This is a genomic window from Microbacterium sp. Marseille-Q6648, assembly GCF_943181415.1.
GTDB lineage: Bacteria > Actinomycetota > Actinomycetes > Actinomycetales > Microbacteriaceae > Microbacterium.
In genome coordinates this window covers 1-56,728 of record NZ_CALPBZ010000006.1, presented here as the reverse complement: position 1 = coordinate 56,728, position 56,728 = coordinate 1, and the positions used below count along the sequence as shown (strand labels likewise).

At 70.9% G+C, this 56,728-nt stretch carries 52 protein-coding genes and 1 pseudogene (1 of these 53 cut by a window edge); 32 read left to right on the top strand and 21 right to left on the bottom strand.

Features of this window, described 5'->3' with window-relative positions:
- Positions 1-564 carry the 3' portion of a ThuA domain-containing protein gene (locus NFR93_RS14560; protein ID WP_251454830.1) on the top strand. It extends 216 nt beyond the left edge of the window, so 564 of the gene's 780 nt are visible here — the last part of the coding sequence; its start codon lies beyond the left edge, outside the window; the stop codon is at positions 562-564.
- Entirely contained in the window at positions 561-1,643 is a 1,083-nt protein-coding gene (locus tag NFR93_RS14555; RefSeq protein ID WP_251454827.1) for a Gfo/Idh/MocA family protein, read from the top strand. Before NFR93_RS14560 ends, NFR93_RS14555 begins: the two co-directional genes overlap by 4 nt.
- 7 nt (positions 1,644-1,650) lie before the next feature.
- On the opposite strand, the gene NFR93_RS14550 is transcribed toward NFR93_RS14555, so the two are convergent.
- Together NFR93_RS14550 and NFR93_RS14545 are read right to left on the bottom strand one after the other, a co-directional pair.
- Complete coding sequence (locus tag NFR93_RS14550) at positions 1,651-2,919, bottom strand: glycoside hydrolase family 27 protein (protein WP_251454825.1); 1,269 nt, start codon at positions 2,917-2,919, stop codon at positions 1,651-1,653.
- A complete protein-coding gene (locus NFR93_RS14545) occupies positions 2,916-5,099 on the bottom strand; it encodes an alpha-galactosidase (RefSeq protein WP_251454823.1) in 2,184 nt (727 codons plus the stop codon). The genes NFR93_RS14550 and NFR93_RS14545 overlap by 4 nt, the downstream gene beginning before the upstream one ends.
- 66 nt (positions 5,100-5,165) lie before the next feature.
- Here NFR93_RS14545 and NFR93_RS14540 point away from each other — a divergent pair, with 66 nt between their 5' ends.
- Complete coding sequence (locus tag NFR93_RS14540; protein WP_251454821.1) at positions 5,166-7,052, top strand: beta-L-arabinofuranosidase domain-containing protein; 1,887 nt, start codon at positions 5,166-5,168, stop codon at positions 7,050-7,052.
- Between the two features lie 7 nt (positions 7,053-7,059).
- On the opposite strand, the gene NFR93_RS14535 is transcribed toward NFR93_RS14540, so the two are convergent.
- On the bottom strand, positions 7,060-8,079 hold the full coding sequence (locus tag NFR93_RS14535) for a LacI family DNA-binding transcriptional regulator (RefSeq protein ID WP_251454818.1): 1,020 nt from the start codon (positions 8,077-8,079) through the stop codon (positions 7,060-7,062).
- Positions 8,080-8,170: 91 nt separating this feature from the next.
- Here NFR93_RS14535 and NFR93_RS14530 point away from each other — a divergent pair, with 91 nt between their 5' ends.
- Positions 8,171-8,884 (top strand): ThuA domain-containing protein, encoded by a 714-nt coding sequence (locus NFR93_RS14530; RefSeq protein ID WP_251454816.1) that lies wholly within the window; start codon positions 8,171-8,173, stop codon positions 8,882-8,884.
- Complete coding sequence (locus NFR93_RS14525; protein WP_251455391.1) at positions 8,881-10,398, top strand: alpha-N-arabinofuranosidase; 1,518 nt, start codon at positions 8,881-8,883, stop codon at positions 10,396-10,398. The genes NFR93_RS14530 and NFR93_RS14525 overlap by 4 nt, the downstream gene beginning before the upstream one ends.
- Before the next feature lie 26 nt (positions 10,399-10,424).
- On the opposite strand, the gene NFR93_RS14520 is transcribed toward NFR93_RS14525, so the two are convergent.
- The 7 genes from NFR93_RS14520 to NFR93_RS14490 form a co-directional block, all read right to left on the bottom strand.
- Positions 10,425-11,405 (bottom strand): glycoside hydrolase family 32 protein, encoded by a 981-nt coding sequence (locus tag NFR93_RS14520; RefSeq protein WP_285814613.1) that lies wholly within the window; start codon positions 11,403-11,405, stop codon positions 10,425-10,427.
- Between the two features lie 102 nt (positions 11,406-11,507).
- Entirely contained in the window at positions 11,508-12,527 is a 1,020-nt protein-coding gene (locus NFR93_RS14515; protein ID WP_502846308.1) for a LacI family DNA-binding transcriptional regulator, read from the bottom strand.
- Complete coding sequence (locus tag NFR93_RS14510; RefSeq protein WP_251454808.1) at positions 12,524-13,450, bottom strand: carbohydrate ABC transporter permease; 927 nt, start codon at positions 13,448-13,450, stop codon at positions 12,524-12,526. Before NFR93_RS14510 ends, NFR93_RS14515 begins: the two co-directional genes overlap by 4 nt.
- Entirely contained in the window at positions 13,447-14,328 is an 882-nt protein-coding gene (locus tag NFR93_RS14505; protein WP_251455389.1) for a carbohydrate ABC transporter permease, read from the bottom strand. The genes NFR93_RS14510 and NFR93_RS14505 overlap by 4 nt, the downstream gene beginning before the upstream one ends.
- 82 nt (positions 14,329-14,410) lie before the next feature.
- A complete protein-coding gene (locus tag NFR93_RS14500) occupies positions 14,411-15,748 on the bottom strand; it encodes an ABC transporter substrate-binding protein (protein ID WP_502846312.1) in 1,338 nt (445 codons plus the stop codon).
- 52 nt (positions 15,749-15,800) lie between these two features.
- Positions 15,801-17,273, bottom strand: coding sequence for a glycoside hydrolase family 32 protein (locus tag NFR93_RS14495; protein WP_251454790.1), 1,473 nt, complete (start codon positions 17,271-17,273; stop codon positions 15,801-15,803).
- A 163-nt stretch (positions 17,274-17,436) separates the two neighbouring features.
- Entirely contained in the window at positions 17,437-19,002 is a 1,566-nt protein-coding gene (locus NFR93_RS14490) for a serine/threonine-protein kinase (RefSeq protein WP_251454787.1), read from the bottom strand.
- Positions 19,003-19,575: 573 nt separating this feature from the next.
- Here NFR93_RS14490 and NFR93_RS14485 point away from each other — a divergent pair.
- Positions 19,576-20,592, top strand: a complete 1,017-nt coding sequence (locus NFR93_RS14485) for a zinc-dependent alcohol dehydrogenase family protein (protein WP_251454784.1) — start codon at positions 19,576-19,578, stop codon at positions 20,590-20,592.
- Between the two features lie 38 nt (positions 20,593-20,630).
- Positions 20,631-21,296, top strand: a complete 666-nt coding sequence (locus NFR93_RS14480) for an SDR family oxidoreductase (RefSeq protein ID WP_251454781.1) — start codon at positions 20,631-20,633, stop codon at positions 21,294-21,296.
- A gap of 99 nt (positions 21,297-21,395) precedes the next feature.
- Here the strand turns inward: NFR93_RS14480 and NFR93_RS14475 are convergent, their stop codons facing one another.
- Positions 21,396-22,694, bottom strand: a complete 1,299-nt coding sequence (locus tag NFR93_RS14475) for an FAD-dependent oxidoreductase (protein ID WP_251454778.1) — start codon at positions 22,692-22,694, stop codon at positions 21,396-21,398.
- Between the two features lie 49 nt (positions 22,695-22,743).
- Complete coding sequence (locus tag NFR93_RS14470; RefSeq protein ID WP_251454768.1) at positions 22,744-23,004, bottom strand: hypothetical protein; 261 nt, start codon at positions 23,002-23,004, stop codon at positions 22,744-22,746.
- Between the two features lie 3 nt (positions 23,005-23,007).
- Between NFR93_RS14470 and NFR93_RS14465 the strand changes: the two genes are divergently transcribed.
- The gene (locus NFR93_RS14465) at positions 23,008-23,421 is read left to right on the top strand and encodes an Rdx family protein (protein ID WP_251454765.1); all 414 of its coding nucleotides are present in this window, start codon (positions 23,008-23,010) and stop codon (positions 23,419-23,421) included.
- 223 nt (positions 23,422-23,644) lie between these two features.
- Here the strand turns inward: NFR93_RS14465 and NFR93_RS14460 are convergent, their stop codons facing one another.
- Positions 23,645-24,571: an NADP-dependent oxidoreductase gene (locus NFR93_RS14460; protein WP_251454762.1), complete on the bottom strand. Its 927-nt coding sequence runs from the start codon at positions 24,569-24,571 to the stop codon at positions 23,645-23,647.
- 69 nt (positions 24,572-24,640) lie between these two features.
- Here NFR93_RS14460 and NFR93_RS14455 point away from each other — a divergent pair, with 69 nt between their 5' ends.
- Entirely contained in the window at positions 24,641-25,438 is a 798-nt protein-coding gene (locus NFR93_RS14455; RefSeq protein ID WP_251454759.1) for an alpha/beta fold hydrolase, read from the top strand.
- 134 nt (positions 25,439-25,572) lie between these two features.
- Here NFR93_RS14455 and NFR93_RS14450 read toward each other — a convergent pair whose 3' ends face one another.
- Entirely contained in the window at positions 25,573-26,169 is a 597-nt protein-coding gene (locus NFR93_RS14450; protein WP_251454756.1) for a DUF305 domain-containing protein, read from the bottom strand.
- 175 nt (positions 26,170-26,344) lie between these two features.
- Here NFR93_RS14450 and NFR93_RS14445 point away from each other — a divergent pair, with 175 nt between their 5' ends.
- Positions 26,345-27,127, top strand: coding sequence for an acyl-CoA synthetase (locus NFR93_RS14445; RefSeq protein ID WP_251454752.1), 783 nt, complete (start codon positions 26,345-26,347; stop codon positions 27,125-27,127).
- A complete protein-coding gene (locus NFR93_RS14440; RefSeq protein ID WP_251454749.1) occupies positions 27,124-27,450 on the top strand; it encodes an amino acid transporter in 327 nt (108 codons plus the stop codon). The genes NFR93_RS14445 and NFR93_RS14440 overlap by 4 nt, the downstream gene beginning before the upstream one ends.
- 24 nt (positions 27,451-27,474) lie before the next feature.
- Here NFR93_RS14440 and NFR93_RS14435 read toward each other — a convergent pair whose 3' ends face one another.
- The 3 genes from NFR93_RS14435 to NFR93_RS14425 form a co-directional block, all read right to left on the bottom strand.
- Positions 27,475-28,245, bottom strand: a complete 771-nt coding sequence (locus tag NFR93_RS14435) for a hypothetical protein (RefSeq protein ID WP_251454746.1) — start codon at positions 28,243-28,245, stop codon at positions 27,475-27,477.
- 158 nt (positions 28,246-28,403) lie between these two features.
- Positions 28,404-29,786: an adenylosuccinate lyase gene (gene purB / locus NFR93_RS14430; protein ID WP_251454743.1), complete on the bottom strand. Its 1,383-nt coding sequence runs from the start codon at positions 29,784-29,786 to the stop codon at positions 28,404-28,406.
- 46 nt (positions 29,787-29,832) lie between these two features.
- Positions 29,833-30,339: a low molecular weight protein-tyrosine-phosphatase gene (locus NFR93_RS14425; RefSeq protein ID WP_251454739.1), complete on the bottom strand. Its 507-nt coding sequence runs from the start codon at positions 30,337-30,339 to the stop codon at positions 29,833-29,835.
- Between the two features lie 186 nt (positions 30,340-30,525).
- On the opposite strand from NFR93_RS14425, the gene NFR93_RS14420 reads away from it, so the two are divergent.
- The 3 genes from NFR93_RS14420 (at position 30,526) to NFR93_RS14410 (ending at position 35,500) form a co-directional block, all read left to right on the top strand.
- The gene (locus tag NFR93_RS14420) at positions 30,526-33,768 is read left to right on the top strand and encodes an ExeM/NucH family extracellular endonuclease (RefSeq protein WP_251454736.1); all 3,243 of its coding nucleotides are present in this window, start codon (positions 30,526-30,528) and stop codon (positions 33,766-33,768) included.
- 113 nt (positions 33,769-33,881) lie between these two features.
- A complete protein-coding gene (locus tag NFR93_RS14415; protein WP_251454733.1) occupies positions 33,882-34,178 on the top strand; it encodes a hypothetical protein in 297 nt (98 codons plus the stop codon).
- Positions 34,175-35,500 (top strand): alpha/beta hydrolase, encoded by a 1,326-nt coding sequence (locus NFR93_RS14410; RefSeq protein WP_251454731.1) that lies wholly within the window; start codon positions 34,175-34,177, stop codon positions 35,498-35,500. The genes NFR93_RS14415 and NFR93_RS14410 overlap by 4 nt, the downstream gene beginning before the upstream one ends.
- Before the next feature lies 1 nt (position 35,501).
- Here NFR93_RS14410 and NFR93_RS14405 read toward each other — a convergent pair whose 3' ends face one another.
- Complete coding sequence (locus tag NFR93_RS14405; protein WP_251454728.1) at positions 35,502-35,894, bottom strand: phage holin family protein; 393 nt, start codon at positions 35,892-35,894, stop codon at positions 35,502-35,504.
- A 109-nt stretch (positions 35,895-36,003) separates the two neighbouring features.
- Between NFR93_RS14405 and NFR93_RS14400 the strand changes: the two genes are divergently transcribed.
- Genes NFR93_RS14400 through NFR93_RS14385 form a run of 4 tightly spaced genes read left to right on the top strand, consistent with a single transcriptional unit; the run spans position 36,004 to position 40,768 of the window.
- On the top strand, positions 36,004-37,140 hold the full coding sequence (locus tag NFR93_RS14400; RefSeq protein ID WP_251454725.1) for a histidinol-phosphate transaminase: 1,137 nt from the start codon (positions 36,004-36,006) through the stop codon (positions 37,138-37,140).
- 9 nt (positions 37,141-37,149) lie between these two features.
- The gene (locus NFR93_RS14395; protein ID WP_502846307.1) at positions 37,150-38,319 is read left to right on the top strand and encodes a thiamine pyrophosphate-dependent enzyme; all 1,170 of its coding nucleotides are present in this window, start codon (positions 37,150-37,152) and stop codon (positions 38,317-38,319) included.
- Positions 38,320-38,333: 14 nt separating this feature from the next.
- Complete coding sequence (locus NFR93_RS14390; RefSeq protein WP_251455386.1) at positions 38,334-39,299, top strand: alpha-ketoacid dehydrogenase subunit beta; 966 nt, start codon at positions 38,334-38,336, stop codon at positions 39,297-39,299.
- A gap of 56 nt (positions 39,300-39,355) precedes the next feature.
- Positions 39,356-40,768 carry a dihydrolipoamide acetyltransferase family protein gene (locus tag NFR93_RS14385; RefSeq protein WP_251454723.1) on the top strand — a complete coding sequence of 471 codons (1,413 nt, stop codon included), beginning with the start codon at positions 39,356-39,358 and terminating at the stop codon, positions 40,766-40,768.
- Positions 40,769-41,062: 294 nt separating this feature from the next.
- Here the strand turns inward: NFR93_RS14385 and NFR93_RS14380 are convergent, their stop codons facing one another.
- Entirely contained in the window at positions 41,063-42,166 is a 1,104-nt protein-coding gene (locus tag NFR93_RS14380) for an IS110 family RNA-guided transposase (protein WP_251454720.1), read from the bottom strand.
- A 165-nt stretch (positions 42,167-42,331) separates the two neighbouring features.
- On the opposite strand from NFR93_RS14380, the gene NFR93_RS14375 reads away from it, so the two are divergent.
- From NFR93_RS14375 to NFR93_RS14345, 7 genes are read left to right on the top strand one after another with little or no spacing between them, the layout of a single operon-like run.
- Positions 42,332-43,378 carry a metal ABC transporter solute-binding protein, Zn/Mn family gene (locus NFR93_RS14375; RefSeq protein ID WP_251454707.1) on the top strand — a complete coding sequence of 349 codons (1,047 nt, stop codon included), beginning with the start codon at positions 42,332-42,334 and terminating at the stop codon, positions 43,376-43,378.
- On the top strand, positions 43,375-44,184 hold the full coding sequence (locus NFR93_RS14370; protein ID WP_251454702.1) for a metal ABC transporter ATP-binding protein: 810 nt from the start codon (positions 43,375-43,377) through the stop codon (positions 44,182-44,184). The genes NFR93_RS14375 and NFR93_RS14370 overlap by 4 nt, the downstream gene beginning before the upstream one ends.
- On the top strand, positions 44,181-45,050 hold the full coding sequence (locus tag NFR93_RS14365) for a metal ABC transporter permease (RefSeq protein WP_251454700.1): 870 nt from the start codon (positions 44,181-44,183) through the stop codon (positions 45,048-45,050). Before NFR93_RS14370 ends, NFR93_RS14365 begins: the two co-directional genes overlap by 4 nt.
- 53 nt (positions 45,051-45,103) lie before the next feature.
- Positions 45,104-45,529, top strand: coding sequence for a Fur family transcriptional regulator (locus NFR93_RS14360; protein WP_251454697.1), 426 nt, complete (start codon positions 45,104-45,106; stop codon positions 45,527-45,529).
- Positions 45,516-46,544 carry a permease gene (locus NFR93_RS14355; RefSeq protein ID WP_251454694.1) on the top strand — a complete coding sequence of 343 codons (1,029 nt, stop codon included), beginning with the start codon at positions 45,516-45,518 and terminating at the stop codon, positions 46,542-46,544. Before NFR93_RS14360 ends, NFR93_RS14355 begins: the two co-directional genes overlap by 14 nt.
- Positions 46,537-47,319 carry a TIGR03943 family putative permease subunit gene (locus tag NFR93_RS14350; protein ID WP_502846306.1) on the top strand — a complete coding sequence of 261 codons (783 nt, stop codon included), beginning with the start codon at positions 46,537-46,539 and terminating at the stop codon, positions 47,317-47,319. Before NFR93_RS14355 ends, NFR93_RS14350 begins: the two co-directional genes overlap by 8 nt.
- Complete coding sequence (locus tag NFR93_RS14345; protein WP_251454693.1) at positions 47,309-48,718, top strand: hypothetical protein; 1,410 nt, start codon at positions 47,309-47,311, stop codon at positions 48,716-48,718. The genes NFR93_RS14350 and NFR93_RS14345 overlap by 11 nt, the downstream gene beginning before the upstream one ends.
- Here the strand turns inward: NFR93_RS14345 and NFR93_RS14340 are convergent.
- Positions 48,648-50,378: an MFS transporter gene (locus NFR93_RS14340; protein ID WP_251454691.1), complete on the bottom strand. Its 1,731-nt coding sequence runs from the start codon at positions 50,376-50,378 to the stop codon at positions 48,648-48,650. The genes NFR93_RS14345 and NFR93_RS14340 overlap by 71 nt on opposite strands.
- A gap of 39 nt (positions 50,379-50,417) precedes the next feature.
- Between NFR93_RS14340 and NFR93_RS14335 the strand changes: the two are divergent.
- The 5 genes and pseudogenes from NFR93_RS14335 to NFR93_RS14315 form a co-directional block, all read left to right on the top strand.
- Positions 50,418-51,074: pseudogene (locus NFR93_RS14335) on the top strand (DNA-3-methyladenine glycosylase); the annotation flags it as partial.
- A 222-nt stretch (positions 51,075-51,296) separates the two neighbouring features.
- Positions 51,297-51,533, top strand: a complete 237-nt coding sequence (gene rpmB / locus NFR93_RS14330; RefSeq protein ID WP_251454689.1) for a 50S ribosomal protein L28 — start codon at positions 51,297-51,299, stop codon at positions 51,531-51,533.
- On the top strand, positions 51,533-51,703 hold the full coding sequence (gene rpmG / locus NFR93_RS14325; RefSeq protein WP_005051772.1) for a 50S ribosomal protein L33: 171 nt from the start codon (positions 51,533-51,535) through the stop codon (positions 51,701-51,703). The genes rpmB and rpmG overlap by 1 nt, the downstream gene beginning before the upstream one ends.
- A 3-nt stretch (positions 51,704-51,706) precedes the next feature.
- Positions 51,707-52,012, top strand: a complete 306-nt coding sequence (gene rpsN / locus NFR93_RS14320) for a 30S ribosomal protein S14 (RefSeq protein ID WP_251454687.1) — start codon at positions 51,707-51,709, stop codon at positions 52,010-52,012.
- A 135-nt stretch (positions 52,013-52,147) separates the two neighbouring features.
- Positions 52,148-53,266 (top strand): alpha/beta hydrolase, encoded by a 1,119-nt coding sequence (locus NFR93_RS14315; protein WP_251454674.1) that lies wholly within the window; start codon positions 52,148-52,150, stop codon positions 53,264-53,266.
- Here NFR93_RS14315 and NFR93_RS14310 read toward each other — a convergent pair.
- Positions 53,161-53,895, bottom strand: a complete 735-nt coding sequence (locus NFR93_RS14310; protein WP_251454671.1) for a potassium channel family protein — start codon at positions 53,893-53,895, stop codon at positions 53,161-53,163. The two genes, NFR93_RS14315 and NFR93_RS14310, sit on opposite strands and share 106 nt — an antisense overlap.
- Positions 53,896-54,111: 216 nt before the next feature.
- Between NFR93_RS14310 and NFR93_RS14305 the strand changes: the two genes are divergently transcribed.
- Positions 54,112-54,399, top strand: coding sequence for an HU family DNA-binding protein (locus tag NFR93_RS14305; protein ID WP_251454669.1), 288 nt, complete (start codon positions 54,112-54,114; stop codon positions 54,397-54,399).
- 170 nt (positions 54,400-54,569) lie between these two features.
- Positions 54,570-56,513, top strand: a complete 1,944-nt coding sequence (locus NFR93_RS14300; RefSeq protein ID WP_251455382.1) for a bifunctional copper resistance protein CopD/cytochrome c oxidase assembly protein — start codon at positions 54,570-54,572, stop codon at positions 56,511-56,513.
- Positions 56,514-56,728: the final 215 nt, after the last annotated feature.

Sequence of the window (56,728 nt, the reverse complement as noted above, 5' to 3'; positions counted from 1 at the left end):
GACGTGCTGTTCTGGTGGGGCCATCTGCGCCACGGCGCCGTCGACGACGCTGTCGTCGAGCGCGTCCATCGCCACGTGCTCGCCGGGATGGGGCTCGTCGTGCTGCACTCGGGTCACTTCTCGAAGATCTTCATCCGCCTGATGGGCACGACGTGCTCGCTGCGCTGGCGGCAGGCCGACGATCGCGAGCTGGTGTGGACGGTCGCGCCGACGCATCCCATCGCCGTCGGCGTCCCGCATCCGATCGTGATCCCCTCGCAGGAGATGTACGGCGAGTTCTTCGATGTGCCCGCCCCGGACGAGCTGGTGTTCGTGTCCAGCTTCACCGGCGGCGAGGTGTTCCGCTCGGGCATGACGTTCTCGCGCGGTCACGGTCGCATCTTCTACTTCTCACCCGGCGACCAGGACTACCCCGTCTACCACCAGCCCGAGATCCAGCGGGTGCTCGCCAACGCCGCGATGTGGGCGAGGCAGGAACGCCCGCGGGTCGTCCCTCGCCTCGCGATGCATCGCGCCGGCGAGTTCGACACGCCCCGCGAGTGGGACGGCGAGGTGCTCGCGTGAGGGATGTCGTCGTCGTCGGCGCTGGCGGAATGGGCCGCGCGTGGCTCGACACCGTCGCCCGCAGGGACGACCTCCGGGTGAGCGCGATCGTGGATGTGTCGGTCGAGGCCGCACGTGCGGCCGGCGATCAGCGCGGATGGGACATCCCGTGCGTCGCGTCGGTCGACGAGGCCTTCGCGGCGGTGGGACGCCCGGGGATGCTGCTGAACGTCACCATCCCCGAGGCGCACCGCGCGGTCAGCGAAGCCGCCCTGCGCCAGGGCGTCCCGGTGCTCAGCGAGAAGCCCGTCACGCCGACGGTGTCGGACGCGCTCGCGCTCGCCGCCGTCAGCGAGGTGACGGGTGTGCTGCTCGCCACCAGCCAGTCGCGGCGGTACTCCGCCGGCATCCGCGCCTTCCGTGAGGAAGTGGCCGCCGCCGGCGGCGCTGCCCAGCTGACGGCACTGTTCTTTCAGAACCCGCGTTTCGGCGGATTCCGGGACGAGATGGAGTCGCCCCTCCTCATCGACATGGCCATCCACACGTTCGATCAGGCGCGGTACGTGCTCGGCGCCGACCCCGTGTCGGTGTACTGCGACGAGTTCTCGCCGCCGTGGAGCTGGTACCGCGGGGGCGCGGCGGCCGAAGCGGTGTTCCGTTTCGGCGACGGCGCGCGATTCTCCTATTCGGGCAGCTGGTGCGCCGACGGCCTGACGACCTCGTGGAACGGATCGTGGCGCGCGAGCGCCGCCGCCGGATCGGTGACGTGGGACGGCGAAGTCGGGGTGAGCGCGCAGGGCCGCGAGGGCGACCCGCGGACCGTGCGTGTCGGTGACGCGGAGGAAGGGCTCGATGCCGCGCTGGCCGAGTTCGTCACCGCCCTGGACGGCGGCCCGACTCCCTCCGGCGAGGTGCGGGCCAACATCTGGAGCCTCGCGATGGTCGAAGCGGCACTGGCCTCGGCTCGGACCGGTGAGACGGTGCGCCTCGATGACGTCTTCGCCGCGGCATCCCATCACGCCGCAGAGGCGGCGCGCGCAGCGGGCGACCACGCCGTCGCCGACGCCATCGCGCGCTGGGACGGCGCGCCGCCGCGCTGACGTCCGGTCAGTCGAGCCACACCAGCCGCACGCCGTGGGCGGGCACCTCGAGCGTCATCCAGCCGTCCGTCAGGGGCACGGAGTCGCCCGACCAGCCGTCGACCGCCCGGCGGGCGTCGCCGCGACCCACATCGTCGATGTGCACCCGTCGCTCGCGCGCCGCGTCACCGAGGTGGAACACCGCCGCGGCCGTGCGCCCCTCGAGCTGTGCCGACCACACCACCAGGTCGCCGTCTCTCACGAGCTCACGGGCGTCGGTGGCCCGCTGCAGCGCCAGCACCTCGCGGCGCGTGAGCAGGGCGAGCGTGTCGGCGGGGGTGTCGGGCAGGTGGCCGCCGAACATCAGCGGCGACCGCAGCAGGCACCACAGCGTCATCACCGTCCGCTGCTCCTCGACGCTCAGCCGGCTGAGCCGGTCGGCGCCGACATGGCCGCGGATGCCGATGCGCCCGAAGGGCAGCATGTCGGCGTCCGCCCAGGCGCCCGGACGCTGGTGCGGCGCCCACCGCGCAGCGCGCTGGAACTGCTCGCGCACCGAGCTCCAGTCGTCCCACAGGTCGTCCGAGATACGCCACGCCTGCGCGGTGTCCCGAAGGGTGTCGAGGTGCGCGAGCGACAGCTCTTTGCCCGGTGAGAGGCTCAGCGCCATGGGCCGGTTGGTGCGGTCGATGGCGTCGGAGAGGGCGCGGATCTCGGCGGTCTGCACCGGCGGGTACAGCACGTCGTCGAGCTTGACGTAGTCCACGCCCCACTCGGCGAGCATCGACATGACCGAGTCGTAGTACTCCTGGGCACCCGGCTGCGACATGTCCACACCCAGGTTGTCGGGATTCCACGGGCACACGTTGGCCGGGTCGGCGATGCTCGCGCACGTCGCCCCGGACGCTCCGAGGATGGGGAGCGCCCGCTCCGCGGCGGCGCGGGGCACGCCCCGCATGAGGTGCACGCCGAACTTCAGGCCGAGCGTGTGCACGCGGTCGGCGAGCGCGCGGAAGGTGCCGTCCGACGCCGACGGGAAGCGTCCGACGGCCGGCCGCGGTCGTCCCCAGTCGTCGAGAACGGGGTTCGACACGGTGTTGTAGTCGTGGGTGCCCGGGTCGGGCTCGTACCACTGGATGTCGACCACGACGGTGTCCCAGCCGGCGTCTCGAAGGTGGGCCGCGAGGAACTCGGCGTTCGCGACCACCTCGGCCTCGGTGACCGAGGACCCGAAGCAGTCCCAGCTGTTCCAGCCCATCGGGGGCGTGATCGCTGCGGCACGGCGGGTGGGGTTCATGCGATGGCCTCCAGGTGGAGGATGGCCGCGCGCTCGGGATGGAAGACCGGGAAGTCGAGCCCCACCACGCCCAGCGCGGCGCCGCTGAGCACCGGCGCCGAGGCGTCGTCGCCGTCCAGCGTCGCCGCGTCGAGCCAGGCCGGCACCTGCCAGGGCGGACCCAGCGATTCGGGCGCACTCGCCCTCAGGCGGTAGCGGCGGTTCGGGTCCAGCCCGGGAAGACGCAGGTGCGCCATCGCGTCGGCGCTCGTGGCCGGCGTGACCACGGTGTAGATCGCCTCGTCGCCGGTGGGGGAGACGACACCCCGCAGCGACGGGCCCGCGAGGTCGCTGGAGCCCGACACGGCTCGTCCGGTGGAGATGAGGTCGCGGTGACGACGCCAGCGCGCGATCCAGGTCGAGAGCATCTCCCGTTCGTCGTCGGTCAGTTCGCGGATGTCCCATTCGATACCGAAATGCCCGAGGAGGGCGACGGCGCAGCGGTAGGCGAGCGTCGAGGTGCGCCCGGTGGTGCTCGAGACCGCCGAGGCGACGTGCGACCCCATCATCTCGGGCGGCACGAGCAGGCCCGTCCAGCCGAGGATGTGGAAGCGGTCGACGGGGTCGTGGCTGTCCGAGGGGTGGATGCGGTCGGTGCGCTCGAGGATGCCGAGGTCGACCCGCCCTCCGCCCGACGCGCAGCTCTCTATCTCGAGCTCCGGATGCCGGTGCCGCAGGTCGTCGAGGAGCCGATACACCGCCAGGGTCTGCTCGTGGACGGCCGGGGCGCCGGTGGCCGGATGCCCGGCGTCGACGAGATCGCGGTTGTGGTCCCACTTCAGGTAGCTCACGCCGATCTCGGTGACGAGGGCGTCCAGGCGGCCGAGGATGTGCGCGTACGCGTCGGGGTTGGTGAGGTCGAGGACCTGCTGGAAGCGGTAGCGCGCGGGCAGGGTGTCGCGGGCTCGGAGGATCCAGTCGGGGTGGGCTCGGGCGAGGTCGGAGTCCTCGTTGATCATCTCGGGCTCGACCCACAGTCCGAACTCCATCCCCAGCGAGCGCACCCGATCGGCGAGAGGACGGAGCCCGTTCGGCCACGCGTGCGGATCCGGCTCCCAATCGCCGAGGCCGGCGCGGTCATCCCGTCGCCCGCGGAACCAGCCGTCGTCCAGCACGAATCGTTCGACGCCGAGGGCGGCGCCCTGTTCGGCCAGCGCGGTCAAGGTTGCGGCATCCTGATCGAAGTAGACCGCCTCCCACACGTTCAGCGTGACCGGTCGCGGACGCGTGCCGGCGCGGTTGCGATCCCGCAGGTAGGCGTGGAAGCGCGCGGATGCCGCGTCCCACCCGTCGCCGTACGCGCCGAAGATCCACGGTGACACATACTCGCCCCCCGCCTTCAGCCGCACCTCCCCGGGCAGGAGCAGTTCGCCGCCGCGGAAGGCCAGGAAGCCGTCGGTGCGCTCGACGGCGTGCTCGTGGTCACCGCTGAATCCCACGTGGAAGAGCCACGTCTCACCCGCGTCGGCGGCGAAGCCCGGCACGCCGAGGGCGAGGACCGTGGTGGCATCGAGGCCGGTGCGGCCGCGACGCGAGACGCGCGCATGCGTGCCGCGGACGACGGGGTGACGCTGCGGGATCCGCTCGTGGGCCCACCTGCCGCTGAAATCGAGGATCTCGTTCGCGCGCAGGGGCACCGGCAGCGCAGGCAGCGCTTCGACGACGTCCACCTCGTCCGCTCCCATGCCGAGATTGCGCACCCCGACACGTGTGCGCAACAGGCCCGCGGCGGTGAGATCGATCTCCAGGACGATGCCGATGCCGGCCCCTTCGTCGCTCGCTTCGACGGTGATGCTCCCGGCTCCGTGCGAGGTCGCGCCGGCGGGAGCCGGCGTCCCCGCCACGCCCATCGGCATGGCACGGAACCGCGGAGACCACGCGCGACCACGGCGGTGCACGCTCAGACCGGGGCGTCCGAACCAGCCGCGCGAGTGCTCCGGGAGCACGCTCGGTCGGTACGGCACGTCCGAATCCGCCGACAATCCGGGCCGATCGCCGATGGCAGCGAGCGTGCGCAGGTCGTCGTCCGACACGTCCAGGCGCGCGCCCCAGTGCACGATCGCCGGCAGCTCGTCGCCGCGCTGGGTCACCACCAGCGACACGTCGGCGGACGACAGATGGACCACGCGGAGTTCACTCATACGCCCCATTGTGGTGGTGCAAGGGCGGAGGAGTACAGTCAGAGATCGATCTCACCGAGGAGAACCGTGACTGCGAACCCTGCCGCCCCCCGCTCTGGCACGCCCCGCTCTGCCGCTTATGGCCCCGGCACGCCCGCTCCGGCCGTCACCGCCCTCGCGCCCGGCCGCGTCCGGCTCGCGGCGGGAACATTCGAGAGCCGTCGACGCCTCAACCGCGAGTACGTCGCTTCGCTCACCGAGCGGAATCTCCTTCAGAACCACCTTCTCGAGGCCGGGGTCACCGATCAGGCCTGGCACCTGCACCCGTCGCGCTCGGACGTCGCCGACCGTGGCCTTGATCGCCACTGGGGCTGGGAGACCCCCGGCTCGCTGCTGCGCGGGCACTTCCTCGGGCACTGGATGTCGGCGGCGGCGCGCGAGGTCGCCACCACGGGGGATCCGCTGCTGCGCGGTCGCCTCGAGAACGTGGTGGCGGGGCTGGAGCGGTGCCAGGACGAGAACGGCGGCGAGTGGGTCTTCGCCACCCCGGAGTCCTTCCTGCGGCGACTGGGTGAGGGTCGTGAGACCTGGGCGCCCCAGTATGCGATCCACAAGACCTTCATGGGACTCCTCGACGTGTGGCGAGACCTCGGCGACGAGCGCGCGCTCGGCATCGCGCACCGCGCGGCGGGGGCGATCGCGCGGTGGGCGCGCGGATTCGACACCGACAGGTTCCAGCAGATCCTGGACGTCGAGACCGGCGGGATGCTGGAGGTCTGGGCCGATCTGCTCGACGCCACGGGCGACGAGCGGTACCGCGATCTGCTCGATCGCTACTGGCACCGAGCCCTCTTCGACCCGCTGCGGGAGGGCGAGGACGTGCTCACCAACATGCACGCCAACACCACGATCCCCGAGGTGCTCGGAGCCGCTCGCGCGTACGAGGTCACCGGTGATGAGCGCTGGCGCGGGGTCGTGACCGCCTACTGGCGGTCGGCGGTCGTCGAGCGAGGCACGTTCTGCACCGGCGGCCAGACCTCGGGCGAGATCTGGACGCCGCCCTTCGCCTTCGCCGCCCGCCGGGGGCCGAAGACCCAGGAGCACTGCTCGGTCTACAACATGATCCGGCTGGCGGACGTGATCTTCCGGTGGACCGGAGACGTCGCGGCCCTGGACTACATCGAGACCAACCTGCACAACGGTCTGCTCGCGCAGCAGAACCCGCGCACCGGCATGGTGGCGTACTTCCTCCCGCTCGAAGGCGGCGCGCGCAAGGAGTGGGGGAGCCCGACCGAGGACTTCTGGTGCTGCCACGGCACTCTCGTGCAGGCGCACACCCGTCATGCTCAGTGGGCCGTCTACGCCGGACCCGGCACCGCCCTGACGGTGGCGCAGTACGCACCGGTCCGGGCCGAGCTGCCCGATCAGGACGCGCGCATCGACATCGTCCTCCTCGACGACGCGCGCTACGTCGGCCCCGACGCGAATGCCGGACCCGGCGGCGACCGGCATCGCCCGCGAGCGCTCCGGGTGCGCGTCACCGTCACCGGAAGCGCGAACCGGGTGCGCCTGCGCGTTCCGGCGTGGACTTCGGCCGGGCCCCGCGTGCACACCGACGCGTCGTGGCACCTCGCCGACCGGTGGCTCGAGGTCGATCATCGCGGGGGCGAGACCGAGATCGCCGTGGAATTCCCGTTCTCCGTGCGGACGGTTCCGATCCCCGACGAGCCGTCCACGGTCGCCTTCGTGGAGGGCCCGACCGTGCTGGCGGGCCTGATCGACCGCGAGGTGGCGCTCGTGGGCGATCCGGACGATGCGACCACGATGCTCGCGCCGGACGACGAGCGGCAATGGACGCAGTGGCTCACGCGCTACCGCAGCGTGGGGCAGGCGCAGGCGACCCGGTTCGTGCCGTTGCACGAGGTGGTCGACGAGCGCTACTCGGTGTACTTCCCGGTGCGTCCGGCCTCGTGACGGCGAGCTAGGCGAGCGTTCGGGTCGAGCCCCGCTCGACGAGTTCGGTCGGCATGACGATCGCGTCGGGGGCCACCTCTTCCCCCGCTGCGGAACGGGCGAGGAGCCGCACCGCGGTCGCCGCCATCTCTCGGATCGGCTGGCGGATGGTCGTGAGCGACGGATGCAGCCACCGCGCGCCCCGAACATCGTCGAAGCCGACGACGAGCACATCGCGGGGGATGCCGAGTCTGCTGTCGGCGACCGCCCGGTAAGCTCCTGCGGCCATCTCGTCCGAGCAGGCGAAGATCCCCACCGGGCCTTCGCCGCCGAGCTCCGACAGCGCCCGCGCGCACGCGCGGCGAGCGTCCCACGCGCTCCAGTCCGCGCTCGTCCGCACGCAGGGCGCCCCGGGCGCAAGCTCGCCCAGGGTGGCGGTGAACCCGTCGACGCGCGCTCGGCCGTAGCGGTACGAGGGCGCGCCGCCGATGACGACGAAGCGACGGGCTCCCCGCGAGATGAGGTGCTCCGCGGCCGCCGACCCTCCGGCCCGGTCGGTCGTGCGTATGCTCGGCAGAGGCCTGGACGCCTCGGACGGCGGTTCCATCAGCACCAGGGGGATCCCGGCGCGGTGCATAGCGAGGATCTGTGCGCTCGTGGGGGTGATCAGACCGGTGACGACGCCGGCGGACCCGCGGGAGCGGATGCGTTCGGGCCAGTCGTCGGCCGGGTCGTCCCGCTCGGCTGTCAGCACGAGGTCGTAGCCCAGCGACGAAGCGGTGGTGCGGGCGCCGGCGGTGATCTCCTCGGTGTACGGGTCGTGGAAGTGACCGAGCACGAGGTCGAACATCAGCGCGGTGCCCCGGCGCGGCCGGCCGCGCCCCGCGGTGGTGCCCGGGTAGCCGAGCTCGCTCGCAGCGCGGAGCACGCGCGCTCGCGTATCGGCGGCCATCTCGCCGCGCGCGCGGAGCGCCCGCGAGGCCGTGGCGACACTCACCCCCGCGCGTTCGGCCACGGCGCTGAGGGTCACCCGTGAACCTTCCGTCATGAAGCCAGTTTTGCGCAAAGTTCATCCGGTTCGCATCCGGGCGGTGGCAATGTGACGGCGTAGCACCCGTCGATGCGGAGGGAGGAAGTCGATGACGACGACTCACGAGGGACGCCGCGCCGTGATCGTGCGCGGTGGATGGGAGGGTCACCGACCCGTCGAGGCGACCGAGATGTTCCTGCCGTTCCTCGAGCAGCAGGGCTTCGACGTGCGCATCGAGGAGTCCAACGAGGTCTATGCCGATCGTGACGAGATGGATCGCACCGACCTGATCGTGCAGTGCGTGACGATGTCGGAGATCTCGGCCGATGCGCTCGCAGGCCTGCGCGGCGCCGTCGAGCGCGGCACGGGACTGGCCGGCTGGCACGGCGGCATCGCCGACTCGTACCGGAACAGCTCCGACTATCTGCAGCTGATCGGCGGTCAGTTCGCCACGCATCCGTCCAAGCATCCCGACGCGCGCGAGGGCGACGAGAGCGACAACTTCCTCTGTTACACGGTCGACGTCACCGACCTCGGCCGCTCGCACGAGATCATGGCCGGCGTCGAGGACTTCACCCTTCGCACCGAGCAGTACTGGGTGCTCACCGACGATCTCAACGACGTGCTGGCCACCACCACCCACCCCGTTCAGCCGTACCACCCCTGGCACCGGCCGATCACCTCGCCGGCGGTGTGGACGCGCGAATGGGGTCAGGGCCGCGTGTTCGTAGCGACCCCCGGTCACAGTCTGTCCGTACTCCGCGACGTCAGCGTTCGCACCATCATCGAAAGGGGAATGCTGTGGGCGACTCGCAGCCGATGACCACCACCGCCCGGGCCGTCATCGACCTCGACCTGCCGGGCGACCGGATCAGCCGTCACGTGTACGGGCATTTCGCCGAGCACCTCGGACGGTGCATCTACGACGGTTTCTGGGTCGGTGAGGATTCCGAGATCCCGAACGTCCGCGGCATCCGATCGGACATCGTCGAAGCTCTGCGGGAACTCGACATCCCGAACCTGCGGTGGCCCGGAGGATGCTTCGCCGACACCTACCATTGGCGCGACGGCATCGGCCCGCGTGACGAGCGACCCCGCATCGCCAACACCAACTGGGGCGACGTCATCGAGAACAACCACTTCGGCACGCACGAGTTCATGGACCTGTGCGATCTGCTCGGAGCCGACGCCTACGTCAACGGCAACATCGGAAGCGGCACCGTGCAGGAGATGGCGGACTGGGTCGAGTACCTCACGCGTGACGACGACAGCCCGATGGCGCGGCTACGGCGCGAGAACGGGCGCGACGAGCCGTGGAAGGTGCCCTTCTGGGGACTCGGCAACGAGGCGTGGGGATGCGGCGGCGGGATGTCGGCCGAGTACTACGCCGAAGAGGCCCGGCGGTACGCCACCTTCGCTCACAACCACGGCGGCAACCGCCTGACCCGCATCGCCGCCGGCGCCAACGAGGACGACCTCGACTGGACGCGCGTGCTCATGAAGACCCTCATGGAATGCCACGGGTGCACGCTCTACGGCAACCTGGCGTACCAGGCCGTGTCGTTCCACTACTACACGCACTCCGGATCGGGCATCAACACCGAGGACGCCACCGGGTTCGACGAGCGCCAGTACTACGAGACCATGGCGTACGCGGCGGGCATCGAGCGGATCGTGCGCGGACACGTCGCGGTCATGGACTCGTACGACCCCGACAACCGCGTCGGTCTCGTCTGCGACGAATGGGGCACGTGGTGGAACGTCGAGGAGGGCACCAATCCGGGGTTCCTCTTCCAGCAGAACACCGTGCGCGACGCGCTCGTGGCCGGCATCCACTTCGACGTCTTCCACCGATACGCGCGACGGGTGACGATGGCCAACATCGCCCAGACCGTCAACGTGCTGCAGGCGATGGTGCTCACCGACGGGGACCGGCTCGTGCTTACCCCCACGTATCACGTGTTCGAGATGAACAAGGGGCACCAGGACGCCGAGAACCTGACAGCGCACCTGCGCGAGGTACCGACCGCCACCGTCCGCGGGCAGCAGCTGCAGCTGGTGTCGATGTCGGCGTCGACCAAGGACGACACCGCGCTGGTGTCGCTGTCGCATCTGTCCGCCGACGCGGAGTGCACCGTGACCGTTTCGCTGCGGGGGCGCGCAGCGCGTGTCACCCGCGCCCGGGTGCTCACCGGCGAGAGCGTCGGCGCCTACAACGACGCCGACGCCCCGGACCGCGTCGCGCCGCGCCCGCTCGAGGCCCGCATCGAAGACGACGCGCTCGTCGTGACGCTCCCGCCGCACTCCTTCGCCACGGTCGAGCTCGCGCTGGACTGACACGCGAGCCGACCGCGGCGTTCGGATCAGGCGGCGGCTGTCGCCGTGCTCCTTCGTGCGACGTCGACGTCGACCGAGCGCGCGCCGATCGGGGACCGGGCTGCCGCGTCGACGGTGAGCGAGATCGGGCCGGCGCCCAGCGTCACGAGGTTTGACACGAGGCTTTCGCCGTCTCCGGCGAAGACCTCGAGGAGGGGTCCGTCCAGGCTCACGAGCAGGCGTCCGGCGTCGTCCGCGCGGAGCGGGGCGACGCTCGTCGACGCGAAGTCCGGATGCAGGGCCGCGGCCGCCCTGCCGGTGCGCGAGACGGTCAGCATCCCGGCATCCGGGTCATGCACGATCTCCGCCGCGTCGTCCGTTTCGCCGTCGAGGCGGATGCGCAGGGCGCCGGTGCGGGTCGGATCCCAGCTCAGCTCGACCAGGGAGTGCCCGCTCAGCGTCAGCGTGCGGGGCCGGTCGGCGAGCAGATCGACGGATGCCGCGCCGGACAGGTACTCGTCGACGAACGACGCCGGGCGCTGAACCAGGCGCTCCGCGCCGTCGACGGTGCGCAGTGACAGCGTGCGCGGCAGCGACATGGCCCCCCTCCACGGGGCGCTGGGCACCGCGTGCGCATACCGCCAGTTGCTCATCCAGCCGAGCATGATCGCGGCGCCGTCGGGGGCGCTGTCGAACGTGACCCCGGCGTACATGTCGCGCCCGTGGTCGGCCCGCACGAGCACAGGCTGGTCGGCGGTGAAGCTGCGGCCGTCGAAGTCGCCGACGACGTAGTGCATCGCAGAGCCGGCGGGAGCGGCATCCTCACCGATCGGGTTGGTGCTCAGCAGCAGCACCCAGCGGCTGTGGGCATCGTCGCCGTCCACGCGAAGACGCACGAGGTCGGGACACTCCCACACGACGCCGTCGTCGCCCACCGGGCCGAAGGATCCGACGGGATCCCAGTGCTCCAGATCGGCGGAGGCGTAGAAGAGCACGCGGCGCTCGACCGCCTCGACGGCCAGAAGGATCCAGCGCTGAGTGCCGTGAGCCCGTTGGGATCGTTCATCCAGTGTCGTGAGGGCGTCAGGTGGAACGCCGGCCGCACCATCTCGCTGCCCGACATGCGCGCCTCAGAGCGATGCCCGCGGCACGAGCGGGCACGTGACGAGAAGGCGGTCGGGGGCGCCGGCGGGCTCGAGCCCGAGCAGCGTCCGCACCCCCGCGGCGCCGAGTTCGTAGTGCGGCAGCGCGACGGTCGACAGCGGCGGGCGCAGGTGGGCGGCGATCACGTCCTGGTTGTCGAAGCCCATCACCGCGACGTCATCGGGAATGCGCAGGCCCCGCTCGCGCAGACCGTCGTAGAGACCCATCGCCACACGGTCGTTGTGGCAGAACACGCCCGTCGCCCCGGAGTCGATGACCGCCCCGGCGGCCGCGTATCCGCCCTCCTGGGCGGGTTCGGCCGAGAAGACGAGGGCGTCGTCGTAGGCGATGCCGGCCGCGTCGAGCGCGGCGCGGTAGCCCGCGAGCCTCCCGGTCTGCGCCGGTGACGGCGACGTGGTGTTGATGAACGCGATGCGGCGGTGCCCTGCCGCGAGCAGTCCTTCGGTCGCCGCGCGGCCGCCCTGCTCCTCGTCGGGCACGACGGCGGGGAACGCGTCGTCTTCGGCGAAGCAGTTCACCAGCACGGTGTCGGTGTTCTGCAGCAGCGGCGGGACGTCGATGCGCCGGTGATACCAGGTCGAGTACAGGATGCCGCGCACCTGATGCTCGAGCATCATGGCGATCGCGTCGTTCTCGACGGCGGTGTTGCTCTCGGTGTTGGCCACCAGCAGCACGAACCCGTGCCGCCACGCCTCATCCTGCGCCCCGTGGATGATCTGCCCGGCGAAAGGGGTGGTGGCGATCGCGTCCGCGACCAGGCCGATGAAGCGGGAGGTCCCCTCGGACAGCGTCTTCGCCAGCGCGTTCGGGCGGTATCCGAGGGCCGCCACGGCTTCGTGCACACGACGCCGGGCATCGTCGCCGATGCGGGCGCCCGGCTTGTCGTTGACCACGTGCGACACGGTGGCCACCGACACCCCCGCCGCTTTGGCGACGTCGCGCATCGTCACCGCCGAGGTGGCTCTGCCGTGCTCCATTGCACTCATCCCTTGGTGGCTCCGCTCTCGAGTCCGTTGATCATCGCCTTGTTCAGCACGAGAAAGACCAGCAGCAACGGCGTCACCGTCACGCAGACGGCGGCGAACGTCGCCGTCCAGTCGGTGTTGCCCATCGCTCCGATGTAGTTTTGCAGGCCCAGCGGGATCGTCTTCAGCCCGTCCGAGAGGACGAACGTGTTCGCGAAGATGAAGTCGTTCCAGATGAAGATGCTGTTGACCAGCACGACGGTGATGATCGTGTTGACCGACAACGGGAACGTGATCTGCAGGAAGATGCGGTACGGACCCGCGCCGTCCAGGGATGCCGCTTCGTACATCTCGCGCGGAATGTACTCGTAGAACGACGAGAACAGGTAGACCGCCATCGGCAGCGAGAACGCGGCCAGCGGCAGGATCATCGACATATGGGTGTCGAGCAGCCCCACTTGCGAGTAGTCGATGAACAGCGGCACGAGGGCGATCTGCACCGGCACGATGATCCCGAGCAGGAACAGCGAGCGCACGAGTCCGCTGAAGCGGAACCCGAGCACCTGCAGGGCGTACGCGGCCATCATGCCCGCCACCACGATGAGGGCGCTCGCGCCCAGCGTCACGATGAGGCTGTTGGCGATGTTCAGCCACAGGTTGCCGGTGGCGAAGGCGCGCGTGTAGTTGTCGAGCGTGAACTCGGAGGGGAGGGCGAACGGGTCGCCGCCGGCGAAATCGGATGCCGTGCGGAAACTCGTCAGGAACAGCCACGCCAGCGGATAGACCTGGACGATGACGATCAGGATGACGGTGACCGTCAGCAGGGTGCGCTGCGCCCGCTGACGGGGCGAGCGAACCGCACGGGACCGGGTCTCGCGGGGCGGCCCCGCCGGAGGCGGTGTCGGCGCGGACGCGGCCGGACGGGTGATGAGCGAGGCGGTCATGCGTCGTCCCTCCGACGGAGCAGCAGGATGATGAGGCCGACGGCGACGAGGCACTCGATCACGATGAAGACCGAGATCGCGCTGGCGTAGCCGTAGTCGGTGTGGACGAACGCGGTCTTGTACATGTACGTCGTCAGGAGCTCGGAGGACTGTCCGGGCCCGCCGTTGGTGAGGAGGTAGGGGATGTCGAACCCGCGCAGGGCGAAGGTGGTGGCCATCACCGTCGTGGTGATCCACACCGGACGGATGTAGGGGAAGCGGATGCGCCAGAACGTCTGCCACCATGTGGCGCCGTCCAGGCGGGCGGCTTCTTCCAGCTCGCGCGGCACGGCGATGAGGGCCGCGTAGATGATGAGCATGTAGAGCCCGGTGAAGCGCCAGCCCTCGGGGATGGACACGGCCGCGAGGACCGTCTGCACGTTGGACAGCCAGGCCGTCTGCAGACTGTCGAGGCCCACCCATGCGAGCAGCTGGTTGAACAGCCCGACGGGCTCGAGCGAGTAGATGCGGATGAAGAGGAACGCGATCGCCACGGTCGAGATGACCGCCGGCAGCAGGTACAGCGTCTTGACGAGCTCGCGCGCTCGGGGCAGCGCGGTGAGCAGGCCCGCGACGGCCAGCGCTCCGCCGAGCTGCAGCACGAGGCAGATGGCCAGGTAGCCGAGGGCGTTGCCGAAGGCGGTCCAGAACACGTCGTCGCGGGTGAACATCTTGACGTAGTTGTCCAGGCCGACGAAGGCCATGTCGGTGATGCCGTCCCACGAGAACACGCTGAGCACCAGCGACTGCACGATGGGCAGCAGCACGGCCGCGCCGTAGAGCACCAGCGGCGGCAGCAGGAAGATCGCGACCGACAGTCCCGAGCGCCGGGGCAGCATCGACGTCCGCATCGACGTGCGTGCGGGGGTGGGGCGCCGGGGCGCGCGCGGACGGACCGCGCGCACCCCGGTCTGGGTGATCTCAGTCACCGACGTTCTCCGCAAGGGTCGCGTCCATCGTCTCGATGAACTCATCGGGCGTGCTGTCGCCCTGCACGAGCAGGGTCAGCTCCTGCTGCAGGCGCGTGTTCGTCGCCGGGTCCAGCTGCGTGTCCCACGGCATCGCGATCGCCGAGCCGACGGTCTCGGCCTGCTCCACGGCCCGGGCGTACAGCGGTGTGGCGCCGTCGGGGATCGTGGTCTCGACACCGGTCGTCGGCGACAGGGCGCCCGAGGCGGCGTAGACCTCGGGGTACCGCTCCAGGGCGTAGGCGAGGAAGTCGCGCACCAGCGGGTCGTACGTCGCGGCGTTGACGGCCATGCCGATCCCCGAGGGGGTGACGTACTCGTTGTCGGCGGTCACGGCCCCGTCGATGGTCGGCAGGGTGAAGTAATCGACCGCGTCGCGCACGGCGGGATCCAGCGCCTCGGTGGCGAGGTTGCCCAGCTCCCAGGTGCCGATGTTGTACACGGCGGCGCGTCCCGAGGTGAACTGCGCCTGCGCATCTGCGTAGCCGGTCGACGAGAAGCCCTCCTGGAAGCATCCGGCCTGCCCGAGACCGTAGAGCCACTCGACGGCGGCGCGTCCGGTCTCGTCGGAGAACGACGCCTCGCCGTTCTTGAGGTCCTGCACGTATTGAGGACCGGCCATGCGGAACGGGTAGTAGGCCATGTAGCGCTCGAGCGGCCAGCCGTCCTGGCCGTCGAGGGCGATCGGGGTGATCCCCTGCGCGCGGAGCGCCTCGCACATCGGTGCGAAGTCGTCGAGGGTCGCCGGGATCTCGACGCCGGCCTCGGCGAGCAGGTCGGCGTTGTACCAGAACACCTCGAGCTGGAACTCGAACGGGATCGTGTACAGCGAGCCGTCGTCGAAGCGCTGGTAGTTCAGCGCCGCCTCGCGGAACTCGCCGTCGAGCCCGAGGTCCTCGAGCAGCAGGTCGATGTCGACCATGCGACCCTGCCCCGCGAGCTTCTGCGCGAAGGGGGTGGCGTCGGTGTCGAACAGCTCGGGCAGCTTGTTCGCCGCGGCGAGGGTCTCGTACTTCTGGATGTAGGACGGCCGGTCCGGAGTGGTGATCAGGTTCAGCCCGAAGCCCGGGTTCTCTTCGGCGTACTCCTCGGCGATCTGCTCCATCGCGGTGATGACGCCGCCGTCGGCGGGCCGCGACAGCAGCCACGAGATCTCGCGAGCCGTGATCTCGCCGTCGGGGTTCACATCGGTGGGGTCGCCGCCGCCGCTCGCGCCGGCGCAGCCGGTGAGGGTGAGGGCGACGGCGGCTGTGGCGGCGAACAGGGCCGCCGAGCGCTGTGTGGTGGTCATCATCGGAATCTCCATTGATCTTTCGCGGGTGAGGGAGGGAACGGGCGGGGTGTCACCCGAGGGCTGCGACGAGTTCATCGGCGCGGACCGCGGGGGCGGGGGATCCGTCACGGGTGGTGACGATGAATTCATGGACGACCAGGGCGCCTTCGCCGACGAACGCGCCGACCCTGCCGGTCGGCCGGTCGTAGAGCCGGGTGCTGAGCACCGTCGAGTCGTCGACGGTCGCGACGCAGATGTCGCCGTCGACGATGACCTCCAGCCGATGCGCGCCGGGCGCGAGGTCCACGGGCCTCTCGAGCTCGATGGCGTACGGCACGTCGCCGGAGATCTGCCACTGCTCGCCGCCGGTGGTCCGTCGCGGCCACCGATCGAAGACCAGCCGGTTGCGGCGCGGCTCGAGTCGGAGGGCGTAGCCCTCGTCGCCGTCGGCGCTCGCCCGCAGCAGCACACCGCACTCGGTGGTGCCGGGCGCGATGTCGAACCGTGCCACGAGGCGGAACGCCGGCGGCGACTCGACCGACGCGAGCGCGTCGGCGTACCCGTCGGGTGCATGCAGAGCGGTCCCGGCCGGGATTCCGGCCGCGGGCTGGTCGAAGGTGGCGGCCAGCTCGCGGGGCGGGTGGAAGCGCAGCGTGCCGTCGGCGTTCTGCTCGGCCTCGAGCACCGAGAGCGTCCCCGCCCACTGCCACGCGCCGTCGTCGCGTGCGCCCTCGCGGGACGCGATCCAGCCGAAGAAGAACCTGCGGCCGTCGCGTTCGGCCGATTTCGCCGCGTAGTACGCGCGCCCGTCGAGCGAGTCGTTCACGGGAACCGTCCAGGGGCCCTCGAGGGAACGTGCCATGCGGTACCGGGTGGTGAACGACTCGCTGAACTCGGAGTAGACCAGGTACCACCAGCCGTTCCACTCGAAGACCTCGGGGCACTCGTGCGCGATGTAGCGGCGCGGGTCCCAGAACGGCTCGGCCGGCTCCCACGTCCGCAGATCGCGCGAGACGCACTGGGCGATGACGCCCCGGCGACGGGCGGGCCCGGTCGCGTGGCGTGCCGTGATGAGCATGCGCCACACCCCCGCCTTCTCATCGCGGAAGACGAACGGGTCGCGCCAGTCGGCGCTCTCGTAGCCGGCGGTCGCGCCGAAGGTGTCGGCGGGGTGGCGCTGCCAGGTCTGCATGCCGTCACGGCTAGTGGCGTGCAGGACGAGCTGCAGCGGCAGGCCGTCGGGTCCGCGACGCTCGGGGTTCTGGCCGGTGTAGAAGACGTGGTGCGTGCCGTGCTCGTCGACCACGATGCTGCCGGTGTACACGTTGAAGTCGTCGGCGTGCGGTCCGCCGGACGCCAGCGCCGACCCGGCTTCGCGGAAGTCGACGAGGTCGTCGGTCACGACCCGGTGCCACGGCATCCCGATCTTCGGGACGCGGCGGGACTCGTGGAGGTAGAAGAGGTGGAAGACGCCGTCTTCCTGCCAGGGTATGACGTCGCCGACCCATGCGTCGGTCGGTCGGAAGAACCCTCGCTGGTCCATGAATACCTCTTCGCTGCGTCGTTGCGACCGATCCGAAATGGATGGTTAATCGGTTACGCAGACGCTAGCAGGCGGCTCAGACGATGGTCAAGCGGTTAATCATGATTGATGCAAGCCCGCACGCGGGCCGGGCGTCGACGGGACCGGTGAGGGTGTCGAGGACTCAGTCGTCCTTCTTCTTGCCCTTGTCCTTGCCGTTGCCGTTCTCGTCGCCGTTGTTCCCGCTGTTGTTGCCGGGACCGCTGTTCTCGTTGCCCTCGTCGTCGCCCTCGTCGTCGTCATCCGCGGGAGGCGCAGGTGCGGGCTCCTCGGGCGTCGGCGTGGGCGTGGGGGTGGAGGTCGCGGTGGGCGTCGGTGTCGAGGTGGATGCCGGGGTCGGCGTGGCTGCGAGCGACCCGAGCCAGACCGCGAGCAGCACCGCGCCGAGCAGGATCGCGCCCGCGATCACGGCGCCGACGATCAGTGCTCGGCGACCGCGCGAGCCGCCGTCGCGTGCGGGGGACGAGCCCGCGGCTGCACCGCCTTCAGCGGTGGCGGCACCTCCCGCTGCGGCGCCGGCGCCCGCCAACGCGCCGCCCGCCAACGCGCCGCCGGCTGCCCACGCACCGCCTCCCGCGGCTGCGCCGGCACCCGCCCGCGAGCCTGGGGTCGCACCCGTCAGGACAGCCGTAGGCGCGTCGGAGCCGACCGCCGTCGGAGCCGCATGCGGGGCGGGAGCGACGCCGCCGTCGGCGACCGCGGCCGCACCCAGGCCGCCTGCGGCGAGTCCACCCGCCGCGACCGCGGCCGGCACGGCCGGCAGAGGCGGCATCCCGGATTCCGCGAATCCCGGCGGCATCGCCCGGGTGACGGTGTCGTCGCGCCCGGCGCCGGCCGCGGCATCCGAGGATCTCAGCTGTTCGGAGGCGAGGGCGACATCCAGTGCGGTCGGCCGGTCGGCGGGGATCATGGCGGTCATGCGAGACAGCAGGTCCTGCCAGCCGGGGGCCAGCGTGTCGGGGACGACCGGAGCCGCCGCCAGGCGCGCGGTGACGGCGGCGATCCCCTCGACGTCGCCGAACGGGCGCGTCGCGGTGAGCGCCTCGAGCAGCATCAGCCCGAACGCGTAGATGTCGGCGGGCGGTGCGGGGGCGGCGCCGCGCGCCTGCTCGGGCGCGAGATACGCCATGGTGCCGACGATGAGGCCAGGGGTGGTCACCCGGTCGGAGTCGAGGAGGTGGGCGATGCCGAAGTCGGCGAGCTTCGCCCGCCACTGCCGGTCCGGCCGGGGCGAGGCGGTGAGCAGCACGTTCCCCGGCTTGACGTCGCGGTGGACGACGCCCGCCTCGTGGGCGTAGTGCAGCGCCTCGGCCACGTCGGCGGCGATGCCGGCGAGCTCCTCGGGGTCGACGGGTCCGCGCGCGATCAGGTCGCGCAGGGTGATCCCGTCGACGTACTCCATCACGAGGTAGCCGACGGCGTCGTCGTCGATGCGGGCATCGAACAGGGTGACGAGCGCGTGGTGGTTCAGCGAGGCGAGCAGGGTCGTCTCGGAGCGCGCCCGCTCGATCACCTGCATGTCGCCGGCGGCCCCTCGCAGCACCTTGATGGCCACGGTGCGGCCCAGCGCCGTGTCGTCGGCGCGGTACACCCGTGCCATGCCGCCCTCGCCGATGCGCTCGACAAGGCGGTACCGGCCGTCGAGGATCTCGCCGGTGGGGGGATACTCGCTCGCGTTCGGGTCGCTCATCTTCCTCCGTCCGCGTCGCGGGTGCGACGGACGACCCTTCACCCTACGCGGATCGGGCGAAAGTCCGCTCCCGCTTGACGGCGGCGCCGTGGACCCTCTGCGACGTCGTCGCGGTCGGTCTGGACCGGCCCCGACCGGCGGGCCGGGGCGGGGCGGGGCCGGCAGGCGGGCCGGGCCGGATCACGTGTCCTCGCCGAGACCACCCGTATCGCGCGCCTGGAGCATGTGTTCTCGCCCAGGTCACGTGTTCTGGGCGCGCTTGGGCACGCCGCGGGCGAGTGTTATCGCCCAGGTCACGTGTTCTGGGCGCGAGTGCGCACGCCGCGGGCGGGTTTGCCCGGCCAGAACACGTGACCTGGGCACGCCCGAGTGTGCGCGGGGGCGGGGCGATGCTCACAGCGCCCGCGTACCCTCGCGAGGGGTGCCCTGCGAGTACCCGTCTCGTCAGGCACTCCCTGGACCGGGCGAGAGGGCGGATGCTTGTTGACGGCCGATCTCGCGGCACGACCCCGGACCCCCGCGACCCCGAGAAGCCGAACCCGGCAACCGAAGCCCCACGAAGGAGCCCCCTCGATGAAAGCCACCATCCTCTACGGTCCCCGCGACGTCCGCGTCGAAGAGCGCGACCGCCCCGGCATCCAGCACCCGACCGACGCCGTCATCAAGCTCGCTGCCGCGTGCGTGTGCGGATCCGACCTGTGGCCATATCGCGGCACCGACGAGGTCACCGAGCCCGTGGCGATGGGCCACGAGTACTGCGGCACGGTCGAAGAGGTCGGCGCCGAGGTCACGACGGTGAAGCCCGGCGACTTCGTCGTCGGCTCGTTCTTCGCGTCGGACAACACCTGCGCGATCTGTCAGGCCGGGTATCACACCGGCTGCGTGCACCGGAAGGGCGTCGGCGGCTCGCAGGCCGAGTACATGCGCGTGCCGCTGGCCGATGGAACGCTCGTCGCCACGCCCGGTCAGCCCGACGCCGACATGATCCCGTCGCTGCTGGCCGCTTCGGACGTGCTCGGCACCGGCTGGTTCGCCGCCGTCGCCGCCGAGGCCGGACCGGGCAAGACCGTCGCAGTCGTCGGTGACGGCGCGGTGGGTCTGCTCGGCATCCTCGCCGCCAAGCAGCTGGGCGCCGAGCGCATCATCGCCATGTCGCGCCACGCCGACCGGCAGGCTCTCGCGCGGGAATTCGGCGCCACCGACATCGTCGAGGAACGCGGCGACGAGGGCGTGGCCCGCATCAAGGAGCTCACCGACGGGCTCGGCGCCGACAGCGTGATCGAGGCGGTCGGCACGCAGGAGTCGATGACGCAGGCGATCCGCGCGACCCGCCCCGGTGGGCACGTCGGGTACGTCGGCGTCGCGCACGACGTGTCGCTCGACGGCTTCGAGCTGTTCTTCTCGCTCGTGACCCTGCACGGCGGTCCCGCACCCGTCCGCCGGTTCCTTCCCGAGCTGATCCAGCTCATCTGGGACCGCAAGATCGACCCGGGCAAGGTGTTCGACCTGCAGGTGCCGCTCGCCGAGGCGGCCGAGGCCTACCGCGCGATGGACGAGCGCCGCGCGATCAAGGCGCTCCTGACGATGTGAGCCCGCGCCGGTGACGGGGCGTCGAGTACCCTCGACGGATGCCTCTCGCCCTCGTCACCGGCGCCGCCCGCGCGAACAGCATCGCCGCCGGCATCGTGCCGCGTCTGCGCCGCGACGGCTGGACGGTCGTCACGAATGATCTGACGGATGCCGACTATGCCGGCGACCTGTCGACGCGCACCGGGCCCGATGACCTCATGGCCGCCGTCGTCCGCGATCACGGGGTCGTCGACGCGCTGATCCTCAGCCATGCCCACGACATCGAGTCCGGCATCCTCGACACCACCGCGGAGGAGTTCGACCGGCACGTCGCCGTCAACGCCCGCGCCTCACTCCTGCTGATCGCGGCCTTCGCGCGGCAGGTCGGCCCGGACGGCGGCGCCGTCGTGGCGCTCACGAGCGATCACACGACCGGAAATCTGCCGTACGGCGCGTCGAAGGGGGCGCTGGATCGGATCGTCATCTCGGCCGCGCGCGAGCTCGGACCCCGCGGCATCTCGGCGAACGTGCTCAACCCGGGGCCCATCGACACCGGGTGGATGGACGACGCCACGCGCGCGCAGCTGACCGCTCACCATCCGCTCGGTCGCATGGGCACGCCCGCCGACATCGCGGCGTTCGTGTCGTTCCTCATCTCGCCCGAAGGCCGCTGGATCTCGGGCCAGCTGCTCCACAGCGACGGCGGCTTCTCGGCGCGGTACTGACGGCGTCGGCACCAGGCGGTGAGCACGCCGACGAGACGACCGGGCGCCGGCTGTCTCACGCGAGGTCGATGAGGTCGACGACGCGCCGGGCATCGGCACTCACGCGAGGTCGGCGAGCACCGCCCGTGCGACGCGGTCGCCTGACACCAGCGCGCCCTGGATGGACGCGGTGTCGCGGTGGTCGCCTGCCACGTACAGGCCGTCCGTCAGTCGCGCCGGGCTCGTCGTCCGCAGCGGCGGAGGCTGCGACGGCAGCGCATCGAACACGTCGTCGCGGCGGAGGAGCGGCCATGACGCGGCGGCCGGACCCCACAGTTCCGACAGCTGGCGCCGCACGTCTGACTCCTGCGCGGCCGTCGCGGGCTTCTCGCGAGCCGCGGCGGGCAGCAGGCAGGTGGCCTGCACCAGGTGACGCCCGGGCGGTGCGTACGAAGGCGCCGTCCGCGACATCACGACCGTGTTCACGATCGGACCGGCCCTGCGTCCGTCGACGGTGAGCAACGGGGATGCCGGAGCCCCGGCATCCGCCTCGAACCACCATGTCTGCAGCCCGCGCGTGGCAGGCGCCGGAAGGTCGACGAGCGCGCTCACGGCATCCGGCCCCGCGGCGACCACGACCGCATCGGCTGACACGACATCGCCGCCGTCGATGTCGACCTCGACCCGGCCGCCCGGGGCGCGGATGCCGCGGACCCCCGCGCCGAGGCGGAACTCGACCCCCAGTTCTCGGGCCTCCTGCTCGAGCTGAGCGGGGAGCGCGGCGATCCCCTGTTCGGGCACCCCCGGGCCGCCGAGCGCGAACATGCGCACGAGCAGCTTGGCGAAGGTGTCCGACGACGCGCCGACACCTTCGGCCAGGACGCCCGCGAGGAACGGCTCGAGCACCTCGGTCCGCAGCGGCCCGCGCAGGCCGACGCGGTCCCACCCCTTCTGCAGAGTGCGGTCGGGTCCGGCGATCACCCGACGGGGCTGCAGCAGGGCCGGTGTCGCCCAGCGCGCCAGCGCGATGAGATCGCGCGGGTCGACGAGCCCGCTCGCGAGGGTGAGCGGGAGGCGGCCCGGATGCCGGAGCGGATGCGCGAGCGCGACGACGCGGTCCTCGCGGCGCACGCGGACCCCGACCGGGAACCGCCGCAGGTGCAGTCCGTCGACGTCCACCCAGCGCCGGACGGCCGGATACGCCGGGTTGAGCACCTGGAACCCGCGGTCGAGGAGGAAACCGTCGATCCGGTCCGTCCGCTGTCTGCCGCCCACGACCTCTTCGCGCTCGAGGACGACCACGCGGCATCCGTTCGCGGCGAGCCGGATCGCGCACCGCAGACCCGCGAGCCCGGCGCCGATCACGACCGTCTCCCGGCCGGTCGCCGGGCGGACGCGATCGGCGCCGTCGTCGCTCATATCGAGATCTCCGGGTGGTTCGGCGATGGTCGCGCGCGAGCCGGGTGGGTCAGATCTCGGTGCGGAGGTCGGTCGGGCCGTCGTCCTCGAGGCTCGACGCGGCGGCCGGGTCGTCCTCGGGTGCGAGGTCGCCCTGCCCGTCCTCGCCGAGCTCCGCTTCGATGGGGTCTTCGCCCTGCGTGTCGGGCTGGTCGATGTCGCCCGCGTGGGTGTCGACGGCGGGGACCTCGCTGCCGTCGATGCCGTCGGTCTCGGCGGCCATGGGCTCGACGCCGGGCGTTTCGGGTTCGATGGTGGAATCGCGGTTCATGGCATGTCCTCCGGTCTGGTCGGTCACTCCAGCCTCGCCCACGCCGGCGTCGCCGTGCAGGCGCTTGACGGTCCGCTCGTCAGCGGGTACGGCCTACGATGGGCGGACGGATCGAGCGGGAGGATGCCGGTGGCCCACGAGGTGCGGATCGTCTACTGCACGCAGTGCAACTGGCTGTTGCGCGCCGCGTGGGTGGCGCAGGAGCTGCTGTCCACGTTCCAGGACGAGCTCACCGGCGGCGGCGTCACGCTGGAGCCGGGCACCGGCGGGATCTTCGAGGTGCACGCCGACGGCGACCGGGTCTGGTCGCGCAAGGACGACGGCGGCTTCCCCGACATCGTGGCGCTCAAGCGCCTGGTGCGCGACCGTATCGCCCCCGGCCGCGTCCTCGGGCACGCCGACCGCGCCGCCCGCTGACCACCGCGGCGCTGGTGCGGTTCGCACCGCCGAAACCGGGGATCCGGCCCGAAACCGCGGGCAGCGGCATCCGTCTCACCGCGTTCCCCCGGTCTCACCGCGTTCCCCCGGTCTCACCGCGCACGCCCGGTCTCACCGAGGCGGCGCCGAAACCAGGGGTCTCGCCCGAGACCGAGGGCGATGCCCCCGGGTCTCGCCGCGCATCCCCGGTCTCGCGAGGGCGTCAGGAGACCCGGACGACGATCTTGCCGCGGGTGTGGCCTTCCTCCAGCGAACGGTACGCATCGGCGGCGTCGTCGAGGGTGAACGTCGCGCTGCGCTCGACCCGCAGCTCGCCCGCGACAGCGAGCTCTGCCAGATGCGCCAGCTGCTCCGGGTTCGGTCGCACCCACACGTAGTCGCCCCCGAAGTCGGTGCGGGCACGCGGGTCCGCGATCGAGACGACGTGGCCGCCGTCACGCCGCAGCGCGCCGGTCGAGTCGAGCGAATCGCCGCCGGCGAAGTCGAGGATCACGTCGTATCCGTCCGGCACGAGTGCGCGCGCGGCATCCACCAGGCCGTCGCCGTAGGCGACCGGTTCGGCGCCGAGTTCGCGCAGGTAGTCGTGGTTCGCCGGCGATGCGGTGCCGATCACGCGCGCGCCCGCCCGGACCGCGAGCTGGACGGCGAACGACGCGACGCCACCGGCCGCGCCGTGGATCAGCACCGTGTCGCCCTCGCCGAGGCCGGAGCGCTCGACGCTCTGGAGCGCCGTCAGGCCCGTGAGCGGGATCGCCGCCGCATCTTCGAACGACAGCGCCTCGGGCTTGCGGGTCGCGGTGCGCACGGGCACCGCGACGTACTCGGCGAGCGTGCCGCCGCGCACGACGTCGGTGCGGGCGTACGCGAGGATGGCGTCGCCTTCCTGGAACTCCGGAGTGTCCAGGCCGGGCTTCTCGACGATGCCCGCGACGTCCCATCCCGGAACGGCGGGAAGCGCGGTGTCGATGAGCCCCTCGAGGTAGCCCTCGCGGATCTTGTAGTCGACCGGGTTGATGCCGGCCGCCACGACCTTGACGAGCATGGTGTCGGGCCCGATGTGGGGGGTGTCGATGTCGGTGAGTTCGAAGCGGTCGGCGCCGCCGAACTCGCGGTAGACGAGTGCCTTCATGCGTCGGGCCAACCGGTCGCGTCGGCAACATATTCCTCGCCGGACGCGATGGAGGACCAAGATGGTGCCATGGATGCCGCGCCCTCACTGCTGACCGAGATGCCCGATCCGCAGTTCGTCATGTCGCCCGAGGGTCACCGCATCGCCACCTACACGTGGGGCGATCCCGACGCCGAACCGGTGCTCTGCGTGCACGGCTTCTCGTCGAGCTGCCGCGACAACTGGGTGAGCACCGGGTGGGTGCGCGACCTGACGCGCGCCGGCTTCCGCGTCGTGGGTGTCGACCAGCGGGGGCACGGCGCGAGCGACAAGCCGCACGACCCGCGCGACTACTCGATGGACGCCCTCGTCGGCGACCTTCACATCGTCCTCGACACGTACCTGATCGACGCGGTCCGCTACGCCGGATACTCGCTCGGCGCGCGCGTCGGCTGGCAGTTCGCCGTCGATGCGCCGGCACGCGTGACGAGGGCTGTGCTCGGCGGCATCCCGGACGGACGCCCGCTCGCGCGGCTGCAGCTCGAGCAGGCGCGCGCCTACGCCGACGACGGCACGCCGGTCGAGGATCAGGTCACCCGCAACTACATCACCCTGGCCGAGCGGGTGGCCGGCAACGACCTGCGGGCGCTCGTCGCGCTCGGCGAGGGGATGCGGCAGGGCGACGCCGACCCCGATCCCGAGAATCCGCCGCTGCAGCCGATCCTCTTCGCCACCGGCAGCGAGGACGCCATCCTCGAGCGATCGCGCGGCCTGGCGGCCGCGACCCCGAACGGCACGTTCGTCGAGATCCCCGAGCGTCACCACTTCAACACGCCAGGGTCACGCGTCTTCCGCGCCGAGGCCGTGGAGTTCTTCCGGGCTCGCTGAACCTTCAGCCCGGGCGCCCCCCGCCCTGGGGCGCCCAGATCACGTGTTCTCGCCGAGGGCACCCGTCCGATGCGCGCAGGACGTGTCATCTCGGCCACAACACGTGTTCGGCACCCCTGGCCCGGCGCTAGCCCTCAGGACCCCGCCGCCTCGGCGCCGCACGTCCGGTCCGCGACGCCCTCGAAGGTCGGCACCGCTCGCTCGGCGGCCTCGGACGCTGAGGTCACCGCGCCGTTCTCGGCGATGTCGGCGATCAACCACTCCATCTCGGCGATCTCGCGGCGCTGAGCGGCGCTGATCTCCTGAGCGAGTTCGCACACCCGCACATCGGCGAGCTGAGAGCGCTCCGACCTGGTGATGGCAAGGGAATGGTGGGGGATCATGCCCCGCATGAAGGCGGTCGAATCCACGGTCGCCTGGCTGCGGTCCAGGGCCACCCCGCCCCCGATCATCAGGATGCTGATGACCACGATCGCGATGTTGACCTTCGTGCTCTTGTACATCCCCAGCATCCAGGCGAGCATGATCAGCCCCATCGTGCCGCCCATGGTGAGAGCCATGAACACGCGACTCTGGCTGAACTGCACGTGACCCCACTCCCACGATCCGAGGAACATCGCGGCGTACATCACCACCATGCTCGTCAGGATGGCGGCTGCGAAGCGCAGGTACATCCCGCGCTGTCGCTGCTTCTCGTCCGGCTCCGCGCCGTGATGGTTCGGCTGAGACATGTCGGTTCCTCCGTCCTCGTCGCCGAACACGCACGGTACCCCGCCCGACGCGGATGCCGCATCGGGGTTGACAGCCCGCCGACGAACGTCCAGCCGGGCGAGCACCCCTCTGACCTGCCTTTCACGGCCACGACTTAGACTGGAGGCCTCCCGTCTTCTTCCGCAGGAAACGCTCGTGACCGCAACGCCTTCTTCTCGCACGTTCGACGTGCGACACGTGCAGTTCGGCCGAGCCCTCTTCGCGGCGATCGCGGCGGTCATGATCACCTTCTCGCCCGATCACTCCGCGCCGGTGGGGCTGGCGGTCTTCGGCGGCTTCGCCGTCGCGACGGGCCTCATCTGGATGCTGTCGCTGTGGCTGGTCTTCCCTGCCGGACGACGGGCGCCGGCACTCCTGCTCGGACTCCTCACGCTGGTCGCGGGCATGGTGAGCGGCATCCCCACCCTCCGCACCGGCACCGGCTTCTTCGTCGTCGTCATCGCGTGGGCCCTGCTCTCGGGCCTCGTCGAGGCGCTCGCCGGTTGGCGGGAGCTGCGCGGTCGTACCCGCCCGGCCGACGCCGCGCCTCGTCGTGGCGCGGTCGCTCCGTGGGTGAGCGCTGCCGGTGAGGCGCCGCAGGCACCGCGGGCCGAGTCGCGCGACGGTGTGACGGTCGGCATCCTCTCGCTCGTCCTGGGCATCGCGCTGCTGTTCGTCCCCGCCGGCTACGCCCTCGACTACACGATCGCCGAGGCCGGCCAGTCGTTCACCCTCACCGGGATCACCATCGCCGTCGGCGTCTTCGGCGGGTACGCCGCCATCGTCGCGGTCTACCTCGCGATCGCCGGCTTCACCCCGCGCGCCGACTCGGGTGACCCGGCCGCCGCGTCCCCGACCGTCGCCGTGCACCCGGATGCCGCGACGGCTACCGCGAGCGAGGGCGTCCGCGCCTCCGCCGACCCGAAGGACACCCCGTGACCGACGACCGCCCCACCCGCCGCGACCTCATGAAGCCCGTGCAGCTGCTCGGGTTCGCATTCGTCGCCGCCGCGTTCGCGGGCGTCGTCACGCTCGTGTCGATGGGCTTCTTCCAGCAGCGGACGGCCGACGAGGCGCAGAGCGCGCTCGTCCTGGCCCTCGTCGTGGCCGGAATCTCGTTCATCGCCGTGCTGCTGATCATGGCGCTGCTGCTACTCGCGGTCGATCCCGCGCAGGTCGCGAAGACCGTCGACAAGCCCGTGCTTCTTCCTGACGACGACGATGAGCCGGATGCCGGAACCCCCGGCATCCGCAAGAGCTGACGCCGGGGGTTCCAAGACTCGGACTCAGGCGGCGCCGAAGCCGACGCGGTCCACGCGACGGTGGTAGCGCATGCCGGCCATGCCGCCGAGGACCGCAGCGGCGAGCGTCACGATCGCCGCGCCGATGGCGGTGAGGATGCCGGTGGTCGTGGCCGTCTCGGCGCTCACCGGGATGCGGGGGAAGCCGCCGAGGTTGGCGAGGATGTCCCACTGGCTGCCGCCGAGCGCGGTGATGATGGCGATCACGATCGCGATGACGACAGCCCACAGCCACACGGCGACACCCTGCTTCGCTCCGCTGAAGCGCGCCATGCGGCCGGCGACGTAGCCTCCGGCGAAGTACGCGATGAACAGCACGAGCGCGATCGCGATGGCGCCGATGATCGTGGCGGCGGTGGGGTTGGCCTCGGCCGCGGCGGCCGCGTCGTCGACGGCCTCGGGGTTTCCGAGTCCGAGCGCGCCGCCGATCGCGGCGACCAGGGCGGTGAGGAGGATGGCGGCGCCCATAGCGGTGAGCCACCCGAAGAAGGCGGATCCGAACTTCATCCCGCCGAACTTCTCGCGTTCGCGCTGCAGGACGTCGTGCTGCACGGCGGCGGCGGTCGCGGCATCCCGGTCGGTGTCGTAGGCGCGGGTCACGGGCTCGTCGTGGACGCGGCCATCATGGACGCGGCCATCGCGGACATTCTCGTCGTGAACGCGCCCATCGCGGACGGGCTCGTTGCGGACGGGCTCGTTGCGCACGGGTTCGTTGCGGATCGGTCGGTCGGACTCGGGCGAGCGGTTGTCGGTCATATTCGGACGCTAGGCGACCGCGGCCGTGCCGCTCACCCCCGTTGCCAGCACGGCGAAGGGGGCGTACCCTGTAGCCCCGTTCCCGGGGCGCACGGCACTCTTCAGCGTGCCGATCCGCCGCCCGGAGCACGTCTCAGCTCCCGCTCCCGAAGCACGTCTCAGCGGAGCGTGTCGACCAGCGACCCCGCCACACCGACGTACCCGGCGGGGGTCAGTGCGAGCAGGCGCTGCTTCGCGTCGTCGCCGATGTCGAGACCCTGCACGAACTCGGCCAGCTCGGGCCCTCCGACCCGGCGACCGCGGGTGAGGTCCTTCAGCAGCGCGTACGGGTCGGTGATGGCCGACCGGCCGGCGGTGATCTCGGCGCGCACCACGGTCTGGATGGCCTCGGCCAGAACTTCCCAGTTGGCGTCGAGATCGGCGTCGAGCACGTGCTGGGCGAGGGAGATCTCCCCGAGGCCGCGCTTGAGGTTGTCCAGGGCCAGCAGCGAGTGCCCGAGCGCCACTCCGATGTTTCGCTGCGTCGTCGAGTCGGTCAGGTCGCGCTGCAGTCGCGAGGTCACGAGCGTCTGCGACAGGGTCGCGAGCAGCCCGCCGGCGATCTCGAGGTTGGCCTCGGCGTTCTCGAACCGGATCGGGTTGATCTTGTGCGGCATCGTCGACGATCCGGTTGCCCCGGCGACCGGGATCTGCGAGAAGAACCCGAGAGAGATGTACGTCCAGATGTCGGTGGCGAGGTTGTGGAGGATGCCGCCCGCGTGCCGGATGCGGTCGTAGAGCTCGACCTGCCAGTCGTGCGACTCGATCTGCGTGGTCAGCGGATTGAACCCCAGACCCAGCGACTCGATGAACTCGCGTGAGACGAGCGGCCAGTCCACTGTCGGGTCGGCTGCGAGGTGCGCCGACCAGGTGCCGGTCGCCCCCGAGAACTTGGCCAGGTGATCGGATGCCGCAACCTGCGCCGCGACGCGCTGCAGCCGCCAGGCGAAGACGGCGAGCTCTTTGCCCATCGTCGTCGGGGTGGCCGGCTGCCCGTGCGTGCGCGACAGCATGGGTGCGTCGCGGTGCTTCTCGGCGAGGTTCTTGAGCGTCGCGATGACCTCGCGGAGCTTGGGCAGCCACACGTCGTGCACCGCGCGCTTGACGGTCAGGGCGTAGGCGGTGGAGTTGATGTCCTCGCTCGTGCACGCGAAGTGCGTGAGCTCGGCGATGCCGTCCAGCCCCATCTGCGTCAGACGGTCGCGCACGAGGTACTCGACGGCCTTCACATCGTGGCGGGTGACCGCCTCCTTGGCGGCGAGCCAATCGATCTCGACCTGACCGAAGTCGAGGTACAGCACGCGAAGCCGGTCCTTCTGAGACTCCGACAGCGGGGCCGTGTCGAAGAGGTACCGATCGGTGAGGGCGATCAGCCACTCGACCTCGACCTCGACGCGGGCGCGGTTGAGACCCGCCTCCGAGAGGTGGTCGGCCAGCGGCGAGACCGCCGCGCGGTAGCGGCCGTCGAGCGGGCTGAGGGGCTGCGGGGGGAGAGAGGTCACGGTGCTCCCGTCATGAGGCGCGGTGCGCGCGAGGATGCCGCCGGCATCACATCGCCGGTCGGATCGCGGGTTCGAGCTGCCGGAAGAGCGCCCGGCTCGCGCTCTCGATCATAGCGAGCACCTCGTCGAACATCCCCGGCCCCGCGTAGTACGGGTCGGGGACGTCGAGGGTGACCGCGCCCGGATCGAACGAGAGCAGGAGCGCGATCTTGTCGGCATCCGATTCGTCGTGGGCCCAGCCGCGGAGGATCCGTTCGTGACTGCGGTCGAGGGCCACCACGAGGTCGTTGCGCGCGAAGTCCTGCTGAGTGAACTGGCGGGCGCGGTGGTGCGCACCGTCGTAGCCGCGCCGCACCAGGGCATCGAGGGTTCGCTCGTCGGCGCGCTCGCCCACATGCCAGTCGCCCGTTCCGGCGCTGGTGGACGCCACCCGCGCACCCAGTCCCGCGGCATCCGCGAACTCGCGGAAGACGACATCCGCCATGGGGGAGCGGCAGATGTTGCCGGTGCAGACGAACACGACGCGGAAAGGTGCGACGGTGCTCAGGGTCATGAGGACCATTGTGTGCACACCCGGGCCGGGATTACAGGGGTTTCCGTCGTCGAATGATCGCCGGGACACTCCGGGGCGGGAAAAAGTTCACGAGACTCTCATGTTGGCGCTCTTCTGGCGTGTCGCGGCCCTCGCCTAGCGTGGCCGATGGGGGTCGGTCGGCCCCCGTTCCCACGAGGAGGATCCGTGCACCGTCCTGCCCGAAAGGCCGCTGTCCTCGCGACAGCTGCCGCCCTCGCCGTGACGGCTCTCGTCGCGCCCGCCGCTGCCGCGGCCGAGCCCGTCGAACCGTTCATCAGCGAGTACATCGAAGGATCGTCGAACAATAAGGCGATCGAGATCTACAACCCCACCGCGGCGCCCATCGACCTTGCGGCGGGGGAGTACGCGATCAGGCAGTACTCCAACGGAAGCGCATCGGCGGGCCTCACCCTGAACCTCGCCGGCACCCTCGCGCCCGGCGACGTGTACGTGGTGGCGCACTCGTCGGCGATCCCCGCGATCCGCGATCAGGCCGACCAGACGACGGGTTCGGGTCTGTTCAACGGCGATGACGCGGTGGCCCTCGTGAAGGGCGGAGCGTTCGTCGACGTGATCGGCCAGATCGGCGTCGACCCCGGCACCCGGTGGGGATCCGACGCGATCTCCACGGTCGACAACACCCTTCGTCGCAACGCCGACATCTGCGTCGGCGACCCCGACGGCAGCGACGCGTTCGACCCGGCCGCGCAGTGGCAGGGCTTCGCGACCGACACGTTCGACGGCCTCGGCGCCCACGCGGCCCAGTGCGGCGACATCGTCCCGACCGACCCGACCGTCGTCATCAACGAGTTCTCGGCCTCGACCGCCGGCACAGACGTGGAGTTCATCGAACTCCTCGCCATGGGAGGCGCGGACCTCACCGGCTACGCGGTGCTGCAGATCGAAGGCGACGCGTCCTCGCCCATGGGCACCCTCGACTCCATCACGACGTTCGGCGCCGCCGACGCCGACGGTCGCGCGACGGCGGACCTCGCGGCGAACACGCTCGAGAACGGCACCATCAGCCTGCTGCTGGTCACCGGCGACCTCCCGGCGGCGGGCACCGACCTCGACGCGAACGACGACGGCACCATCGACGACGGCTTCGGCTTCACCGTCGTCGATGCCATCGCCGTGAACGACGCCGGTGCGGGCGACCTCACCTATGGCGGCACCACTCTCGGCGTGGCCTACGACGGCCAGTCCTTCGCACCGGGCGGCGCCAGCCGCATCCCCGACGGCACCGACACCGACACGACGTCGGACTGGGTGCGCAACGACTTCGACCTGGCCGGCATCCCCGGTTTCACCGGCACACTCGTCGACGGCGAGGCCGTCAACACCCCCGCCGCCGAGAACACCACCGAGGTCTCGACCGACCCGGGCACGGGCGTCGCGGACTGCGGGGCGACCGTCGTGACGATCGGCTCGGTTCAGGGCCCCGGCGACACGTCGCCCGTCGTCGACACCACCGTCCGCATCGAGGGCGTCGTGACCGGCGACTTCCAGGCCGGCGGCTTCAGCGGCTACTTCGTGCAGGATGCCTCAGACGGCGACCCGGCGACGTCGGACGCGATCTTCGTCTACGCTCCCGGCGGCGACGAGGTCGCCCCGGGCGACGCCGTGCACGTGATCGGCGAGGTCACCGAGTTCGAGGGCCTCACCGAGATCGTCGCGGATGATGTCGCGATCTGCGCCGCTGGAGGAGAACTGCCTGCGGCCACCGAGCTGGTGCTGCCCGTCGCACCCGAGGACTACGAGCCGCTCGAGGGCATGCGGGTGACGCTGCCCCAGACGCTGTCGATCCTCGAGTACTTCGAGTTCGGCCGCTACGGCACGATCGATGTCGGCCTCGACCGGCAGATGACCCCGACCGCCGTCTTCGAGCCCGGCTCGCCCGAGGCGGACGAGCTCACCGAGCAGAACCTGCTCGAGCGCATCACGATCGACGACGGCCGCAGCGCGCAGAACCCCGACCCGGCGATCCACCCGAACGGCGAGGAGTTCACCCTCGAGAACTCGTTCCGCGGCGGCGACACCGTCACCGACGTCACCGGCATCCTCGACTACCGGTTCGACACGTGGGCGATCCAGCCCACGCAGGGCGCCGACTTCGCCGTCGAGAACCCGCGACCCGAGGTGCCCGAGGTCGGCGGGGACGTGACGGTGGCGAGCTTCAACGTGCTGAACTACTTCACGACGCTGACGTCCGAGGACTCCGACGCCCGCGGTGCCGACACGGCCGAGGAGTTCGAGCGGCAGGAGGCGAAGATCGTCGCCGCGATGCGCGAGATCGACGCCGACGTGTTCGGGCTCATCGAGATCGAGAACAATGGCACGGCCGTCGCCACCCTCACCGAGGCCCTGAACGACGCCATCGGCGAGGACGTCTACGGATACGTCGACACCGGCCTCGTCGGAACGGACGCGATCACCACAGCGCTGGTCTACAAGACCGCGACGGTCGAACCGGTGGGGGACTTCGCCCTGCTCACCGAGGCCGTCGACGAGCGCTGGCTCGACGACAAGAACCGGCCCGCTCTCGCGCAGACGTTCGCCGAGATCGAGTCGGGCGAGACGGTGACCGTCGTGGTCAACCACCTCAAGTCCAAGGGATCGTCGTGCTCGGATGTCGGCGACCCCGACACCGGCGACGGCCAGGCCAACTGCGCCGGCGTCCGCGCCGACGCCGCCGCCGCGATGGTGGACTGGCTGGCCGGTGACCCCACCGGTCAGGGCGCGGGTCGTGAGCTGATCATCGGCGACCTCAACTCGTACGACAAGGAAGACCCGATCGACGTGCTCGTCGACGCCGGGTACACCGACCTCATCTACGAGTACGAGGGCGAGAACGCCTACTCCTACGTGTTCGACGGGCAGCTCGGCTACCTCGACTACGCGCTGGCGGGCACCGATCTGACGGAGGACGTGACCGGCGCGGCCGTGTGGCGCATCAACGCCGACGAGCCGAGCCTCATCGACTACGACATGTCGTTCAAGCAGGACGCCCAGGACGCGCTGTTCGCGCCCGATCCGTACCGATCGAGCGACCACGACCCGGTTCTGGTGGGCCTCGAGCTGACCGCTCCCGACACGACGGATCCGACGATCGCCGCCACGGCTTCGCCCGGCGTGATCTTCCCGCCGAACAACAAGGAGCGACTGGTCACGATCGACATCGACGCGGCCGACGACAGCGGCGAGGTCACCGTCGCCCTGACCGACACCACGGTGTCGGGGTCGCGAAAGGCCGCGGTGGAGCAGATCGACGACACGACCTTCGAGGTCGTCGCGGCGAACAGGGCGGTGTACACCTTCGAGTACACCGCGACGGACGCCGCGGGCAACACCGCGACCGCCACGGTCACGGTCCAGGTCGCACCGCCGGGTCTCCTCGCTCCGCAGTGATCGACTGAGTGCGGGAGCCATCGGCTCCTCCCCAACCCGGGCCGCGGACCTGTCTCGACACAGGTTCGCGGCCCGGGCCCTTTCGACCCCGCCGCGGCGCACACGATGGGGGCATGACCCTCGCGTATTGCTCGTCCACCTCGTCGGCGGCGGCATCCGCTCATGTCGACCTGCAGATCGCTCTCGGCGAGCTCGATAAGGTCCTCGATCGCCTGCACGACGCCGTGTCGGGAACGTGGTCGCTCGCCGCCGACACGGACTGGCAGGCGCGTGCGGCCCGCGAGTTCCACGCGCAGGCCGACGCGTGGGCGAACGACGCCGTGGCGCTCACCGGCGTCGGCGACACGGCCCGCCACGAGGCGCGACGGGCGAGCGACCACGCAGGACTCCTCGCCTGGAGCTGCCCGTGACAGAGGGGATCGAACTGCGCGGGGGCGGGGCGATCGCCGTCGACACCGAGACCCTCCGCCGCACCGCGGCTCGATTCGACGCGACGGCGAGCGAGCTCGACGCGGTGTGCGCTCAGCTCGGACCCGTGCAGCTGCTGCTTCTGGAACACCGCGGGCTCGCCTGGGAGGCGGCGGCGGCATCGTCGGCGCTCGGCCTCCGCATCCGCGAAGTGAGCGACACCGCGGCACTGCTGGCCGAACGGCTCCGGGCGGCGGCGGCGATCTACGAGCTGGTCGAGCTGAACGCCCGGCACCAGGCGGCGTTCTTCGCCGGAGACGCGGCCGCGATGGAGCGTATCGACGCGCGGCGTGCGCAGATCATGGCCGCCGACCCCGACGCGATGGAGGCCGCGCGCGGATTCGAAGCCGGCCGCGCGGTCATGTGGCCGGCCCACCTGGTGCGGCAGTCCACCGAATTCGGCCAAGACGTCGGGAGCGTCTTCGGGATGGCCGGAGGCGTCATCGGCGGGGTGGGCGTGGGCGGATTCGTGCTGGGCACGGCGGTGACGGTCGGCATCGGCGGCTGGGGCCGCATCCCGCGCGACGCGCGCCTCACCGGTCCGCCGCCACCGGTCGCCCTCGTCGCCGCGCCCGCCGTCGCGGCGACGTCCCCGACCGGCCTGCGCTCGGCGGCCGAACGGATGCCTCAGGGCGGCGATGCGCGGGTCCGGGTCGAGCGGTACACGATGGCCGACGGCTCCCGGCAGTACGCCGTGTACGTCGCCGGCACACGGTCGCCGACGCTCGGCGGTGCGGACCCGTGGGACGCGAAGTCGAACGTGCAGCTGTATCGCGGTGAGCGGTCGACGTCGTACCAGGCGACCGTCGAGGCGCTCGAGGCGGCGGGTGCCCGCCCCGGCGACGCCGTTCACGCGTTCGGGCACTCGCAGGGCGCGATGATCACGTCGCATCTCGCGCTCGAGGGCGATTACGACGTGCGCACGCTGGTGTCGTACGGGTCACCCGTCGAAGCCGATGTGTCGGCATCGACGCTGAACGTCTCGATCCGTCACACGGACGACCCGGTGAGCGCCCTCGCGGGGGGCGGGCACATGGGTGGTGTCGGCGGTCCGGGCAGCCTGATCGCCGAGCGGGAGTTCCACCCCTCGGCCGACGCGGCGGATCTGCGTGTGCCGGCGCACAGTCTCGCGAGCTACGCCGAGACCGCCGAGCTCGTCGATGCGTCCGCGGACCCGCGCGTCGGCGCGGTGCACGACGTGTTCGACGAACTCGGGCGGGCCGTCGACGTCGATGCGGTGGAGTATGCCGCGACGCGGGGGTAGGTCAGTCCTGCTTCTTGGGACGCAGGAACAGGCCGAAGACCCAGTTGATGAGCGTGATGATGAGGGCGGCCACGACTCCCCACCAGAAGTCCTCGACCCGCAGCCCGAAGCTCCAGAACTCTGTGATCCACCCGGTGAGCCACAGCAGGAAGGCGTTGATGATGAGGCCGATCAGCCCCAGCGTGAGGATGTACAGCGGAAAGGCGAGCACTTTGATCACCGTGCCGATGAGGGTGTTCACCAGCGCGAAGATGAGGGCGACCAGCAGCAGGGTGAGCACCAGCTGCAGGGTGTCGCCGGGCTCGAAGGGGATGACCGAGACCTGGAGCGGATCGATGAGGGTGACGATCCAGATCGCGAACGCGTTCACGACGATGCGGAGGAGGAGTCCCATGCGGGCAGTTTCCCAGTGCCCCGGCCGCCGCGCAATCAGCCGCGCGGAGGGGCCGCGTTGTGAGATCTTCGGCCAGCGGGGGTCGGGACCGGGCTCGTAGACTCGGCTCGTGACAGCGCAACCCGGCCCCGTGCCCCCTGACCATCCGGCATCCGGCATCCCCGTGCGGGTCCGTCCCGAGATCGCCGCGCTCCCGCCCTACAAACAGGGCCGTCAGGCCGGCGCCGAGGCGTTCAAGCTCTCGAGCAACGAGAACCCGTTCGAACCGCTGCCCGGTGTCGTCGAGGCCGTCGCCGCGGCATCCGCGTTCAATCGCTACCCCGACGCCACCGCCGGTCGCCTGCGGGCGCGCCTGGCCGAGCGGTTCGGGGTGACCGACGAGGGAGTTCACGTCGGAGCAGGAAGCGTCTCGATCCTCGCCCAGCTCGTACAGGCGACCTGTTCTCCCGGCGACGAGGTGATCTTCGCGTGGCGCTCGTTCGAGGCGTACCCATGGCTGGCCGTGCTGGCCGGGGCGAAGCCGGTGATGGTGCCCCTGGCCGAGGGGGCGCGTCACGACCTCGACGCCATGGCCGACGCGGTCACCGATCGCACCCGCGCGATCATCGTCTGCACCCCGAACAACCCCACCGGCCCGATCGTCACGCAGGCGGAGTTCGACGCGTTCGTCGAGCGCGTCCCGGGCGACGTGCTCGTGATCCTCGACGAGGCCTACGCCGAGTTCGTGACCGACGCCACCGCGGTGAACGGCCTTCGCGAGCCGGGCGGGCCCGCGCGCGCGAATGTCGTGGTGCTGCGCACCTTCTCCAAGGCGTTCGGGCTCGCAGGTCTGCGGGTCGGCTTCGCGGTCGGTCACCCCCGTGTGCTGGATGCCGCCCGCAGCACGAGCATCCCGCTGTCGGTGACCGGGCAGGCCGAGACGGCGGCTTTGGCGAGCCTGGACGCGGAGTCCGAGCTGCTGGGGCGCGTGGCCGTCGTCGCGGAGCGACGCGATCGCCTGGCGGCGGGCCTCCGCGACATCGGGTGGGCCGTGCCCGAGGCGCAGGGGAATTTCGTGTGGCTTCCCACGGCCGGCGACACCGTGGAGGTCGCGCAGGCGTTCGACGAGGCGGGCCTGATCGTGCGCGCGTTCGCCGGTGACGGCATCCGGATCTCGGTCGGTGAGGAGGAGGCTGTCGACAAGGTCCTACGAATCGCGGCATCCGTTGTGAGCGACCTCCCAGAGGCCCATCGGGCGAGGGGCTAGCGTGGAACGGTGACCCCGCCTGAGATCTCGGCCCCCGCCGACGCAGCGGCACCCTCGGACGACCCGCGCCTCGTGCGCGTGCTCGCCGCGGACGGCTCGTTCGCCCCGTCCGCCGCCGCCGAGCCCTACCTGTCGGTCATCGACGGGCTCGCCGACGTCGAGCTCGAGGGCCTGTACCGCGACATGGTGATCATCCGCGCCTTCGACCGCCAGGCCACGAACCTCCAGCGGCAGGGGCAGCTGGCCCTCTGGCCGCCGAGCCTCGGGCAGGAGGCCGCGCAGGTCGGCTCCGCCCGGGCGGCGCGCACGCAGGACCACCTCTTCCCCTCGTATCGCGAGCACGTCGTGACGCGCATCCGGGGTGTCGACGGCATCGACATCATCCGGCTCATGCGCGGCCTCACCCACGGCGGCTGGAACCCGTTCGACCCGAAGAACGGCAACACGCACCCGTACACGCTGGTCCTCGGCGCGCAGACCCTCCATGCGACCGGATTCGGCATGGGGCTGGTGTTCGACGGACGCTGCGGCACCGGCGATCCCGAGCGGGACGAAGCCGTCATCGTGTACTACGGCGACGGGGCGTCCAGCCAGGGAGACGTCCACGAGGCGATGGTCTTCGCCGCCAGCTACAACACCCCCGAGGTGTTCTTCCTGCAGAACAACCAGTGGGCGATCTCGGTGCCCGTCGCCACGCAGTCGCGCTCGCCGCTGTACCGGCGCGGCGACGGCTACGGCATGCCCAGCATCCCCCTCGACGGAAACGACGTGCTCGCCAGCTACGCCGTCACCCGCGTGGCGCTCGACGAGGCCCGCGGTGGTGCCGGCCCCCGCGCTATCGAGGCCATGACCTACCGCATGGGGGCGCACACGACCAGTGACGACCCGACGAAGTACCGCACCTCGGACGAAGAGGAGAGCTGGGCCGGCCGCGACCCGATCGCGCGCATGGCGGCGTACCTGCGGGGGCGCGGCGCGAGTGAGGCGTTCTTCGCAGGGGTGGATGCCGATGCCGACGCCGTGGCGGACGATGTGCGCGTGCGCACGACCGAACTCGGCGGACTCGACCGCGACGTGATCTTCGAGAACGTCTACTCCGAGCCGCACCCGCGCGTCGACGAGCAGCGGGCGTGGCTCGCCTCGTACGAGGCATCCTTCGACGAGGGGAGCGCCTCGTGAGCGACGTCACGACGATGCCGCTGAGCCGTGCGATCAACGCGGGCCTGCGTGCCGCCCTCGCCGACAGCGACCGCGTCCTGCTCATGGGCGAGGACATCGGGCGCCTGGGTGGCGTGTTCCGCGTCACCGAGGGGCTGCAGGCGGAGTTCGGCGAGCGACGCGTCCTCGACACGCCCCTTGCCGAGTCCGGCATCGTCGGCACCGCGATCGGGCTGGCCATGACCGGCTTCCGGCCGGTCGTCGAGATCCAGTTCGACGGGTTCGTCTTCCCCGCCTTCGACCAGATCACGTCGCAGCTGGCCAAGATCACGTACCGGCACGAGGGCGCCCTGCAGATGCCTGTCGTCATCCGCATCCCCTACGGCGGTCACATCGGGGCGGTCGAGCATCACCAGGAGAGCCCCGAGGCGTACTTCACGCACACCCCGGGCCTGCGGGTGGTGAGCCCGTCCACTCCGAACGACGGGTACTGGATGATCCAGCACGCCATCGCCTCGCCCGACCCGGTGATCTTCCTCGAGCCCAAGAGCAAGTACTGGTTCAAGGACGAGGTCGACACCGCCGCGCCGGCGCTGGCGCTGCACGCCAGTCGCGTCGTGCGCCGCGGCACCGACGTGACCCTCGTCGGCCACGGCGCGATGGTGCACACGCTGCTGCAGGCGGCCGCCGTCGCCGAGGGCGAGGGCACGTCGTGCGAGGTCATCGACCTGCGGTCGCTCTCGCCGGTCGACTACGGCCCGATCCTCGACTCCGTCCGGCGCACCGGCCGCATGGTCTACGCGCAGGAGGCGCCCGGATTCACCTCGCTGGGCAGCGAGATCTCGGCCACGGTCATGGAGCAGGCGTTCTACGCGCTCGAGGCGCCGGTGCTGCGCGTATCGGGCTTCGACACCCCGTTCCCGCCCGCGAAGCTCGAGGGCACCTACCTGCCGGACGCCGACCGGGTCCTCGAAGCCGTCGATCGAGCGCTCGCCTACTGAACCCGTCACCGGATGCGCCACCGATCCCGCAGAGCGATCCCGCAGAGGAGATCTTCATGAGCACGCAGACCTTCGTCCTCCCCGATGTCGGCGAGGGCCTCACCGAGGCCGAGATCGTGTCGTGGCGGGTCGCGCCCGGCGACACGGTGGCCGTCAACGACGTGCTCGTCGAGATCGAGACGGCCAAGTCGCTCGTCGAGCTGCCGTCTCCCTTCGCCGGCACGGTGGGCGAGCTGGTGGCGGCCGAAGGTCAGACGGTGAACGTCGGCGCACCGATCATCACGATCGAATCGGCACCGGATGCCGCGGCCCAGCCCGCGACGATCGGTCAGAGCGAGCATGGTGAACCCGCCGAGCCCGCCACGCCCGAGGGCGACGGGGCGGTGCTGGTCGGCTACGGGACCGGCGGACACGTCCAGTCCCGCCGCCGCAAGCCGGCTCCGAGCGCCACCGAGCGCGTCGCCTCCTCGGTCGGGGTGATCGCGAAGCCCCCCATCCGCAAGCTCGCGCGCGACCTCGGCGTCGACCTGGCCGCGGTGTCGCCCACCGGCCCCGCAGGAGAGGTGCTGCGCGCGGACGTCCTCGGCCACGCCTCGCAGGCCAGCGTGTTCCGCAACATCCAGACACCCGAGTGGGGAGACGTCCGCGAGGAGTCCATCCCGGTCGGGGCGCCGTCGTCGCGGGGAGGCGCCCCCGCGGCGCCCGCCGCCCCGCAGCCGTCCGCCGCGGCATCCGTCTCGTCGCGTCCGCCGGCGTCCGCCGACTCCGACCGTGAGGAGACGATCGCGGTCAAGGGCGTGCGCAAGGCCACGTCGTCCGCGATGGTGCAGTCCGCGTACACCGCCCCGCACGTGTCGGTGTGGACCGACGTCGACGCCACGCGCACGATGGAGCTCGTCAAGCGGCTGAAGGCGTCGCCCGACTTCGCAGACGTCAAGGTCTCGCCGCTGCTCATCATGGCCCGCGCGGTCATCTGGGCGGCGCGGCGCACCCCGATGGTGAACGCCGCGTGGGTCGAGAGCGAGGCCGGCGCCGAGATCCGCGTGCGCCGTTACGTCAACCTCGGGATCGCGGCGGCGACCCCGCGCGGCCTTCTCGTCCCGAACATCAAGGACGCCCAGGACCTGTCCATGCGCGACCTCGCCCGCGCGCTCGAGCGCCTGACCCTGACCGCACGCGAGGGCAAGACCTCGCCGGCCGATCAGCAGAACGGCACGATCACCATCACCAACATCGGCGTGTTCGGCATGGACGCCGGAACCCCGATCATCAACCCCGGAGAGTCGGGCATCGTCGCACTCGGCACCATCCGTCAGAAGCCGTGGGTGGTCGACGGCGAGGTGCGCCCGCGCTGGGTGACGACGGTCGCGGGATCGTTCGACCACCGCGTCATCGACGGTGACGGCATGTCGCGCTTCATCGCCGACGTCGCGTCGATCCTCGAGGAGCCCGCGCTGCTGCTCGACTGATATGTAGGGCTTCTTGTCAAGTGGGCAGGGTGAAGCGCCACCGGGCTGGCTGCTCGGTGGCGCTTCTTCGTCCGCGGGGGTGGGGCCGGGGTGCGGCGTGTCTTTCGACGCGTGGTCAGTCTGATATTCGCGGGTTGGTTACCGCAGGACCCTGTTTCGGCGAGAGCATCCGAGCTTGTCTGAGGTCGAGCGTGGCCGTGGCCTGGGGCCTGGCTGCTCACAGTCGAATCGCTGGTGTTCTCTTCACGCTGCATGCGTTCCGGTGTCCGATGTCCGGGGACGGGCTCGGGAAGGTCAGTCCATGACGGCCAGGGACCAGCACCAGCCGGCGAGTTCGCGGGCGATCGCGGTGTTCGCGACGGTGTGCTTCTTCTGTTTCGCGGACAGCACCATCCAGCGGTGGTGAAGACGCCGATTGCCGGCATCGCCGCGGGCTGCCGCGGTGGCTGGCGCGTGAGCCCACCGGTCCCGCATGATTTTCCCGATCCTGTAGGGATGCTTGTGATACCAGGCGGACTCGATCAGCAGCCGGCGGGCGTGGGTGTTCCCGGTCTTGGTGATCGGACCCAACGTACGGGACCCGCCGGAGGAGTGCTCCGATGGGACCAGCCCGAGGTAGGCGGCGATACTCGACCCGGTGAGCCGGTTCCAGTCGCCGATCTCGACCGCGAGAGCGAACCCGGTCAACGTCGAGATCCCACGCAGACATCCCAACCTCGTTGTGACCGCAGTGAACTCCGAATCCGCCGCCATCGCGGTGATGTCCCGGTCCAGGCCGTCCTTGCGAGCGACGATCTGCGTGACCGCGTCGTAGCCGGCATCGAACGCGGCCAACGTCCCGATGCCCGCGCCGTCCAGCCCGTCACGGCGTTCCGCGCGCAGCCAACGGTCGTGGTCTCGACTCCAGGCGTTGGTTCCGGCATACACGATCCCGCGCCGCAGCAGCAGCTTGGATAGCCGATGCCGGGCGGCCATCAGCTCCACCCGGGCATCATCGCGCGCCCGCACCAGATCCCTGGCCGACTCCTCCGCCTCGGTCGGCACCCGCACCGCGACCAGCTCGTCCATCCGTAGCAGCCGACTTAGCAGCAGCGCGTCCCGCGCGTCGGTCTTGATCCGATCCCCTGCGGGCCGGATGATCTTCGACGGCGCCGCGACCGTCACCGCGATACCGGCCGCGTCGAGTCTCCGGGCCAGCCCGAACCCGGTCGGGCCCGCCTCATACGCGGCATGCGCCGGCCCCAGCCGGGCCGCGATCTGCGTCACCCACGCCACGACCTCCGCCGTCGTAGCGGGCAATCGCGCCTCGATCACCTCACCCGTCGACGAGTCGATCGCCGCCGCTCGCACGCTCCGCGCGTGCACATCCAAACCGATCGCCGTACGCTCGTTGAACACCAGGGCCTCCGCTGCATGTCGGCATCCCAAGGCCACTCCTCGGGATGATCCACGAATCTGCACCGTGAGGCCCTGGGCCTACAACCACTTCAGAACCCCACACTCATAGGGTCTGAACCACCCCTTCGGTTTGAGAACGATTATCAATACCGCTATTCTGGGCGCATGCCCGCACTTCATCGCGCCTCGACGATCCTCGGCTTGACCGCCGCCTCCTCCCTCGCCCTCGCCGGATGCGCCTCCGGCCCGGGACCCGCGAGCGGGGAAGCCGCGGACGGTGCGATCGCGGTCGTGGCGTCGACGAACGTGTACGGCCAGCTCGCCGAGGAGGTCGGGGGCGACCTGGTCGAGGTCACCTCGATCGTCGACTCCGCCTCGCAGGACCCGCACTCGTTCGAGCCCAGCGCCCGCGACCAGCTGACCGTCGCCGACGCGCAGCTCGTCATCGAGAACGGCGGCGGGTACGACGCCTTCATCGACGCCCTCCTGGAGTCCAGCGGCAGCGAAGCCCATGTCATCACGGCGGTGGAGTTCTCGCACTCGTGGCCCGAGAACGCCGGCCACGAGGACGAGCACGCCGAGGACGAGCATGCCGAGGACGAGCATGCCGAGGACGAGCACGCTGAGGACGAGCACGCTGAGGACGAGCACGCCGAGGACGAGCACGCGGACCACGGCCACGTCGAGGGCTTCAACGAGCACGTCTGGTACGACCCGCACACGATGGCCTATGTCGTGGAGGAGATCGCGGCCGAGCTCGCAGAGCTGAGCCCCGACGACGCCGAGACGTTCAGCGCCAACGCCGACGCACTCCTCGCTGAGATCGAGGGACTCGAGTCCGAGCTCGCCCAGCTCGAGTCCTCCTTCGGCGGCGCCCAGGTCTTCGTGACCGAGCCCGTGTCGGTGTACCTCGCCGCAGCGGCCGGTCTCGACATCGTCACACCGGATGCGTTCAGCGAGGCCGTCGAGGAGGGGCAGGACGTTCCCCCCGCGACGCTGCTCGAGGCGCTCACCCTGCTGCGCGACGGCGAAGTGGACGTGGTGATCGCCAACGCGCAGACCGGTGGCGCCGAGACCACGCAGGTGCTCGACGAAGCCGAAACCGCGTCCATTCCGGTCGTCGAGTTCACAGAGACCCTTCCCGAGGGCCAGACTTACATCTCGTGGATGCAGGAGAACATCGCAGCGCTCGGCGAAGCGCTCGAGGCGTGACGGACGCCGCTCCCCTCAAGATCCGCGGGGCGGGACTCCACCGCGAGGACCGCGAACTCTGGAGCGGGCTCGACCTGACCGTCGAGCCCGGCGAGCTCATCGCCGTTCTGGGGCCCAGCGGCTCCGGCAAGACGACCCTGCTGCGCGCCATCCTCGGCCTTGAGCAGCTGAGCACGGGAACCATCACCGCCCTCGGCGAGCCCGTGCACCGCAAGGGCAATCGCCGGATCGGCTACATCCCCCAGCAGCGTCCGCTGCCGCGCGAGACCGCTCTGCGCGGTCGCGATCTCGTGCGCCTGGGCGTCGACGGCCACCGCTTCGGACCGCCGCTCCCGCGTCGAGGCGACGCCCGCCGGGTCGATGAGCTCATCGCCGCGGTCGGCGCGCAGGACTTCGCCGATCGGCCGGTCGGCCTGCTGTCGGGCGGCGAGCAGCAGCGCCTCCGCGTGGGGCAGGCCCTGGCCGACGACCCGCGTCTGCTGCTGTGCGACGAACCGCTCACGAGCCTCGACCTCGCCAACCAGCGCGCCGTCGTGAACCTCATCGACCGCCATCGCAAGAACACCGGAGCGGCCGTCCTGCTCGTCACCCACGACATCAACCCCGTCCTCGGCAAGGTCGACCGCATCCTCTACCTCGCCGGCGGACGGTTCACCCTCGGCAAGCCCAAGGACGTCCTCACCTCACAGGTGCTCACCGACCTGTACGGCGCTCCGGTCTTCGTGCTGCGCGCCGGCGACCGCCTGGTCGTCGTGGGCGCCCCCGACGCCGAGGCCTCCCACCATCACCACGAGGGACACCTGTGAACTGGGACGAGATCGGCGACGCCATGTTCGGGGGCCTCCCCGTCTACGGCGAGATCCTCGCGCTCGTGTCGAATTCGGTGTGGGCGGGCGCGGTCCTCGGCCTCGTCGGCGGACTGATCGGCGTGTTCGTCATCCAGCGGGACATGGCCTTCGCGGTGCACGGCATCAGCGAGCTGTCGTTCGCCGGCGCCGCGGCCGCGCTGCTGATCGGCTTCGATGTCGTCACCGGCTCCATCGTCGGATCCCTCGTCGCTGCCGCCCTCATCGGCTGGTTCGGAGCGAGGGCTCGCGAGCGCAATTCGATCATCGGCGTGCTCATGCCCTTCGGTCTGGGCCTCGGCATCCTTTTCCTGTCGCTCTACGACGGCCGCAGCGCCAACCGCTTCAGCCTGCTCACCGGGCAGATCGTCTCGGTGCAGAGCGGACAGCTCGGCTGGCTGATCGGCATCGGTGCTGTCGTCCTACTCGGGCTGGTGCTCGTGTGGCGGCCCCTGCGCTTCGACTCGCTCGACCCCCAGGCCGCAGCCGCCCGCGGCGTCCCCACGACAGCGGTCTCGCTGACGTTCATGCTGCTGCTCGGGCTCATCGTCGCCGTCGCCGTCCACATCATCGGCGCGCTTCTGGTGATGGCCCTGCTCGTCACCCCCGCCGCCGCGGCGATGCGCGTCGCGTCCGGCCCGGTGTCGGTTCCCGTGCTGTCCGCACTGTTCGGGTTCGTTTCGGCGGTGGGGGGCATCCTGCTGGCGATCGCCGGCACGCTCCCGGTCAGCCCGTACATCACGACGATCTCGTTCGCGATCTACCTCGTGTGCCGCGTGGTGGGCTCGCGTCGCGGCCGCTACGCGCGCACCGCCGAGAACGCGTGAGCACCACCTCGCTCCCAGGAACCTGATCAGGACGCGCCGGTAGACTCCCCGCCATGGCTCAGCGCAACACCTGGCAGCGCGAACGCGTGCGCGAAGCGCTCGCCGGCGCGCCCGGGTTCGTCAGCGCCCAGGCCCTGCACGCGACACTGCGCGACGAGAACACCGGCATCGGACTCGCCACCGTCTACCGCGCACTCGCCGGACTCGCCGCACAGGGCGACGCCGATTCGCTGCAGAGCCCCGAAGGTGAATCGCTCTATCGTGCGTGCACCAGCACCGGCCACCATCACCATCTGATCTGCCGCTCCTGCGGGCTCACCGTCGAGATCGCCGCGACCGACGTCGAAGAGTGGGCGCAGCGCACCGCCGCGACGCACGGCTTCCGCGACGCCGAGCACATCGTCGACATCTTCGGACTGTGCGCCGCGTGCGCCCAGGCCTCCGTGACCGACGCGGCCGAGAAGCGTGACGCGGACTGACCCGCCCCGCACCGCGCGCCTGGATCCGACTCCGACGGCGCGCGCGTTCGCCGCACTGGGCATCGGTGCGGCGGTCATCGCCGTGCTGTTCGTGCTCGACGCGTTCGCTCCGGCACTGTTCCCGGCGCCCCTGTCGACCCGCACGCAGGACGGCCTCACCCTCGCCATCAGCGTGCTCATCGAGTCGCTGCCCTTCGTGGCGCTCGGCGTGGTGCTGTCGATCGTCGTGCAGGTGTGGGTTCCTCCGGGCGTCATCGAGAGATGGATGCCGCGCCGGGCGTGGGCGCGCCGCGCGGTCCTCTCGCTTCTGGGCATGTTCATCCCGGTCTGCGAGTGCGGCAACGTGCCGTTCGCCCGCGGCCTCCTGATGCGCGGGTTCACCGTCTCCGAGACCCTGTCGTTCCTCATCGCGGCGCCCATCGTCAACCCCATCGTCATCATCACCACCCATCAGGCGTTCGGCTTCGACGACGGCATCCTGGTGGTGCGCCTCATCGGCGGGTACCTGATCGCCAACCTCATCGGGTGGCTGTACAGCCGGCATCCCTCGCCCGACGCCCTGCTCACCGACCGCTTCCGTGACACGTGCGCACTCGTCACCCACGAGCCGGGCAGCCGCTGGCGGCGCACCCTCGCCCAGTTCGTCGTCGAGCTGCGCGCGGTCATGCCGGCCCTCGTCATCGGCTCGGCGATCGCAGGTGCGGTCCAGGTGCTCGTGCCCCGCGAGGCGCTCCTGGCGATCGGCTCGAACCCCGCCCTGTCGATCGTGGCGATGATCGCGCTGGCGATGGTGGTGTCGATCTGCTCGAACGTCGACTCGTTCTTCGCGCTGTCATTCGCCTCGACCTTCACACCGGGCTCGATCGTGGCGTTCCTGCTGGTCGGGCCGCTCGTCGACGTGAAGATGCTCGCGCTGCTGCGGACGACCTTCACGACGCGCACGCTTGCGGGCATCGTCGTCGTGGTCGTCCTCGCCGCATTCGCGATCGGGACGGGGGTGAACCTCGTTGTCTAGGCGTCACGCGCTCGCCACCCGCTGGCTCGGAGTGGGGCTGTCGACAGTCATGGCGGTCGTCACGATCTCGCTCGCGCTCACCGGTCGTCTCGGTCTCTACATCAACCCGGACTCGACCTGGTTCGCCATCTCGATGTCGGTCCTCGTCGTCGTCGGCGCGGTCGCGTCGTTCGCGCTGCCGCTCGGCGCCGAAGAAGACCACGGGCACGACCACGGCACGCCCGCCTCGCATGACCACTCGCCGGGCGAGGGCCACGGACACACGTACCCGACGACGAAGCTCGGCACCGTCGCCACGGTCACCGGCGGCGCCCTCGCGTCGGGTGTCGTGCTGCTGACCCTGCTGCTGCCGCCGGCATCGCTGTCGGCCGAGCTCGCGATCTCACGCGACGTCGGCGCACCGCCGCTGTTCGCCGGATCGGATGCCGTCACACTGGCCTCCACCGGCGACACGGCGTCGTTCGGGGTCGGGGAGTGGTCGGCGGTGTTCGCCACCTCGACGAATCCCGAGGCGTTCGACGGCGAGACGGTCGAGCTCACCGGCTTCGTCACGCCCGGTGAGGACGGCGACTTCGACCTCAGCCGCCTGGTGATCACCCACTGCGTCATCGACGCCCAGTCGGCGAGCGTGCCGGTGAGCGCCGACGACGTGCCGTCGACCGGTCAATGGGTCACGGTGACCGGAACCGTCCGGTCGACCTCCGACGGCCGGCTCACGATCGACGCGACGGAGCTTGCGGTGATCGACGAGCCCGAGGACCCGTATGAGTACTGACGGCCCGACCCGGCGCGCTCAGACACGGAGCCGCCGCGGACGCGCCTTCGCCGCGAGCTTCGGCCTCGTGGTAGGTGTGCTCGCGGTGCTCAGCCTCATCGGCGCGGTGATCACGGTGATCCAGGGGCCGCGGGTCTCGAGCGTGCAGGTCGATGCCGAGGCGGCGGTCGCGGCATCCGGTTCCCGTCTCATCTTCACGACGTCGCAGTCGCTCGCCGAGGTCGACCCTGCGCAGGTCACGGTCGAGCCCGCGACGCCGTTCGCCGTCGACACCTCGGGTCGCAGCGTCGGCATCCGCTTCACCCTTCCGCTGTGGGACGAGACCGAGTACACGGTGCGCATCGACGGTGTCACCGGGGTGGGCGGGGGTCCGGACGCGTCGCTCGAGCACACGTTCCGCACGCCGGCCACGCAGACGCACCTGCTCCAGCGGGGCGCGGACGAGGACGTCGTGTTCTCGACCGATCTCGGCGGTGAGAACGGGGTGCCGGTGTTCCGGCATCCGCACATCGAGGACTTCCGCACGACGGCGGGTCATCTGATCGTGTCGGTGCGCACCGACGACGACCGGGCGGCACTGATCGTCACCGATCTGGACGGCGGGAACGCTCGCGAGGTGGAGCTCCCGGGCGACGGCTTCGTCTCGGCGCTGCAGTCGGCCGACCGCGGCGAGCTCGTCGGCTTCGTGTTCTCGGACGCCGATCTCGGCGCCGACGGCGGACGCGAGAGCGAGCTGTTCACGGTCTCGCTCGCGGACGACGCGCTCGAGCCGCGGGCCGTGGCTCCGTCGGGCGCCGACCCGCGTGTGGCGGAGTGGCGGTTCGTGCCCGACACCGACAGCATCCTGCTGCTGTCGTTCGACGGATCGCTGCTGCTCACCGGGTCCGAGGGTGAGAACGCGACGTCGCTGGGGAACGCGCTGTCGATCCAGGGCATCGCGCGCGGCTCGTCGGTCGCGGTCGTCGAGCGGCTCGAGAGTCTCGTGGCGATCGATCTCACGGATGCCGGTGAGGAACCCGTCGTCGACGCCGAGCCGTCCCTCGGTCCCCTCGACTCCCTCACGCCGCTGCCGGACGGCGGGACCATCCGCTCCGCCGCCGTGCTCGAGGACGACGTCCCGACCGGCGAGACCGCGATCGCGGTGGTGGCCCCCGATGGCGCTTCCGAGGTTGTGTACCAGGCGGCATCCACCGAAGCGGTGCTGCAGACGTGCGTCTCGCCCAGCGCGCGGTATCTGAGCGTCCTCGTCGCCCCGGATGTCGTGGACAACCGCTACGACACGTACCTGCTGCCGCTGCCCGAGCGGCTCGAGACCCGCGTGCTCGACCTCACGACGGGCGATGAGGTCGTCGCCCTGGCCGGCTCTTCGATCTCGTGGTGCCAGACCCCGCCCCAGTAGGCGGGACCCGATCGGCGGGTGCGGCATCCGTTGCCGCCGAGCCGGCGGGAGTGTCGGGCGCGGCATCCGGCTGGGGTGCGATCGTCGCCGGCAGTCCGCGTGAGAGCAGCAGGGCGATCACCGACAGCGCGAAGACGAAGAAGAGCGACTGCCGCAGCGCCGTCACCTGCGTGTCGACGTAGGTCTGAGCGACCGACGCGGCGACGTCGGCATCGGCGCCCGCGGCCAGGACGGCATCCTCGGCCTGCTGTCGGGAGACGATCGGCGCACCCGTCGACGTCTCGGCGGTGATCTGCTGCCGCACGTCGTCGGGCAGATCGTCGCTGTTCTGGATAGCCGTGGTGAAGCCCGACGTCAGCAGCAGGATGAAGACCGAGCCCACGATGGCGGTGCCGAACGACGAGCCGAGGTTCTGGAAGGTGCCCTGAAGACCACCCACCTCGGAGGTGTCCTCCGTCGACACCGCCGACATGTTGACGTTCCCCAGCTGCGAGGCCAGCAGGCCGAATCCCGCGCCGACGACGAACATCCCGACGGCGAACAGCCCGCCCGCGAGCGTCGGCTGCACGGCGACAACGATGAACAGCAGTCCCGCCGCCAGCGCGATCTGCCCGAGCCGGGCGATGTGACGCGCCGAGTGCACCGTCGCGAGCTTCGAGCCGACGATCGAGAAGACGATGAGCCCGGCCGACAGGGGGAGGATCTTCAGACCGGTCTCGAGGGCGTCGTCGCCCAGGATCGTCTGCAGGTACACGGGGACGACGAAGAACAGCGCGGCGATCGCGAAGTACTGGGCCATGAACAGCGTCAACCCGCTGCGCAGCGCGGGGATCGCGAGCATGCTCACCTTCAGCAGCGGCGCGCGGCCGGTGCTCTCGAGCCGGCGCTGCCGGTTAACGAAAGCCCACAGCACGACGACCGCGGCCAGCAGCAGGTACGCCACCGGTGAGATGCCGAAGGGGGCGATGACCGTGTCGCCGATCCGCGGCGGATCCAGCGGCACGACCCATCCCCAGACCTTGCTCTGCAGAACACCGAAGACCAGCAGCGCCATGCCGCCCGCCGACAGGACGACGCTCAGCGGGTCGATGCGCACGCCGCGCTGCGCGGGGGCGTCGTGCAGGCGGCCCGACAGCAGCAGGACGACGATCATGATCACCGTCTCGGCGACGAAGACGTACCGCCACGACGAGTAGGTGGTGACCAGCCCGCCGATCAGGGGACCCGCCGCCGCGGCGACACCGGTGATGGCGCCCAGTGCTGAGAACGCCACGACGCGATCGCGACCGGTGTAGCTCGCCGCCGCCAGTGCGGCGATGGCCGGGATGACCAGCACGGCTCCGAGTCCCTCGACCAGCGACCAGCCGAGCAGCAGCACGGTGAGATTCGGGCTGAGCGCGGTGGCGAGCGAGCCCAGTCCGTAGACGATCGCCCCGACGCGGAACGCGGTGACCCGCCCCCAGCGGTCGCCGAGCTTTCCGCCGGTCAGCATGAACGCCGCCATCGTGAGGGCGTAGAAGGTGATCGCGGCCTGCATTCCCGAGATGTCGGTGCCGAGGTCGGCGGCGACGGTCGAGATCGACACGTTCATGACCGTGCTGTCGAGGACCATGACGAACTGCGAGACGCCCAGCAGGGCCAGTGCGAACCATCGGCTCATGCGCGAAGACTATCGCCGCGGAGTTCTAGACTGCTCGCCATGTCTGCGCCGCCTCTTGTGCCCGCGACGCGGGAGCAGCTGAGCGCGCTTCCGCTCGAGGTCGCACCGCGACTGCTGGGCGCGCACCTGTCGACCGTCGTCGACGGCGAGCACGTCACCGTGCGGCTCACCGAGGTCGAGGCATATCACGGGCGCGGCACCGGCGAGGTGCCCGACCCCGGGTCGCACGCGCGGATGGGACCCACCGCCCGCAACGCCACGATGTGGGGCGAGCCGGGCCATCTCTACGTGTACCTGAGTCACGGCATCCATTCGTGCGTGAACGTCGTATGCGGGCCCGACGGGGTGGCCGGCGGTGTGCTGCTGCGCGGGGGCGAGATCGTCGAAGGGCGGGATGCCGCCTTCCGGCGTCGCCCGGCGGCGCGGCGTCCGATCGACCTCGCCCGGGGGCCCGGTCGGCTCGGCGACGCGGTCGGCCTGCGGCATCCGATCCACGACGGCATCGACGCCGTCACCGGGGAGGAGCGCGCGGGCGCCGTCGCGCGCCTTCACCTTCGGCGGGAGCCGCTGGAGCGCGTCGCGACAGGACCTCGGGTCGGGGTCGCCGGCGTGGCCGGCGGCGAAACGTTCCCGTGGCGGTTTTGGGTCCCCGACGAGCCGACCGTGTCGGTGTTCCGCTGGGGGCGGGCGCAGGGCCGTCGGGGGCAGGCGGCGCAGGGGGCGGGGCCGGAGGGGCGGGACAGCTCCCGTGCTAGACTGACTCTTTGTCTGCGCGCACTCCAGCACGCAGTTCGCGTTTCGTCACTCTTCGTTCGCTCCACGACCGGTGTTCCGGGCGTGGGTGACGTGTGCGACGAGATGCAGACAAGGGATCTTGGGTGGGGCCGTCCGGCTCCACGGTACTAGGGAGAAATCACTATGGCAGCAGTGTGCCAGGTGACTGGAGCAGTTCCCGGCTTCGGTCACAACATCTCGCACTCGCACCGCCGGACGAAGCGTCGCTTCGACCCGAACGTGCAGAAGAAGACCTACTTCGTTCCTTCGCTCGGTCGCAAGATCACGCTGAACGTGTCGGCCAAGGGCATCAAGGTCATTGACGTCCGCGGCATCGAGTCGGTCGTGAAGGACCTGATCGCGAAGGGTGTGAAGCTCTGATGGCCAAGAAGGCTCAGGACGTCCGTCCGATCATCAAGCTGCGTTCGACCGCCGGCACGGGGTACACCTACGTGACGCGCAAGAACCGCCGCAACAACCCCGACCGCATCGTGCTGAAGAAGTACGACCCGGTCATCCGCAAGCACGTCGAATTCCGAGAGGAGCGCTGATCCATGGCCAAGAAGAGCAAGATCGCGCGCAACCAGCAGCGCCAGGAGGTCGTCGACCGCTACGCCGCCAAGCGCGCAGAGCTGAAGAAGGCGCTCGTTTCGCCGACGTCGACCGACGAGGAGCGCGAAGCCGCTCGCCTCGGTCTGCAGAAGCTTCCCAAGAACGCGTCGCCGGTTCGCCTGCGCTCGCGCGACGTCATCGACGGCCGCCCCCGCGGTGTCCTCACGAAGTTCGGCATCTCGCGTGTCCGCTTCCGTGACATGGCGCACCGCGGCGAGCTGCCCGGCGTGACCAAGTCGAGCTGGTAAGCCAGCACGCATACGGCACGGGCGAGCTGGTAAGCCAGCACGCCTCGCTTGAAGGCCCGGAGTTCCTCGGAACTCCGGGCCTTTCGCGTTGTCAACCACCGGGTCCACGCCTCCGCGACGGGTGAGGATAGGCGCATGCCGCTCGACCCGTTCTTCTCGGAGCGCCTGCGCGTGCACCGCCGCTACCTGTTCGACCAGGCGCTCGGCACCGTCCGCTCGCGCGTGCGCAGCCTTCTCGACCCGCTTCGCCTGCCCTGGTCGGCCGCGTCCGCGCCTTCCGGGCAGGTGTCCGCACCACGGCAGCCGCACGCGGCTCCGGCGGGCACCGCGGCAGGCGCACGTGCGGCCGGGCCGGGGCCGCGCGCACGAGCTCGGGCGAAGCACCGGAGGGCGGCGCTGGCGTGGGATCGCACCGAGCTTCGGACGGTCGGGACGCCGGGCCCCGGCATCCGGACCACCGAGCACGAGGTCGACGTGCCCGGCTATCCGGCCGTGCGCGTGCGCATCTACCACCCCGATGCCGATAGGCCGGTTCCGGGGGCGCTGGCGTTCTTCGGCGGAGCGTTCCGCATCGGGGGCATCGACTACCCGACCACGGATGCCGCATTCCGGCGTCGCGCCGCGGACGCGGGAGTCGCGATGGTGGCCGTGGACTACGCCCTGGCACCTGAGCACCGCTACCCCACGCAGGTGGAGCAGGCGCACGCGGCGCTGGAGTGGCTGTTCGACAACGCCGACGCGCTCGGGGTGGACGCCGGGCGCATCGCCGTGGCAGGTACGTCGGCGGGCGCGAACGTCGCCGCCGCGCTCACGCTGCTCAACCGCGATCGCGGGCGTCGTCCGCTGAGACTGCAGGTGCTCGAGGTGCCGGTGGTCGACCTGACCGGGCGCATGCTCGATCTGCGCGCGACGCGTGCCCTCGGGGTGCCGAACGTTCTCGCCCGGCGCGAGCTGCGCTCGGTTGCGCGCACGTACCTGCCCCGGGCCGAGCTCGCTCGCGAGCCGTACGCGTCGCCGTTGCGCGCCACCTCGCACGCCGACCTGCCGCCGGCGGTGATCCTCACGGCGGAGTACGACCCCCTGCGCGGCGATGGCGACGCCTATGGTGCGGCGCTGCGTGCGGCCGGCGTCGACGCCTCGGTCGTGCGCTACCAGGGGGTGACCCACGACACTCCGGTCTTCACCGGCGCGCTGCCCGCCGCCCGCCGCTGGCACGACGATGTCGTCTCGGCGCTGCGGCGCCTGCACGCCTGACGAGCGCGCCGTCTCGCGGTGACGCGTGCGCACGCGCCCCGAGACCTACCCCCCTGGCACCCCGGCGGTGACACGTGCGCACGCGCCCCGAAACCTACCCCCCTGGCACCCTGCCGGGGACGCGTGCGCACGCGCCCCCAGCGACGATCAGTCGTGGGCGGAGTGCCCGTGGCTGCTGGCGACGTGGTCGAGCACCTCGGCCGGCGACTCGCCCCGCACATGGTGAGCGCTTCCAGGGGCGAGAGCGCGCGGATCCACGGCTCGGCCGGGATCACATCGCCCAGGCCCAAGGTCGTCAGGGCCACCATCGAGAAGGTCAGCGCTTCGACGAACGGCACGTAACGCTCGGGATCCACGCCGGAGTACGAGAACCCCTCGGGCACGTGCGGCAGGTAGACGAGGGCCCAGCCGACCGTGACGAGCGCCAGCCACATCGCGATGGTCATAAGCACCGTGAGAGCCCCGCTCGAGAACAGCGAACGCCGGCGACGCCGCGCCAGAGCCCATGCGAGGCGGAAGACGACGTGCGTCAGACGACCGGTGGCGCTCGGGCGCAGGAGCGTCTGGAACACGTCGTTCAAGGCGATCAGGATGAGCGCCGTGCCGATGACATTGCTCACGATGACCATGGCCTCAGAGTACGGCCGCACCTCACCTCACGGGTCCCATTGGCCACTCCAGACCCCGACACGCCGGGGCGAAAGGCCGTAAAGGGTCAAAATCCGCGAATTTCCGCGGTTTCTGGCTATAGTCGAGGCGGTCGATCCGACCAGCCGGAGGGCATGCGCCGTCCGGTCCGAGCAATGAAGAAGGCGGCGGATCCCGCGCCTTTGGAGGACATACCTATGGCCGACAAGTCCATCACCAAGACCGAACTCGTCGCGAGCATCGCCAGCGCGACGGGCCAGAGCCAGTCCGCTGTCTCGGGCGTGCTCGACTCCCTCTTCTCCACCGTGTCCGACGCGGTCGCCAAGGGCAACAAGGTCTCGATCCCGGGCTGGATCGCGTTCGAGCAGGTCGACACGTCGGCTCGCACCGGCCGCAACCCGCAGACCGGTGAAGAGATCAAGATCCCGGCCGGCAAGCGCGTCAAGGTGACCGCCGGCTCGAAGCTCAAGGCTGCCGTCAAGTAAGACGCCCCACGCCTCGCCAGAAGGGGGATGCCGCACCGCGCGGCATCCCCCTTCTGTTGCGCGATTAGGCTTGCAGGGTGAACCCGACCGCCCTTTCGCCCGCCGCCGCGGCGCCGCGCGAGGGGCGGGAACGCGCCGGATCCGCGGGCCGGTTGCGCATCGCGGGCCCACTGATCCTGGTCGGGTCCGCGCTGGTCGTCCTGACGTGGGCGCTCGCGTACGGCGGCGCGGCCGAGCCACTGGCGATCGGCGACCCCGGGCCTCTCGTGCGCTGGGGTCTGCCGGTGGCGAAGCTGCTGGTGAACCTGTCGGCCGCCGGGCTCGTCGGCGTCCTCGTCCTCGCCCTCTTCGCCCTGCGCTCCGGCGAGCGCGAGTTCGACGTCGCGCTGGATGCGGCATCCGTCTCGGCGTCGATCTTCACCGTCGCGGCCGCCGCGACCGGGTTCCTCACATTCGTCGACGCCTTCAACCCCGAGGTGAGCGCGGGGCCCGAGTTCGGGGCTCAGCTGGCTCGCTTCCTGGTCGAGACCGAGGTCGGCCGCACGTGGCTCATCACCACGGTGGCCGGAGCGGTCCTGACGATCCTGACCTTCGCCGTCCGCTCGTTCACCGCCGTGTTCTTCGTCGCCCTGCTCTCGGCTGCGGCGCTGGTGCCGATGGGCACGCAGGGACACTCCGGCGACGAGGCCGACCACAACTCCGCCGTCGTCGCGCTGGTGCTCCACATGATCGCCGCGGCGGTGTGGCTCGGCGGGCTCCTCGCGCTGGTCATCGTGCGACCCGCGCTGGAACGCTCGCGCCTCGTCCACATCGTCGCGCGCTACTCGAGCCTGGCCCTCGCCGCCTTCGTCGTCGTATCGGTCTCGGGCGTCGTGCGGGCCGCGGTCGGCTTGCGCGTCTGGGATGCGCTGCTGTCGCCCTACGGACTGATCCTCGTGGTCAAGGTCGGCGCGCTCGTGGCCATGGGCGTCCTCGGCGCGTGGTACCGCCGCCGGGTCATCACGCGCCTGCACGAGGATGCCGCTTCGCGCGCCTTCTGGAGTCTCATCGCGTTCGAGCTGGCACTCATGGGCGTCGCCAGCGGCGCGGCCGCGGCCCTGGCCCGCACGCCTCCACCCGCGGACGCGGGGCTTCCGCTGCAGCAGACGCCGGCCGAGATCCTCACCGGCGGGCCTCTGCCGCCCGAACCGACGTTGGCGTCGTGGATCACGGCGTGGGACATCGACCTGCTGTGGGCGGTGCTCGCCGGCTTCGGCGCCTTCTTCTACCTCGCCGGCGTGTGGCGGCTGCGACGTCGGGGCGACGCGTGGCCGATCCACCGCGCCGTGCTGTGGCTGGCGGGACTGGCTCTGCTCGTCTGGGTGACGGGCGGGGTCGTCAACGTCTACCAGGACTACCTGTTCAGCATGCACATGATCGGCCACATGCTGCTGACGATGGCGATTCCGCTGCTGCTCGTCCTGGGTGCTCCGGTCACGCTGGCGGCGCGCGCCATCCGCAAGCGCGACGACGGGACGCGCGGCGGGCGGGAGTGGATCCTGTGGGCCGTGCACTCGCCCGTCTCGCGCGTGATCACGCATCCGTTCGTGGCCGCCGGCCTGTTCATCGGGTCGCTGTGGGTGTTCTACTACACCGACCTGTTCCGCTGGTCGCTCTACGACCACCTCGGGCACGAGTGGATGATCGCCCACTTCCTCATCACCGGCTACCTCTTCGTACTGTCGCTCGTGGGCATCGACCCGGTGCCGTACCGGCTGCCCTACGCGGGTCGGCTGCTGCTGCTCATCGGCGTCATGGCGATGCACGCGTTCTTCGGCATCGCCATCATGATGCAGGAGGGCCTCATGGTCGCCGAGTGGTTCGGCGCGATGGGCCGTACGTGGGGCGCGACGCCGCTCGAGGACCAGTACACCGGTGGTGGTGCGGCCTGGTCGATCGGCGAGATCCCCACGCTGATCCTCGCCGTGATGGTGGCGATCCAGTGGTCGCGCAGCGACACCCGTGAGACGCGTCGGCGCGACCGGCACGCCGACCGCACGGGCGACGCCGAGCTCGAGGCCTACAACGAGCAGCTCGCGCGCCTGGCCGAGCGCGACGCCCGCGCCAACCGCTGACGACGCCGGAAGGCGGTCCCACCGCCGCGGCACCTCGCGGCATCCGCGCCACCTCGCGGCGCGTGGACCCCACCGACGCGCCACTTTGCGGCATTCGCGCCAGCTCGCGGCGGGTAGATCCCACCGACGCGCCACCTTGCGGCATCCGCGCCAGCTCGCGGCGCCTGGACCCCGCCGACGCGCCACCTCGCGGCATCCGCGCTATCGATCGGTAC

Coding starts and splice junctions, on each gene's coding strand:
- NFR93_RS14550 (WP_251454825.1), bottom strand. CDS start 2,919: ATGAACCCCACCCGCCGTGCCGCAGCGATCACGCCCCCGATGGGCTGG.
- NFR93_RS14545 (WP_251454823.1), bottom strand. CDS start 5,099: ATGAGTGAACTCCGCGTGGTCCATCTGTCGTCCGCCGACGTGTCGCTG.
- NFR93_RS14535 (WP_251454818.1), bottom strand. CDS start 8,079: ATGACGGAAGGTTCACGGGTGACCCTCAGCGCCGTGGCCGAACGCGCG.
- NFR93_RS14530 (WP_251454816.1), top strand. CDS start 8,171: ATGACGACGACTCACGAGGGACGCCGCGCCGTGATCGTGCGCGGTGGA.
- NFR93_RS14525 (WP_251455391.1), top strand. CDS start 8,881: ATGACCACCACCGCCCGGGCCGTCATCGACCTCGACCTGCCGGGCGAC.
- NFR93_RS14515 (WP_502846308.1), bottom strand. CDS start 12,527: ATGAGTGCAATGGAGCACGGCAGAGCCACCTCGGCGGTGACGATGCGC.
- NFR93_RS14510 (WP_251454808.1), bottom strand. CDS start 13,450: ATGACCGCCTCGCTCATCACCCGTCCGGCCGCGTCCGCGCCGACACCG.
- NFR93_RS14505 (WP_251455389.1), bottom strand. CDS start 14,328: ATGCTGCCCCGGCGCTCGGGACTGTCGGTCGCGATCTTCCTGCTGCCG.
- NFR93_RS14500 (WP_502846312.1), bottom strand. CDS start 15,748: ATGACCACCACACAGCGCTCGGCGGCCCTGTTCGCCGCCACAGCCGCC.
- NFR93_RS14495 (WP_251454790.1), bottom strand. CDS start 17,273: ATGGACCAGCGAGGGTTCTTCCGACCGACCGACGCATGGGTCGGCGAC.
- NFR93_RS14490 (WP_251454787.1), bottom strand. CDS start 19,002: ATGAGCGACCCGAACGCGAGCGAGTATCCCCCCACCGGCGAGATCCTC.
- NFR93_RS14485 (WP_251454784.1), top strand. CDS start 19,576: ATGAAAGCCACCATCCTCTACGGTCCCCGCGACGTCCGCGTCGAAGAG.
- NFR93_RS14480 (WP_251454781.1), top strand. CDS start 20,631: ATGCCTCTCGCCCTCGTCACCGGCGCCGCCCGCGCGAACAGCATCGCC.
- NFR93_RS14475 (WP_251454778.1), bottom strand. CDS start 22,694: ATGAGCGACGACGGCGCCGATCGCGTCCGCCCGGCGACCGGCCGGGAG.
- NFR93_RS14470 (WP_251454768.1), bottom strand. CDS start 23,004: ATGAACCGCGATTCCACCATCGAACCCGAAACGCCCGGCGTCGAGCCC.
- NFR93_RS14465 (WP_251454765.1), top strand. CDS start 23,008: ATGTCCTCCGGTCTGGTCGGTCACTCCAGCCTCGCCCACGCCGGCGTC.
- NFR93_RS14460 (WP_251454762.1), bottom strand. CDS start 24,571: ATGAAGGCACTCGTCTACCGCGAGTTCGGCGGCGCCGACCGCTTCGAA.
- NFR93_RS14455 (WP_251454759.1), top strand. CDS start 24,641: ATGGATGCCGCGCCCTCACTGCTGACCGAGATGCCCGATCCGCAGTTC.
- NFR93_RS14450 (WP_251454756.1), bottom strand. CDS start 26,169: ATGTCTCAGCCGAACCATCACGGCGCGGAGCCGGACGAGAAGCAGCGA.
- NFR93_RS14435 (WP_251454746.1), bottom strand. CDS start 28,245: ATGACCGACAACCGCTCGCCCGAGTCCGACCGACCGATCCGCAACGAA.
- NFR93_RS14425 (WP_251454739.1), bottom strand. CDS start 30,339: ATGACCCTGAGCACCGTCGCACCTTTCCGCGTCGTGTTCGTCTGCACC.
- NFR93_RS14415 (WP_251454733.1), top strand. CDS start 33,882: ATGACCCTCGCGTATTGCTCGTCCACCTCGTCGGCGGCGGCATCCGCT.
- NFR93_RS14405 (WP_251454728.1), bottom strand. CDS start 35,894: ATGGGACTCCTCCTCCGCATCGTCGTGAACGCGTTCGCGATCTGGATC.
- NFR93_RS14390 (WP_251455386.1), top strand. CDS start 38,334: ATGCCGCTGAGCCGTGCGATCAACGCGGGCCTGCGTGCCGCCCTCGCC.
- NFR93_RS14385 (WP_251454723.1), top strand. CDS start 39,356: ATGAGCACGCAGACCTTCGTCCTCCCCGATGTCGGCGAGGGCCTCACC.
- NFR93_RS14375 (WP_251454707.1), top strand. CDS start 42,332: ATGCCCGCACTTCATCGCGCCTCGACGATCCTCGGCTTGACCGCCGCC.
- NFR93_RS14360 (WP_251454697.1), top strand. CDS start 45,104: ATGGCTCAGCGCAACACCTGGCAGCGCGAACGCGTGCGCGAAGCGCTC.
- NFR93_RS14345 (WP_251454693.1), top strand. CDS start 47,309: ATGAGTACTGACGGCCCGACCCGGCGCGCTCAGACACGGAGCCGCCGC.
- NFR93_RS14340 (WP_251454691.1), bottom strand. CDS start 50,378: ATGAGCCGATGGTTCGCACTGGCCCTGCTGGGCGTCTCGCAGTTCGTC.
- rpmB (WP_251454689.1), top strand. CDS start 51,297: ATGGCAGCAGTGTGCCAGGTGACTGGAGCAGTTCCCGGCTTCGGTCAC.
- rpmG (WP_005051772.1), top strand. CDS start 51,533: ATGGCCAAGAAGGCTCAGGACGTCCGTCCGATCATCAAGCTGCGTTCG.
- rpsN (WP_251454687.1), top strand. CDS start 51,707: ATGGCCAAGAAGAGCAAGATCGCGCGCAACCAGCAGCGCCAGGAGGTC.
- NFR93_RS14315 (WP_251454674.1), top strand. CDS start 52,148: ATGCCGCTCGACCCGTTCTTCTCGGAGCGCCTGCGCGTGCACCGCCGC.
- NFR93_RS14310 (WP_251454671.1), bottom strand. CDS start 53,895: ATGGTCATCGTGAGCAATGTCATCGGCACGGCGCTCATCCTGATCGCC.
- NFR93_RS14305 (WP_251454669.1), top strand. CDS start 54,112: ATGGCCGACAAGTCCATCACCAAGACCGAACTCGTCGCGAGCATCGCC.